A 56,538-nucleotide genomic window follows, 5' to 3' on the forward strand; every position below is an offset into this window, starting at 1 on the left:
TCTTCTTACATAACTAAATCGCTTTTAAACACCTTTAAATCAACATTTGAAAGGAATTTCATTCGAATATGAAAAAATTTTTTATCACAAACTCTTTTTAGACTATTTTCTTTTCAAAATGATTTACAGTCTTTACTTTTGTTATTTTTTAGAATGAAGTTTTACAAAGAATAAAAATAACAGGAAAAATAATAAGAATTATCGCATTTTTACATTAAATCTAAAAACAAATAGAAAACCTTTACATTAAAATAAAATGAGATAGATAAAAAAACATATTTTTAAAGGTGATTTTCTCAAAAAATCTGTCTCAAACACTTAGAAATTTTACAAAAAAAAGAAGCACCTTTAAAAAAGTTGCTCCTCAAATTGAATAAGGGTTAGTGATGTTTTACCTAATTGTTGCAAAACACCACCTAAAATAGCTCGTTGTATCCCTTCTGATAATTGCAAAAATTCCTCAAGCCAATACGGCTCCCATTTTTCAGTTGTCACTGGTGAAAGCAACACTAATGAATCATCCACGATTCCAAACTTCTCTAATGATTCTAAAAAAACACTCGGTTGTAGTTTCCGTCCATTGTCTATCTTTTCTAAAATGACTTGAATTTGATCTAAATAATATTGGATATTCACATCGCCAATCAGTCGTTGCACCTCAGAAAATACTTGCTGCGATTCATCTGTTCGTAAATAGTTAAAATAAGCCGGCAAAGTCAATACCCATTCTTCTTGTGAAAGAGACAAAATCGTCAATTCTCCGTTAGTTACGACATGTGTATAGCTAAATGTTTGATCAGAAGGAATCCCATAAATCAATTCGTCTCGCTTTACAAGCTTAGCCAACAATACCACTTGCGATGCCTCATCTATTTCAGAAAGAATTCTCTCTATCCAGACCGAGATCACTCGTTCATCAAATTCTAGCACTGGAAATCCTAAAGAATAACGATGATTTTCACGCTGAACAATGCCATGCTTAATCAATTGACCCAAGCGCTTATCAATTTTCTCTCCTAGCATCGTTTTCAATTGTCTGAGAGTAGGTTGCGATTGTTTGTTAAGTATATCAACTAATTCTTTAAAAAAAGTACTGCGTAATAAAACCTTTAATTGCTCATCGTCTGTTTCAAAAATAACTTTCATTAAATATTCTCCTAATGAAAAAACACCAGAAACGAAGCTAGTTTCCGTCTCTGGTGGTTTTCTACAAAAATTAATTAAAGCTTTCAGTTAATTGAGGTACCACTTGTTTTTTACGAGAAACAACACCTTGCAAGAACGCACGATTATTGTCTAAAGTCACTGCAAAAGCTTTTTCAACATTAGCTTTTGGATCACCTACAACTAGCAATTCAGAATCACTATCTAAAATATTTGTAACTACTAATAAAAATAAATCGTAACCATTTTCACTATTAGCTTTTGCCATCGCAGCCTCAAGTTCTGCTTGACGCGCAAATACTTCTGCTAAGTCAACTGTATTGATTTGCGCAATACGCACATTTTTGTCAGCCATTGGGAAACTTTTTGCATCCAGGTCTAACAACGTTTCAACAGATTTATCGCTCAATTTCGTACCAGCTTTTAGCATTTCTAAGCCATACACTTCTACATCCACTCCTGCAATTTCAGCTAAAGCTTTCGCTGCCTGTACATCTTCATCTGTACAAGTAGGAGATTTAAATAATAAGGTATCTGAAACAATTGCAGACAACATCATACCTGCAACCGCTTGAGGGATTTCTACATGATTCTCTTTGTACATTTTGTAAATAATTGTACTTGTACATCCTACTGGCTCTGCACGATAGTACAATGGATTTGCTGTTTCAAAATTTGCAATACGGTGATGATCAACAACTGATAAGACCGTCACATCAGCAATGTCTGCCACACTTTGTTGAAATTCATTATGATCCACTAACATGACACTATCTGTTTCATTTGCAACCGTTTCAACTACACGAGGCGCAGCTGTTTTAAAATAATCTAATGCATATTGCGTTTCTTCACTAGGCTCTCCCAAAGCAACAGCTTCTGCATCTTTTCCTAGTTCTCTTTGTAATTCAGCAAAGGCAATCGCAGCACCAATTGCATCAGTATCTGGATTTTGGTGTCCGAAAATTAAAATTTTTGACATATCATTTCGCTCCAATCTTTCAATTCAAAGTTAATGATAGCAAAATCAAATGAAAATTTCCATCACTTTCTTACGATTCTTTTAGTAAATCTTCGAGTTCTCTCGCTGTTTCTTCATTTTACTGAATAAAATGAAGAAACGACACTAAAAATACCCGAACCCTAGTTATTCCTACTTAGAGTTCAGGCATATGTGTTTAATTAGTTATCTCGTTAAATACCCCGTATAATCATCTACATGCAATAACGCTTTCGCATTTTTTACACGCTCTTGACCTGGAGGTTCAATTCCTTCTAATGGATATTTCAAGCCAAGTTCATCCCATTTATATTTGCCCATTGTATGGTAAGGTAGAATTTCCACTTTATCAACATTTTTCAATGTTTTAATAAAACTATCTAAACGAATTAAAAATTCATCGTAGTCACTACGTTGCGGCACTAATACATGGCGAATCCAAACAGGTTTATTAATCTCCGATAAATATTTTGCCATTTCTAAGATATTATCATTTGTTTGCGTCGTCAATTTTCGATGCGCGTCATTATCAATATGTTTAATATCAAATAACAACAAATCTGTATATTTCATTAATTCTTCAAATTTACTAAAGAACGGCTCTTCTCGTGTAAATGGTTTCCCACAAGTATCAAGCGTCGTATGGATTCCTTGCGCTTTTGCTTTTTTAAATAAATCAATCAAAAAGTCTACTTGTAGTAATGGCTCCCCACCACTTACAGTAATTCCGCCTTTTTCTCCCCAATACGCTTTATACTTCGCTGCTTCTTCTAAGACATCATCTGCGGTTCTCAAAGATGCTTTTGGGTCATTGATCTTCCAAGTATCTGGATTATGGCAAAATTGACAGCGCATCCGACAACCTTGAGCGAATACGATAAAACGAACACCTGGTCCATCAACTGTCCCAAAACTTTCAGTAGAATGTATTCTTCCCATTACTGGAGTCGTCATAAAAATCCCTCTTTCTTTAGAAAAGAGGATGACACTGATTGTCACCCTCTATATTTTCAACAATTATAATTTATCATGTGACGTTCTTGAAATAACATCCGCTTGTTGTTCAGGTGTTAAATCACGGAATTTCACAGCATATCCAGAAACACGAATAGTTAAGTTTGGATATTTTTCTGGGTGTTTTTGTGCATCAATCAATAATTCATTTGTAAAGACATTGACATTAATATGGTAACCACCTTTATCAAAGTAACCATCCAAGACATTTCTTAAATTGTTAATTCTTGTCTCATCGTCTTTACCTAATCCATTTGGATTGATTGTTTGAGTATTTGAAATACCATCTAAAGCGTGGGTATATTCTAAACGGGCAGTTGAATTTAATGAAGCTAATAAGCCATTTTTCTCACCTAAGAATTTACCGTCTTGATAACTTGGATTTGCCCCTGGAGCAAGAGGTTTACCTGCACGGCGTCCATCTGGTGTATTCCCTGTCGCTTTACCGTAAACCACATTTGACGTAATTGTTAACAATGATGTTGTCGGTGTTGAATTACGATATGTGTGTTGACGTTTAATTTGCGTCATGAAGTAATCTAAAATCCAATTAGCCATTGCATCTGCTTCTTCATTATCATTTCCGTAAGTTGGAAACTCGTTTTGAGGAACATAATCAATAGCCATACCATCTTCATCACGGATAACTTTCACGTTACCATGTTTAATTGCCATCACACTATCAGCAGCATGTGAAATACCAGCAATCCCTGTCGCAAATGTGCGTTTCAAATCAGAATCCATTGTCGCTAATTGTGCAGCTTCGTACGCATATTTATCATGCATATAATGAATCACATTTAATGTATTTACATATAATTCTGCTAACCAATCCATAATATCTTTAAAGCGTTCCATAAATTCATGGTAATCTAACGTTTCACCTGTCATTGGACGGAATTTAGGCGCGACTTGCATTTTAGTTTTTTCATCCACACCACCATTGATTGCATACAATACCGCTTTCGCTAAGTTTGCGCGAGCACCGAAGAATTGCATATCTTTACCAACAACTGTTGCAGATACACAACAAGCAATTGCACAATCATCAGATCCCCAATTTTCACGTAATAAATCATCATTTTCAAATTGAATAGATGAGCTTTCTTTAGCAATTTTAGCGGCAAATGTTCTGAACCCTTCTGGCAAGCGAGAAGAATACAATACCGTCAAATTAGGTTCTGGAGATGGTCCCATATTTGTTAAAGTGTGTAAAATACGGAAATCATTTTTAGTCACTAATGAACGTCCGTCCATACCCATACCAGCAATTGATAACGTCGCCCAGATTGGATAACCAGAGAACAATTGATTGTATTCCGGTGTTCGTGCGAATTTCACCATACGTAATTTCATAATCAAGTGATCGATCATTTCCTGTGCATCAAATTCAGTAATCAATCCGCGATCTAAATCACGTTGAATATACACATCAAGGAAAGCAGAAATACGACCAATAGACATCGCAGCACCATTTTGTGATTTGATTGCTCCTAAATAACCAAAGTACAACCATTGGATGGCTTCTTGGGCATTTTCGGCTGGACGTGAAATATCGAAGCCATATGAAGCTGCCATTTTTTTCAAGTCATTCAACGCACGGTATTGTTCAGTGATCTCTTCGCGTAAACGAATCACATCATCAGTCATCACTTTATTTCCTGTATTATCATGATCTTTTTTCTTTTGTTCCATCATGAAATCCACACCATACAATGCAATACGACGATAATCCCCAATAATACGACCACGACCATATGCATCTGGTAGTCCAGTAATAATTTTATTTTTACGTGCTAAACGCATTTCAGGAGTGTAAACATCAAACACACCTTGGTTATGTGTTTTACGCCAGTCTGTAAAAATTTTCGTCATCTCTGGATCTGCTTCATAACCATTGGAAATCAGCGCATTATTTGCCATATTGATACCACCAAATGGTTGGAATGCTTGTTTTAATGGTACATCTGTTTGTAAACCTACAATTTTTTCTTCTTCTTTAATTAGATAACCTGGTGCATGCGAAGTTAATGTTGATGGAATATTGGCGTCCATGTCATAAACACCATTTTGTTTGTGTTCCACTTCAAATAATTCTTGTAATTTTGTCCACAATTTGTCTGTACTAGGAGCAATCCCTTCTAAAAAGCTATCATCTCCACGGTACTCAGTGTAGTTCGCTTGAATAAAATCACGTGTATTAATTTCTTTTTGCCATTGTCCGCCTTTAAAACCTTCCCAAGCATTATTTAATTGTTCTGTTTTGTCTACTACTGATGCCATTTGTGTTCCTCCTTATTTTCTGTTCACTTATTGTAACAGCTCTACGTGAATAGTATAACACGAAAGAATTTCTTTGCAACCATTTTCATATTTGTTTTTTAACAAATTTATATAAAAAACAAAACAAACTAAATAAAAAGCTTTTAAATCAATATTTTTAATTGTGATAAATAAATCATAATTACCCAAAATTAAATGTTACAAAATGAACAATAAAGAAAAACAACCAGCTCTCTGTATTATCACAGAGAGCTGGTTGTTTCCTTTAGCTATATAACAGTTTCTTCCGTAGGTAAAGCGGGATCGATAAGCTCGATAACCGAATTGACCTCTCCTGCTTTTTCATCTAACACAAACGAACCATTTGAAGTTCGCTCATTAATTGGGATATCATCCGTAGAAATTATTTTTTCTACTGTATTTTTTATTTGCAACTCTTTGTGCTCACCGTCACCCATATAAATCACACGATGTGGATTTTTCTTCAATTCTCGTAAAATCATCACACCACGTTTGGCGCGACCTAGTTGGCTTAATTCTTGTGCCAACATTCGTTTTACGGCTCCGCGTTGTGTCACAACTACAATTGGACTATCTCCATCTGGATAGACCAACGTACCATTAACAACAAAATCTTTGTCCTTCAGATTCATTGATTTTACTCCAGCTGCTTTTGGTCCAACAACAGGTACTTCGTTTAGAGAAAATCTTAATCCAAATCCTAAACGACTCGCCAAGAACACATCCATATTGTCTTCTTGATTTGTCAAAAAGACATTTACTAATTCATCTGTATCAGATTTAAATTTAATTATTTGCAATGGACGACTCTTGTAAGTTCTCCATGGTTCAAATTCAGTCATTCTCGTTTGCTTAATTAATCCTTCTCTACTTATGAGTACAAAATTTTTCAACGGATCCAGTTCAGTGTACGTATAGACGGCCAAAATAGATTCATCTACTGAAAAATTCAATAACGTTTGCGATACATGTTCACCGATTTCTTTCCAACGTAAATCAGGCAATTCATGTACGGGACGATAAATGACATTTCCTTTATTTGTAACTAAAAGCAAATGATCGAGCGTGTTTGCTTGGCCACTGTATAAGACGTAGTCGCCTTCTTTCATTCCTAATTCTTCAGGTTTCGATGCAGCATAAGATCGCAAGCTACTACGTTTGATATACCCTTCATGTGTGACTGTTACAACAACATCTTCCTGTGCAACTAAAACTTCTGTGTCGATTTTAATCTCTTGAATTTCATCTTCAATTTCAGTTAAACGCGCTTGGCTATATTGTTTTTTCACTTCACGCAATTCTTTTTTGATAACTTTTAATAGTTCTCTTTCGTCACCAATAATTTTTTTCAATTCAGAAATTAATGCCGCTAATTCTTCTGCTTCTGCACGCAATTGCGTAATATCTGTATTTGTTAAGCGATATAGTTGCAAAGTAACAATCGCTTCAGCTTGTTCTTCGGTAAATTGATGCTGAATCACTAAATTATTCTTCGCATCTTTTTTGTCTTTACTTCCTCGAATGGTTGCAATGACTTCATCTAAAATAGATAGTGCTTTAATTAAACCATCTACGATATGTTGACGCTTTTCTGCTTTATTTAAATCATACTGACTGCGTTGTAGGACAACATTACGACGATGTTCAATATAACTTTGCAAAATATGTTTTAATCCTACTTGTTGTGGTCGCATTTGATCAATTGCCACCATATTAAAATTATAATTAATTTGTAAGTCGGTATTTTTAAATAAATAGTTTAGAATGCCTTCTGCGTTAACATCTTTTTTTAATTCAACAACAATTTGCAATCCTGTTCGGTCACTTTCATCACGAACTTCAGCGATACCTTCTATGCGTTTATTTAAACGGATTTCATCCATTTTTTTAACAAGATTCGCTTTATTCACTTCATAAGGCACTTCATTAATCACAATTTGTTGCTTGCCACCACGTAAATCCTCAATTTTTGTTTTTGAGCGTAAGATAACTTTCCCTTTGCCTGTTTCATACGCTTTTTTAATTTCGGATTTCCCTTGTAAAATCCCTCCTGTTGGAAAGTCAGGACCGGGAATGAATTCCATCAATTTATCCAAACTTGCTTGAGGATGATCAATTAGATAAATCGTGCCATTAATCACTTCTTCTAAGTTATGTGTTGGAATTTCGGTCGCATATCCTGCAGAAATCCCCGTTGAACCATTAACTAATAAATTGGGGTATTTCGCTGGTAAAACAGTCGGTTCTTTTTCAGTATCATCAAAGTTCCAAACGAATTCGACTGTGTCTTTTTCAATATCTTTTAACAATTCCCCACTTAATTGGGACAACCGCGCTTCTGTATAACGCATAGCAGCTGGTGGATCGCCATCCATACTTCCGTTATTCCCATGCATTTCAATCAAAATGGCACGTAATTTCCAATCTTGACTCATCCGTACCATCGCTTCATAAATACTACTGTCACCATGCGGATGGTAATTCCCCATAATATTTCCGACTGATTTAGCCGACTTGCGGAAGCCTTTTTCAAAGGTATTTCCATCTTTATTCATCGAATACAAAATCCGACGTTGAACAGGTTTTAAACCATCACGAATATCTGGTAATGCACGTTCTTGAATAATGTATTTGGAGTATCGACCAAAGCGATCTCCCATCACTTCTTCTAATGTTAATTCTTGAATATTACTCTCGTGTTCCAAGAGACCACCTCCTAATCGCTTTCAGGTAATTCTTCAAATAATGTTGGTTGTGTTTCTTCTTGTTTATCTAAGATACTACCATCTTCTTCTAAACTAAATTGAACATGTGATTCGATCCATTTTCTTCTAGGCTCAACTTTATCTCCCATCAATGTAGTTACGCGGCGTTCAGCTTTGGCTGCATCATCAATTCTTACTCGAATCAAAGTTCTTGTATCAGGATCCATCGTTGTTTCCCATAACTGCTCGGCATTCATTTCTCCAAGCCCTTTGTAACGCTGAATCATATAGCCACGACCAATTTTCTCAATATTCACAGCTAACTCTTCTTCTGTCCAAGCATATTCAACAATTTCTTTTTTGCCTGTGCCTTTAGATACCTTATATAAAGGTGGTAAGGCAATGTATACTTTGCCCGCCTCAATTAATGGTTTCATATAGCGATAAAAGAACGTCAACAATAGGACTTGAATATGTGCACCATCTGTATCCGCATCGGTCATAATAATAACTTTATCATAATTACAATCCTCAATTGAAAACTCTGGTCCAACCCCTGCTCCTATCGTATAAATCATTGTATTAATTTCTTCATTTTTTAAAATGTCTTGCATTTTTGCTTTTTCAGTATTAATAACTTTACCTCGTAGTGGTAAGATTGCTTGGAATTTACGGTCACGTCCTTGTTTGGCAGAACCTCCGGCAGAATCCCCTTCGACAAGGTATAATTCATTTTTCTTTGGATTTTTAGATTGAGCTGGCGTTAATTTCCCAGAAAGTAAGGATTCACCTTTTTTCCGTTTTTTACCAGTTCGGCTTTCTTCACGTGCTTTACGTGCTGCTTCACGTGCCTCGCGAGCTTTCACTGCTTTACGAACAAGCATCTGACTCATCTCGCTATTTTCTTGTAAATAAAAGCCCAATTGTTCTCCTAAGACGTTATCAACTGCCCCACGCGCTGCTGGAGTACCGAGCTTTTCTTTGGTTTGACCTTCAAACTGCAAAAGATTTTCGGGAATTCGAACAGATAAAATTGCTGCCAGTCCTTCTCGGAAATCACTACCTTCTAAATTTTTGTCTTTTTCTTTTAACAAGCCCACCTTGCGCGCATATTCGTTAAAAGCTTTCGTCATTGAAGTTTTCATACCGACTTCGTGTGAACCACCATCTTTGGTACGTACATTATTAACGAATGACAAAACATTCTCTGAATAGCCATCGTTGTATTGGAAAGCCACCTCTACTTCAATACCTTCACGTTCGCCGGAAAAGTATGCGACTGGTGTCAATGTATCTTTTTCTTCATTCAAGTATTCAACGAATTCTTTGATTCCTTCTTCATAAAAGAAAAGCTCTTCTACTTTTTCCTCACCACGTAAATCAGTTAACGTGATTTTTACGCCACGAAGTAAGAAAGCAGATTCACGTAAACGCTCCGCTAATGTGGCATACGAAAATTTCGTTACTGAAAAAATAGTATCATCTGGTAAGAAATGAACTTTTGTCCCATTTGGTTGTTTTGTTTTCCCAATCTTTTTCAACTTACCATCTGGTTTACCACCATCTTTAAAACGTGCTTGGTATTCTATCCCATCGCGATAAATACTAACATCTAGCCAAGAAGATAGTGCGTTTACAACACTGGCACCAACACCATGTAAACCACCAGAAGTTTTATAACCGCCTTGACCAAATTTTCCACCCGCATGAAGCACGGTAAAAATAACTTCAACCGTTGGAATTCCTGATGCATGCATCCCAACTGGCATCCCACGTCCACTATCTCGTACACTGATGCTATTATCTTCATGAATGGTTACGTCAATCTCATTTCCATAACCAGAAAGCGCTTCGTCTACTGCATTATCAAAAATTTCATACACTAAATGATGTAATCCTCGGCTATCTGTTGAACCGATATACATCCCAGGTCTTTTTCTTACTGCTTCTAATCCTTCTAAAACTTGGATTGAAGCATCATTATATTCATTGGTTTGTTTTTTTACCAAAGCAAACGCTCCTTTAAGGTTCAAATTTACTCGAATCATTATACATCATCTTCTAGCTACTAAGCAAAGAAATTCCGAAAATGACAAGAAAAATTTCTAAGATTCGCTCTTAGAAATTTTTCTATGGTTTCATTGTGTCATTTTTTTCCATTCAACCTTTGTACAACGATTCATTACTATATCAGTACGACCAGCTTCTTGCAAGAGTTTCGCTGCTGCTTCGTTCTCAATTTCTAATTGTGCCCAAAAAACTTTGGCATCAGTTTCCAAAAAATCTTGCGCTACTTCTGGTAAAAATTCACTGCGTCTAAAAATATCCACAATATCAATTGTTTCTGGAATATCTTGCAATTTTTCATAGACAGGTTCACCTAGAATAGTTTTTCCAGCTAAGACAGGATTGACTGGAAACAGTTGATAGCCTTGCTCTTGAAGAAATTTTGCTACTTGATAACTTGTTCGATCTTCTTTGTTACTCAATCCTACAATAGCAATATTTCTTGCTGACTGTAAATATTTCTGAATTGTTTGTTCATCTGGATTTTTAAAAGACATTTCAATTCCTCCTTGTAAATTAGGTTTATTTTTGTTGTTGTGACAGTCATTTCATGCTAAAATTGCTCTAGTCATGTAAAGAAAGTTGGTCATTATGAAAATCATTTTATTTTTAATTGCCTATTTATTAGGATCCATTCCTTCAGGTGTATGGATTGGAAAACTTTTTTTCAAAAAAGATATCCGCCAATTTGGTAGTGGAAACACTGGAACGACGAATACTTTTCGTGTACTTGGTAAAAAAGCAGGCATTATCGTCCTCTTGATGGATATTTTAAAAGGAACACTTGCCACTAGCTTACCAATGATTTTCCAGATTCCTAATATTAATCCTCTATGGTTTGGGGTCTGTGCTATTTTAGGACACACCTTCCCTATCTTCGCTGGTTTTAAAGGCGGCAAGGCTGTCGCAACGAGTGCAGGAATGTTATTAGCCTATCAACCATTGTTTTTTATTTATTCTACCATTTTATTCATTATTTTATTATTTATCACTAGTATGGTTAGTCTAAGTAGTATGATTGCAGCTGTTTTAATCACCTTGTCAACTATTTTGTTGCCTTATGTTGCGCCAGTCATTCTCTCTAAACAGGATTGGTTATTAACCATCATTGCAATTTGTGTCACGATTTTTATCTTCTATCGACACAAAGAAAATATTTCTCGTATTAAAGACGGCACGGAAAGTCGCGTGCCTTTTGGCCTAAATAAGCAAGATAAAAAATAAGCTGGGTAGCACAACCCAGCTTATTTTTTTATTTCACTGTAATTGCATATTTTGTATCAAAACTTTCTTTTCCATTTAACTGGCGAATACCTAATTTTTCGGTTAGTTCGCCCGTAGCATCTAACGTATCCGCAATTCCAGCCCAAGGCTCAATGCAAACAAAGGGAGCATCTAATCCATAATTTCCAGCCCAAATACCAACATATGGTAAATGATTATACGTTAATGTCACACTATGTGGTGATTTTTCACTACGAATTGAGAAAGAGTTCAAGCCTTTTGTTTCAAAAATCAAGGTATCTTCTTTAAATAAATCGCGTGTTAATGCAATATTTGTATTGGTTTGCCCCAACGTTCGTTGGTTTAAGTCAATAAAACCTTCTTTCAAAGGTAACATTACTCTGGATTTCATGGGAGAAGGTTCTAAAAAATAATCTTCAAAAGCCAATTCTTCATCTAAAGGAACATTGAATGCAGGGTGTCCGCCAATTGAAAAATACATTTCTTCATCTGATGGGTTCTCTACACGATATTTCACAACAATACCATCGCCACCTAATTCATAAGTCAGAATTAATTTGAAGTCAAATGGGTAAACTTTTTTTGTTTCAGTTGTGCTTTCCAAAACAAGACTAACGGCATCTGGTTGTTTTTCCAATACTTGAAATTCCATATCTCTAGCAAATCCATGTTGTGACAATTGATAGGTTTTTCCTTGGTAAGTGTATTGATTATTTTTCAAGGCGCCCACAAATGGAAACAACACAGGTGCGTGTCGTTTCCAATATTTTGGATCTGCTTGCCAGATATATTCAATGTCAGTTTCTTTACTTTTCAGACTAATCAATTCCGCACCCGCTGTGGCAATGATAGCTTTCAAGTGATCTGTTTCAATTGTAATATCCATTTTGTTCACTCCTTAGAATTTACGCTTTATCTAATTCTTCTTTAAAACGACTATTTAAAACTTTTAAATAGGTCCCTTTCATTCCTAATGATCGAGATTCGATAATTCCCGCAGATTCTAATTTTCTCAAGGCATTAACGATTACTGAGCGTGTAATACCAATTTCATCTGCAATATTTGAAGCAGTTAAGCGTCCCTCATCGCCTTCTAGTGCATTAAAGATAGCTTGAACAGCTTTTAATTCACTATAAGATAAGGTATTTACTGCCATTTGAACCGCCGTTGCACTACGAATATCGTCTTCAATGTTACGTGAAGTTTGGTAAAGAATTTGCATACCAACAACCGTTGCACTGTATTCTGCCAATACCAAATCATCATCACTAAATGAATCATCAATTCTCGATAAGATAATTGTTCCTAATCTTTCTCCCGCTCCAAAAATTGGAACAACTGTTGTCAATCCATTTGGATATAATTCACGAGATTCAATTGGAAAAGCAGTCATATCACTTTCAATGGTAATATTCGCTTCCGTTGCATGTAGGTTATCAACCATATCTGTATAGGTTTTAGGAAATTGTTTTTCCACAAACATATTTTTTACTCGTGCATTGTTTACATCATGTTTTTCATTGAACCCTAACAAGCTACCATCACTACTAATAATGTAAGAGTTACTATCCAAAATATCCCCTAAAATATTTGCCATTTGGTTGTACGGTAAATCTGAAGCCGTACTAAATGTATTCTTTTGTTGTAACAATTCATTAATCTGTCTAGTTTTTTCTAAAAGTGTAGTCATTTTTTTCTCCTTTTTTATAGAATATAACGACTCAAATCCTCATTCATAGCAATGTCCGATAATTTATCATCTACATATGCTTCTGTAATTGTAATTTCAGCCATTTGCATATCTGACGCCTCAAATAATAAGTCTTCTAAAAGTTTTTCTAAAATTGTGTGTAATCGACGGGCACCAATGTTATCTGTATCGCGATTGACTTGATAAGCAATTGCTGCCAAACGCTCGATTGCTTCCAGAGTAAAGGTCACTTCCACATGCTCTGTTGCTAATAAAGCGACATATTGTTTAATCAGTGCATTATTTGGTTCTTTTAAGATCTTCACGAAGTCTTCTGCTGTTAAATCATCTAGCTCTACGCGAATTGGGAAACGACCTTGCAATTCAGGAATCAAATCACTTGGTTTTGATAAGTGGAATGCACCTGATGCGATAAATAGGATATGGTCTGTTTGTAATGCCCCGTATTTTGTGTTTACTTGTGAACCTTCCACGATTGGTAAAATATCACGTTGGACTCCTTCACGAGAAACTTCGCCTGATTGTTGTGATTTCGATGTCACTTTATCAATTTCGTCAATAAAGATAATTCCACTTGATTCTGCTAAGCGTAACGCTTCACTGTTAATATCTGCTTCATTTACTAATTTCGATGATTCTTCTTGAATTAATAATTCACGTGCTTCTTTAACAGTGACCGTTCGTTCTATTTTCTTTTTGGGTTTCAAAGATCCTAGCGTTTCATTCAAGTCAATACCCATTTGCTCTAACCCATTATTCATCATTGGCATTTGCGTTTTTGGTTCATCAATTTCAATTGTCACTTCACGATTGTCTAAGACACCACGTTCCAATTGTTCAAAAATAGTTTGACGATTGACACGAATTTCATCTGTTAATTCTTCTTTTGGTTCCTCTGTTTTTTGCATCGTATTGAACATATTCATCATTTGTTCATATGGATTACCTGACGATTGTTTTTGTTCTTTTTTAATACCTGGAACTAGGACTTTTGCCAAGCGTCGATTGGCTTTTTTCTCTGCCTTTGAACGAACATTACTATATTGTTCTTTTTGTACAATTTGAATCGCATTTTCGACTAAATCACGAACCATTGATTCTACATCACGACCCACATAACCGACTTCTGTAAATTTTGTTGCTTCGACTTTAACAAAAGGTGCTTTAACAATTTTTGCTAAGCGACGCGCAATTTCCGTTTTCCCGACGCCTGTCGGTCCAATCATTAAAATGTTTTTAGGTGTCACTTCTTGTTGCATCTTTTCATCTAGTTGTAAACGACGGTAGCGATTACGCAATGCAACTGCAACTGATTTTTTAGCTACTTGTTGACCAACAATGTATTGGTCTAATTCAGCAACGATTTCTTTTGGTGAAATATTTTGATTCATCATATAACTAACATTCCTCTACAATAATATTATGGTTGGTAAAGACACAAATATCAGCAGCGATATTTAAGGCATTTTCAGCAATTTCTTTGGCAGATAATTCATCACTGGCGTATTTTTTCATCGCTCTTGCAGCAGATAATGCATAATTCCCACCTGAACCAATTGCTAAAATACCATCATCTGGTGTAATCACTTCACCCGTACCTGATACTAATAACATTTCATTTTTATTCATTACAATCAACATTGCTTCTAATTTTTGCATCGATTGTTTAGTGCGCCATTCTTGGGCAAGCTCAACAGCAGCACGCTGTAAGTTGCCATTATATTCATTTAATTTACCTTCAAATTTTTCTTCTAAGGTAAAGGCATCTGCCACACTTCCGGCAAAACCGACAACAACTTCGCCATTATAAATACGTCGAACTTTTCTTGCCGTTCCTTTCATAACGATTTGTTCACCCATAGTGACTTGTCCGTCACCAGCCATTGCAAATTTGCCGTCTTTTTCTACGGCACAAATAGTTGTTGAATGAAATTGTGATTCCATTGTGTCTCCTCCTAAATATAGAAAAGCAAAATAAACGAACGCGTTTATTATGCCTGTATTTTATCTTACTTTTACGCCCTCGGATGGAACTGACGATAATTTTTCTGCAGACTTTCTTTTGTCACATGTGCATAAATTTGGGTCGTAGACAAGTTAGCATGTCCCAGTAATTCTTGAACAGTCCGCATATCTGCACCATTATTTAGTAGATGCGTCGCAAATGTATGTCGTAGCATGTGGGGATGAATATTACTGTCTAAACTACTTTTTCTTATCACTTGATTTAAGGCATATTCGATTCCCGTTGAGGTAATCGGATCACCTAAGCGATTGACAAAAGCAAAGGAATGCTCTTTATGAAATTTGGTCATTAGTTGCTGACGACCTTCATTAAAATAAGTCGTGAGTGCTTCTTGCGCATAGACACCAAACGGAACATAGCGTTGTTTATTCCCTTTCCCGTGGATTAACAAGACACCACTTTCCCAATCAATCTGTTGCAGTTCTAATGCGGCACATTCACTGACACGCAATCCTGATCCATAAAGAATTTCTAACAGCGCGCGATTTCGTTGCTGTAACGGCTCAGATCCCTCGACACTTTTAAAGAGCGCCTCCATTTCATTCTCATAAAAAAAACGGGGCAATTTAATGTTTTTCTTTTTCAAATGAATATATGAAAAAGGATTCTCAGCAATTACTTCTTGCTTTAATAAGTACTGGTAAAAAGAGCGTAAACTTGCTATTTTTCGACTAATCGTATTACGACTATATTTTTTTTCATGGTCATTCAAAAACGACAAATAAATACGTACGTCGCGATAGTCTACTTCAAGATAATTACCGCCACCATTATCCGCTAAAAAATCAAAGAATGCTTGAATGTCTGCCTGATAGGCAATCTGTGTTTCTTCTGAATAGCCTCGTTCAACAATCAGATAACGGAAAAATTCATGTGACCAATCGCGTTTAATCATGTTGTATTTCCTCCATCCTAGATGAATTTAACTTTAGCATAGACCAAATAAAAAAACAATTGAATTGTCAGAATTTAACTAATATTTGTAAGAGAGGTCACAATTAAGAAAATTCTGTAAAAATTTCTTCAATTTTCGTGTAAGAAAAGACGTTCACTAAGTCAAAAGAACTCATCATCGTGAACGTCTTTACTCCTATTCTACTTCGTCTACATGTTTTTGAGCGGTTGTTTCATTTGTTGCTTTATTTTCAATCGCTTGAACGATTTCTTTTGTTCCTTGTTTCGTCGCCATTGTTTCATTGATTAAGCCGACTAAATCCAAGCCAGTTGTTTCTTTAATTGTATCAAAGGTACGTGCTAACCCAGCACCCCCCATTTCGTGAACACCATCACCATTCCCAAAACTAACTACTTTGTCAATATTGCTAATTGGGGCATTGACTTCTTTCGCCACTTCTGGTAAAACTTTGATGAATTCCATCAAGATACCTGCTTCATTAAGTTTTTGTAAAGCCAATGCCATTTTTTCTTTACTTTCAGCTTCTGCTTGACCAACTTTGGTAATTTTATCCGCTTCTGCAGCACCCATTTTTTCAATTCGTTGGGCTTCTGCCTCTGCTGCTAAGCGAATCTTCTCTGCTTCGGCTTCGGCTTTCGCAATTTCGCGTGCTTTTTCCGCTAAAGCATTTTGTTCCATGACATATTTATCCGCTTCTGCCTTCTTACGAACAGTTGCATTTAATTCTTTTTCACTCAATTCTGCTTGTTTCTCTTGAATTTCGATATTTTTCTCTTGCTCAATTAAACGTACTTTCATTTTTTCACCGGTTGCTACTTGCTCAGCTTTCGCATCTGCTACTTCTTGTTCTTGCTTATATTGTGCTTGTTTTAATTGCATATCTTTCGTCGCTTCTGCAATTTCTGTTTTACGACGAATCTCTTCGTGTTGTGCTAATTGCTCATTCTCAGCTTGTTTAATTCGTGTTTCACGTAAGGCATTTGATTCGGCTACTTCAGCATTTTTCTTTACTTCAGCAATTTGTGGACGACCTAAAGCTTCTAAATAGCCATTCGGATCTGTCACATCTTTAATGGTAAATGAAACAATTTCCAAACCCATTTTACGTAAATCAGTCGATGCGACTTGTTGGACTTGTTCCGCAAAATCATCACGATTTTTGTAAATAGCTTCCACAGTCATCGTTCCTAGAATTGCACGTAAGTGACCTTCTAACACTTCTTGCGCTTCATCTTCTAGTTCTGATGTCGATTTCCCTAAATATTGTTCTGCGGCGGTTTTAATCGATTCCACACTATTGCCCACTTTTACTAAGACCGTTGCACTCGCTAAAATAGGCACACCTTGCTCTGTATACACTTCCGGTGTACCAATTTCTAGTTTGTGCGTTAACAAGCTCAATTTATGTGCTTTTTGAACGATAGGAATAACAAACGTCCCACTGTTTTTTAGGATTTTAATTCCTTCTTTTCCTAAAAACGACCCTGTCACAATTAATGCTTCATCTGGTTTACCAATCCGATAACGAATCATTAAAAATGCAATAATTGCAACAATTACCACTACACCTAAAATAATTGACATAAACATACCATCTAACACATTTACCACTCTCCTCTTTTATAAATCCTCTCTCTGTACAACCAAAGCAATTCCTTGCGCATCAAACTCGATAATCAGCACTTGGGTTCCTTTTGGCAGTAAGATATCCTTTTCGCGATCTTCCTTTCGGTATAATTTTGCTGGGTAAGAAGATAGTGCAGTTCCACTTCCAATCTCCAGTACTTCGCCAACCGAATCGCCCACAATTCGAGTCACTAACTCCCCCATCAAGAAATCGTCCTCTTTTAACACATTATTTTTATTTTTGTCTGTTAATTTGTTATATAAAAACAATAGTGGTGAAAAAAGAAGTGTCAATAATAGATAGACAGCTAGAAAAGCCAGAATAAACAAGAAGGACCAAAGCAACCACTGCATATACATTGGCTGGTTTTCAGTCATTGTGGTTATCTTTTCAATAATGGATATTATCATTTACATTTCCTCCTCGTACAGGAATCTTACACTATTAATGATAGCGCATCCCTTTCGTTCATTCAAGATTTTTTAGAAAGATACTTCTTAGGACCTACCAAGCGCACAAAAAACATCAAGTCGGTAACCGACTTGATGTTTTTGCGTACTTATCTTCTTAATTCAGTTTTTTTGACTTCTAAACTTTCTAATGCACGATTCGCTAACGTTTCATAGCGTAATTTTTTGTCTTTAATCCGTTCAGGAAGTTCTGGTAATAACCCAAAGTTGGCATTCATTGGTTGAAAATGCTTGCCAGAAGCATGGGTAATGTAATAAGCCAGACTTCCAATTGCAGTTTCCTGTGGGAAAATAGTTGGTTCCTCATCTTTTGCCAAACGAGCAGCATTAATACCCGCAATCAATCCGCTAGCTGCACTTTCAACATAGCCTTCAACACCGGTCATTTGGCCTGCGAAGAATAAATCGTTACGTAAACGAGATTGATAAGTCTGTTGTAGCAACTCTGGAGAATTCATAAAACTATTACGATGCATCACGCCATACCGAACAATTTCCGCATTCTCTAATCCTGGAATCATTCGGAAAACGCGTTTTTGTTCTCCCCATTTTAGATGTGTTTGAAAACCAACAATATTATACAAGGAAGCGACTGCATTATCTTGTCGTAACTGAATAACAGCGTAAGGACGTTTTCCTGTTTTTGGATCTTCCAAGCCGACTGGTTTCAATGGACCAAAGAGCATCGTTTTACGACCACGTTTTGCCATCACTTCAATCGGCATACAGCCCTCAAAGAATTTCTCTTTTTCAAACTCTTTTAAAGGAGCTACTTCAGCTGCAACCAATTCATCGTAAAACGCATTGAATTCGTCTTCAGTCATTGGGCAGTTTAAGTAGGCTGCTTCCCCTTTATCATAGCGAGATTTTAAATAAACTTTGTCCATATCAATCGTTGATTTATCAATAATAGGAGCAGCGGCATCATAGAAATAAAATCCTTCTGAACCATTAAAATCTTTAATCGCTTGAGCCAGCGGAGCTGATGTCAACGGACCAGTCGCAATGATTGTGATACCTTCAGGAATTTCTGTTATTTCTTCTTCAACCACGGTCACTAATGGATGCTCTTTCACCCGTTTTGTAATCAACTTAGAGAACTCATCACGATCGACTGCTAGAGCCCCACCTGCTGGAACAGCGGTCTTATCAGCAGATGTGATAACAACCGAATCCAAACGACGCATTTCTTCTTTTAATACCCCCACTGCATTCGTTAAATTATTGCCTCTTAAAGAATTTGTACATACTAATTCTGCAAAATTACTTGTATGGTGTGCTTCCGTCATTTTTACTGGTCGCATTTCATATAAAGTGACTGGCACACCAGCTTGTGCTACTTGCCAAGCTGCTTCACTACCAGCTAAGCCGGCACCAATGATATTAACAGTTTTCATAATATTCTCCTTTTTAATGAACTCAGCTAACTATAATCTTTGTCTATTTTTGTACGTTTTCCTCATAGTCTCCCTGTGGACAAATAATTTGTTTGCCACCTTTGACTTTTTTCTCAACTAAATAATGATCACATTTTGGACAATTACGACCAATTGGTTTATCCCAAGAAGTAAATTCACATTCTGGGTAACGGTCACAGCCATAAAAAATGCGATTTTTCTTAGATTTTCTTTCAACTACTTGTCCTTTATGACATACCGGACACTCGACACCAATTTCTTTAACAATTGGTTTCGTATTGCGGCATTCTGGGAAATTGCTACATGCATAGAATTTTCCATAGCGACCTAATTTGATTACCATTGGATGTCCACACAAATCACAGTCAAAACCAGCTGGTTCATCTTTAATTTGGATTTTTTCAATTTTTTCTTCTGCTGTGTCTAACTCTTTCGCAAATGGTTTGTAGAATCGATCAACCACTTTAATCCAATTTTCTTTTCCTTCTTCTACTTGGTCAAGGTTATTTTCCATCTCAGCTGTGAAATGTACATCCACGATTTGTGGGAAGAAATCCTCAATTAAGGTATTGACAATTTCACCTAATTCGGTTGGTTCAAAACGTTTTTGTGCTAATTTAACATAATAACGTCGTTGAATAGTTTCTAACGTTGGTGCATAAGTAGATGGGCGACCAACACCATTTTCTTCTAATGTACGAATTAATGTAGCTTCACTAAAACGTGCTGGTGGTTGTGTAAAATGCTGTTTTGGCTCAATATCAACAGATTCAACTTTTTCACCGATTTCTAAATCTGGTAAAATGTTTTCTTTGTCTTCTTTTCCATCATCGCGACCTTCAACATAAACTTGCATAAATCCTTTAAATTTGACTTTTGAACCATTTGCAATGAACTGTACACCATTTTGTTCAAGTGTCACTTTCATCGTATCTAAAATCGCCGGTGTCATTTGACTTGCTACTAAGCGCGACCAGATTAATGTATATAATTTCAATTGGTCTTTATCTAAATATTGCGCCATTGCTTCCGGTGTTCGTAATGCACTGGTTGGACGAATAGCTTCATGGGCATCTTGTGCGCCTTGCGCATTTTTTAGTTTTTTACCGCCATGAGCCGCAAATTCTTTCCCATAAGTACTTTCAATGAATTCTGTCACTTCAGATTTTGCAGTATCCGAAATACGCTTCGAGTCTGTACGCATGTAGGTAATCAAACCAACTGTTCCTTGTTTACCAAGCGAAATACCTTCATACAATTGTTGAGCAACCATCATGGTCTTGCGCGTTCGAAAATTTAGTTTTCGAGCAGCTTCTTGTTGTAAACTACTTGTAGTAAATGGCGCTGCTGGATTTCTTTTACGCTCTTTTTTTTCGACATTTTTGACTTCATATTCTTTACTAGTAATTCGTTTGGTAATTTCTTTGACACTTTCAGCGTTTGGTAATTTTTTCTTTTTACCATCCACACCCCAGAAATTAGCTTTGAATTTTTTACGTCCTTTTTTGAAATTACCATCGATACTCCAGTATTCTTCTGGTTTAAAATCGCGAATTTCTTTTTCACGGTCAATAATAATTTTTAATGCGACTGATTGTACACGACCTGCACTCAAACCTTTTTTCACTTTACGCCATAAGATTGGGCTAAGAGAATACCCCACCAAACGATCTAACACACGTCTAGCTTGTTGAGCGTCGACCAAATCTAAATCAATCGACCGTGGTTCTTTAAAGGCTGCTTTGACTGCATCTTTAGTAATTTCATTAAATACGACACGATTTTTATCTTTTAAATCTAATCCTAGAAGGAAAGCTAAATGCCAAGCAATCGCTTCCCCTTCTCTATCCGGGTCACTTGCGAGATAAACTTTTTCAGCTTTTTTGGCAGCTGAGCGCAGACTTTTGATAACATCGCCTTTGCCTCGTATCGAAATATAATGTGGTTCATAATTATTTTCGACATCAATCCCCATTTTACTCTTAGGTAAATCACGAATGTGTCCCACACTGGCAACAACTTTATAGTTTCTACCAAGATATTTTTCAATTGTTTTTGCTTTTGCAGGTGATTCGACAATCACCAAATATTTATAGGCCATACATAAATGGCTCCTTCCTAACAAAAATTCCTACTATATAATATGCGCTGTTTTATTCACTAAATCGTAGCTTATCATATCGATAAGAATTTCTTTTGTCAAGAACCGAATCTAAAAGTCCAACAAAATTGAGAGAAATTTAGGGTAATTCTTCTAAAATATCTTGAATGGAACAAACACATTTCGCACCGTCTTGAATCAGACGATGACAGCCATTTGACTGACCTGATAAAATTTCTCCTGGAATCGCAAAGACTTCTTTTCCATACTCTAATGCTAATTGTGCTGTGATTAGAGAACCACTGCGCTCTTTCGCTTCAATCACACAGGCCCCTTGACTCAATCCAGCAATAATCCGATTACGCATCGGAAAATGATGGCGTTGAATTTTGGTCCCCTTGGGATATTCACTTAAAATCAAATGGTTGCGACGCATTTCTAAAAAAATACTGGCTACTTCTCTTGGATAACATAAATCCAAGCCACAACCAATAACACCAATCGTGTGACCACCTGCATGTATCGTTAATTCATGACTATACTGATCAATTCCTTTTGCTAGACCACTGACAGTCACAATATTTTGTTGCACAATACGAGGAATGAGTTGGTACAAGACTTGCAACCCATATTTCGACGCATCTCTGGCACCAACAAATGCCAATTTGCGATGCTGCAATAACTCTAGATTCCCTACATAAAATAAAATTAATGGCGCTTGATAAAAATGCTGCAAATCCCCTGGATACTCTAGTGAGAGCCAAGTAATAAACTGTTGTTTGCGGGCTTCTTGCTCTAACCATGAGTCAGAAATTTCAGTCCAACTTTTCTTAAATACCGCTTGATACTGCGTAATCCCTGCAATGCGAATAATTTCTTCTACAGAAAAAAATGTCTTTTGGTATTGTTCAGCAAAGGAAACGATTTTCCACTTGCCACTAATCCCAATTCCTTTACAATAAGTTAATTTAAAAATCAGTTGTTCAATTGGTTGCAATAGATGAAAATCCATTACTTTTCCTCCCTTCCTATTTAAAGATACGCTTTTTTGTCTAAAAAACTTGAGTACTTAAAAAAAAACGTTTATGATGAAGGATGTGCAATAAACAAGAACAAGTAACCAATTTATTATATAAGGAGTGATTCGCATGGCAATTCAATGGTTTCCTGGACACATGGCCAAGGCCAGAAGAGAAGTCAGTGAGAAATTAAAGTACGTCGATATTGTATTTGAATTAGTTGATGGACGTTTACCAATATCTTCTCGAAACCCAATGTTGGACGCGATTTTACAACAAAAACCACGTTTAGTCCTAATCAATAAAGCCGATTTAGCTGATGCCCAACAAACAAAAAAATGGGAGAGTTATTTCAAACAAAAGGGCTATTATGTCTTAGCAATTAACGCCCAAGACAATAAAGGCGTCAAAAATATTGTGCCTAAATGTAAAGAAGCGTTGAAAGAAAAAATCGAGCGTAATCGTCAAAGAGGAATCAAACCTCGTGCCATTCGTGCCATGGTCATCGGTATTCCGAATGTGGGTAAATCAACTTTACTCAATCGTCTTGCTGGCAAAAAAATGGCACAAACAGGAAATAAACCCGGGGTAACCAAAGGACAACAATGGTTACGTTATGGCAGTGATTTAGAATTGTTAGATACGCCCGGAATTTTATGGCCAAAATTTGAAGACCAAGAAATTGGTAAAAAACTAGCGCTGACTGGTGCTATTAAAGATCAGCTATTGCATTTAGACGATATTGCCATTTATGGTTTAGATTTTTTTGCTCGTTATTATCCAACGCAATTAATGCAACGTTACCAACTATCTGAAGAAGATATGGAGTTGCTAGCACCTGATTTACTAATGAAAATTACCGAAAAACAAGGATTTCGTGACGATTATAATCGTGGAAGCGAGCGTATCATCCATGACATTCGTCAAGGAAAACTGGGTCGCTATACATTAGATCGTTGTGAAGAAGTAGGTTATGAAGATGAAGCCTGAATCTATTGCTAAGATTAAAGAACGCTTGAGCACTTGTTCCTCATTAGAAGACCCTTATGTCCTTACGTTACAAGCCGATGAGCGATTAGGGGTACAAAAATTGCTTCTTCAATTAGAGAAACGTTTGCAAAAAGAACAAGCTCTAAAAGATAAATCGATTGAAATGCAACAATTTGAATTGACTGGCTATCAAAATGGCCATCGATTCATTGCTGGAATTGATGAAGTTGGGCGTGGTCCATTGGCTGGTCCAGTTGTAGCGGCTGCCGTTATTTTACCTAAAGACTGTCAAATTTTAGGATTAAATGATTCCAAACAACTATCTGAAAAAAAACGCGATGCCTTAGCAGCACAAATTAAAGAACAAGCACTCGCTATTGGGATTGGAATTGTTTCGCCCGAACAAATTGATGAGTTAAATATTTATCAAGCCAGTCGCACAGCAATGACGCAAGCTGTCGCACAATTAGCTACACAACCAGATTATTTACTAATCGATGCCATGACACTAGATTTACCCATTCCTCAAGAAAAAATTATTAAAGGCGACGCGCGCTCGATTTCAATTGCTGCAGCAAGTATTATCGCAAAAGTCTATCGTGATGATTTAATGAAAGAATATCACCAACTGTATCCGCATTATGGTTTTGATAAAAATGCAGGCTATGGCACAAAAACACATTTAGAAGGGTTGGCAACTCACGGGGTGACTCCTATTCACCGCCGAACGTTTGCACCGGTTAAAAATTATCTTAACTAACTGGAAGAAATCATTTCTTCCAGTTTTTATGTGCAAAAAAGCACTCAGTCGAAACTGAATGCTTAAATAAATTTGATATGCGGAAATGGATAATAGACAAAACGAGCAATTCCCAAAACATCTTCACTTGAAATCGCGCCAAATGAACGACTATCTTTTGACACACGGCGATTATCGCCCATTACAAAATAACTATCTTTTCCTAATTTTTCGACACCCATTAACTCTGAAAAAGTAAAATCATACGTGACTGGAATCGTATCTTGATCCTCTTTCACCCGTTCTTCTAAAAATGGTTCTTGAACAGCTTCATCATTGATATACAACTGGTCATTTTTATAACTAACAGATTCCCCTGGCAAGCCAATCACTCGTTTAATATAGGTAGTACCATCAGATAACTGAAATACAACAATATCAAATCGCTTAATCTTGGAAATTTTTTCAACGAGTACCATATCTCCTTGACTCAAGGTTTCTTCCATCGAATTTCCACCAACAGGTAAAGGAATTAGCAAGAATCCTCGAATTAGCAAAGCGATAGCACCCGCAACGAAGGTATATTTGATAATCATCCAGATATATTCAAAGAATAGTTCTTTTATCCAAGTTTTGTTCTGTTTCATTCTTTAGACTCCGTCAAGACCTCAACAGCTTTATTGTATATCTGATCGTTTTCTTGAAGTTGGGTGGCCACATCAATTTCAATTAGTACAGCCGTCTCACTGTTGACTTCACCTGTCACGGTAATATTTTTTTTCGCTTGAAAATCTCGAATGGCTTCTTCAGTTGTATCGTTGAATGTATTACCAATTGTTTCATATCCCAAGGCGTTTAAGAAAGTATTCAAATTACTAATTGTTTCTGATTCGTCCCCTTTTTTCAACGTACGATCTTTTGGCAATGGTGGGAAATAAGCATATTTTGGAAAATCAGCTTTGATTGTTGGTTCCAAACCTTTCTCATTCACCCATTCCTCATTTGGTGTCAACCACTTTTGTACTGTCATTTTGATTTCACTTTGATCACCAAAATCACTAACTGTTTGAACGGTGCCTTTACCAAATGTTGACGTACCAATAATTGGGATATCGGCAGATTCTTTAAGTGCTGCAGCAAATATCTCTGAAGCAGAAGCACTACCACCATCTACTAATACCGCAACAGGTTCTTTGACTTTAAACCCACCATCTAGTTCTTTTGATGCTTTACTTTCCCCAAGCACTTTGTCGTCTGTCGCAAATTTAACAATCGTTTGACCGTCTTCTAAAAACATACTTGCCATCATTTCAACTTGATTCAAATAACCACCTGGATTTTGTCGTAAATCAATGACAAAAGAAGTGGCGCCTTTTTTCCGTAAATCTTGAATGGCTTCTTTTAACTCTTTTGCTGTACTTTCGTTGAAACTAGCAATCTGAATTTTACCTATATGCGTTTGTTTATCAATTTCTGTTTGTAAAGAAGCTATCGGGATTTCTCCTCGAGTAATCGTCACATCAAATTGCTCTTGATTACGTTCAATGGTTAAGGTTACATCCGTTCCCTTTTTCCCTCGAATCGTTTGTACGACATCTGTTAATTCTTTCCCGTTTGTTTCTTGATTATCTACTTTCAAAATCTTATCGTGTAATTTCAAACCGGCTTTTTCAGCTGGACTACCTTTAATTGGGGCTTGGGCAACCTCGGGTATCCCTTCTACTAAACTCAATGTCGCACCAATTCCTTCAAAACTATCTGAAAGAGAATTATTTAGTTCAGTAGCTGCTTCTTTTCCTAAATATGTCGTATAAGGATCATCTAAGGCATCCGTCATTCCGGCTAAGGCACCTTCAATTAGGGCATTTTTATCGACTTTTTTATAATAATTCTCTTGAATCGTATGGTACAATGCGTGTACTTTTGCAAGTTCGTCTTGTGATGCCTCTTCAGAGCTTGACATGGTCGCTTGATTCATGAGCATATAGACGCCACCACCAGAAATAATTGCCACGCAAATTAACGAGATGATGTATCGATGAAAAGGAATTTGCTTATTCATCCTGTCCCTCCTGTTCTGTCTGATTTGTATTATACTATAACAAAAAAGAAGTCAAAAGTCTTAACTCTTTTCACTTCTTTCTTGGTGGTCATTGATTATTTTCTACATATTTTTCCCAAATTCGATCAAAAACGTCCATATTTTCCAGATAGTTCACACTTAGTTCCAAATAACTTGAAATTTCATCGTAATCATCCGAATGTTTCGGGAACTGGATATCATGACTGGCATCTGTCGCAAAGATTTGTTCCTCGTCTAAATGACTCGGTCCTTTTAGCGTCATCAAATAGTGATAAAAACTTCGTCTCATATCCTCACCACTGTTCCTTTAAAAAGGCCGCTCGACGGGCATGGCTACGTTCAAAGTTTGCAGGATTTTTTTTATAATAATCCTGATGGTATAATTCTGCCGGATAAAACGTTGCAGCAGGTTCAATACTAGTCACAATCGGTTGATTGAAGCGCCCAGAATCTTGCAAGGCTTGTTTGCTTTCTTCTGCTATCTTCTTTTGCGCTTCATTAAAGTAAAAAATCACTGGGCGATAGTTGTCGCCACGGTCTTCAAATTGACCAAATGCATCCGTTGGATCGGTTTGTTGCCAATAAATATCCACTAGTTCTTTAAACGAAATTATTTCTGGATCAAAAATAATTTCTACCGCTTCTGTATGACCGGTTGTATGACTACATACTTGTTCATATGTTGGATTTTCCACATGTCCTCCAGTATAGCCAGACATTACGGAATGAATCCCCGGTTGCTCATCAAACGGTTGTACCATGCACCAAAAACATCCTCCAGCAAAAATTGCTCGTTCCATTACTATCACTCCTCATTTTTTTCTGGCAAATAAAGACTCACTTGAATATCATCTTCCACTAAATTAATTTTTTCTGCTTTTAGAAATAAACCATTTTGCATCCGAAATTGATCAAGGCGAATCATTACTGTCTCTTCTTTTGGTTCAATCTCAATCCAATCAGGCAAAGTCGCATTCCGTTGAATCATCTTCATGACTTCACTAATTGGCACACCTAAAGTTCCAATCGATAAACTTTTAGCTTTTAATTGAACATTTCCATTATCCATCACATACGGGTCAAAATAAAGATAAAAAGTAACTGGAAAGCCCAAAATTTTAAATTCTCCTGTTAATAACGCTTCGTTTTCGAGCGCAAAATCAAAAGTAATGTCCGCATTTTTTTGATATTCATCTAAATAAAAGCCAATTAAAGCATTAATTTGTTCTTTGTTACTATTAATATTTAATACTGGACTACCTGCACGATCTACGAGCGGTGGCACCTCATGATAAACTAATTCTCTTTTTTCGGTTATTCGTGAAAAAAGAAAGATACTACTGCCTAATACAATGGCAATTAACGCAAAGAAAGCTATCTTCCATTTGTTTCCATATACAATTGTTTGAATACTATGCTTTCCGAATTGCTTTATTTTTTGAAACATTACTTTTCCTCCTTCAACAGCCATTGTTCTTTTGTACGTGTTATTTCTGCTTTAACTGATTTGGCCATCAATTGATAGCCTAAATTATTTGGATGAAATTTATCTTCTTCATAAAGAGCATCATTTTTAACAATATTTAAATCATTTCCTTCACTGTTGCTACTTTCTTGTGTACTTGATGTTGTGCCATTTAAACCAGAAGCAATCACATCATTAATTGGAATAAAGTAAACATTTTTCATCTCATCAACCACTGCTTCTGTCCCATCATTCCAGTTATCAACGATTGTTTGCATATCAGTAATTTCAGGGAAATTCACATAGAATGGGTTATAAATCCCTAGTACATAAATCGGTGCATCCGGATTTAATTCACGCATGGTTTCAAGTAATTCCGTTAATTGTTTTTGATACTTTTTAATCGGCTTATCGAATGATTTGATTGATAAGCCAAAAATATTATTATTGATTACCTTCATTAAATCGTTGCCGCCAACAGTTAATGTCACAATATCTGATTTTGCAATATTTGTTTGAATCGCTTCTTCTTTATTCAAACGTTTCAGAATTTGATCACTACGTTCACCTGCTACCCCATAATTCTCAATATCGACACGTGATAATTTAAATTCTGATTGTAAATCATTGGCAACAATTGGGACAAAGCCGCCTTTCTGGGTGTCATCACCAACACCTTCTGTCAACGAATCGCCTAAAGCTGTGTAACGAATACTTTCTTTTTGGTTATGCTCTTCTTTTTGCTTCGCTACCTCTAACCTAGGACCCGCTTTAGGTACACTTAATTGAAGAACTAAAAATGTGCCAGCTATTAGTAAACAGACACCTAGCAATGCCATCAATAATTGTTTTATTTTCACATTTTGTCCCTCCTTGATATAGATTTCTTTGCTATTTTATCAGAAAAACGGTAAAAAACATACTGACTTTTCTTGATAAAATAATCATAAAAAGAATCGACCTCCAAATGCTAGTCCAAACTAACGCTTAGGGGTCGATTCATATTTTTTTATACTTTATTCAACGGACTATTCTGAATAGTACATAATCGCAAAGGCACCCTCACCAGTATGGGTCGCAATAATTGGTGTAGTATGCAACAAACAAATATCCATCTTAGGAAATAATTCTTGTAGTTCCTGTTTGAATTTTGCTGATTGTTCAATGCCACCTGCATACGAAATACCAATTTTTTGAATTTGTTTGTTGTTTTTTAACTCTGTCTTCAATTCATCAAACCATTTGTTAAATGTCTTTGCTCCTCGTCCTTTCACGACTGGCAATAATTCAGAATTTTTCAATTCCATAATTACGCGCATGTTTAAGAAACTAGAAAGCATCCCTTTGGCACGGCTAATTCGTCCACCTTTTACTAAGTTTTCTAAGGTTGACAAACCAATGAATAATTTCGTATTTGCCAAGACTTTCTCTACAGCTGGAATCACTTCTTCTACAGATTTCCCTGCTTGGGCTAATTCTGCAGCTTTAATGACTGCAAAAGACAATCCTTGGTCAGTCATGTCTGTTTCAAACACGGTAACTTTACTTTTTGACAAGTTACTTGCTTGACGCGCAGCTTCTACAGTTCCACTTAATGCTTTTGTCATATGAATAGCTAAGACTTCACTACCGTCTTTGCCTAATTCATCAAATAATTCTACAAATTCACCAATTGGTGGTTGACTCGTTTTAGGTAATTCTTTGGACTGCGCCATCATTGACATAAATTTTTCGCCTGTTAATTGTTCATCATCTGGATAAACAACGCCATCAATCATGACCGATAACGGCACGACATGAATATTTAATTTTTCTTTGACACTATCACTCATTGTACAAGATGAATCAGTCACTATCTTAAGATTTCCCATTCTTCTTTCACTCTCTCTTTAACACTGGTTGTATTTCATGTTAAAATACTATTGAACCATTTCTTATGTTTAGTATAACAGACAGAAATTGATTTTTCATCTATTTAAAAACGAAATGAGGAGCGATTAATGGAAACTTCTAAATTTACACGAAAATATTTAATTGTTAATGAAATTCTAAATGCAGTTACTCACGGGATTGGTTGTGGGCTAAGTATAGCTGGCTTGGTAATTTTATTAGTCAAAGGGGCACGTTTAGGTTCCCCAATGCATGTTGTTTCCTATGCGATTTATGGGTCAACAATGATTTTACTTTTTTTATTTTCAACACTCTTTCACAGCTTAATTTTTACAAAAGCAAAAAAAGTATTTCAAGTATTTGACCATGCATCAATTTTTCTTTTAATTGCTGGTAGCTACACACCATTTTGTTTGCTAAGCATTCAAGGTTGGCAAGGTTGGACCTTATTCGGACTCATTTGGTCCTTAGCAATCGGCGGCGTTGTCTACAAGTCAGTCACCTTACATCGCAAAGAAACTGTCTCAAAAATTTCGACGATTATCTATATTATTATGGGCTGGTTATGCGTCTTAGCCTTTGTTCCATTAGTCCATTCTCTTGGATTGTGGGGAACAATTTTACTCGCTAGTGGCGGCGTTTCGTATACCGTGGGTGCTTTGTTCTATGGCTTGAAAAATGTCCGCTTCATACATGTTGTTTGGCATATTTTTGTCATGCTTGGTGCAGGGTTAATCTACTTTTCTGTCTTGTTTTTCACATAATCGTTCGTAAAAAATAGTTATCCAGTGTGTAACACACTGGATTCTTTTTTAGTAATAAAAAATGTTCGCGTGGAGGAATTGCTATGGCTACAAAAAAAGCGCTTGTCTTACTTTATACTGGTATGTCGCTCAGTGAAATCAACTTGCTAACAAATTATTTAACCATCCATCAACCCGATGACCAGATATGGACCATTGATACCGTTGCTGCTGAAAAAATCCCTTATGCCACAGAAGACCAATTCTTAGTTACCCCTACCAAAATATTTTCAGAAATTGATTTTTCCGATTATGAAATCATCATTTTCCCAGGAATTATCAATCCTTATCTCGTTGCCGAAGACAAGCAACTTTTACAATTTTTACAACCGTTGAAAACGATGTCCAACCGTCCTTTAATCAGTGCGATTTCATCTTCTCCAATGCTCTTAGCAAAAGCAGGTATACTAGAAGATGTAACCTTCACTTCTGGTTTATTTGAGGAAACACTCGATGAATTTTCTTTTTTCCAAAAAGAAAATATTCTTCGGCAACCGCTAGTCTATGATGCACAAGCACACATTCTAACAGCAATAGGGTTTGCTTTTCGGGAATTCGCCATTGAATCTGCTAAATTATTAGGATTTGAACTTCCTGAAACAAAATTCACCGGTCCACGAAAAGCACCTCCTTACACAGCAGATGAATTAACTTTTTACAGAAATCCCCCACAAGACCACCTTTCATAACAAATAAACCGAGCAGCCCGTAATTTACGGTTGTTCGGTTTATTTTCCTACTAGACAATCCAATGGTTCTGCTAACTGCATAGATACAAAAAAGCAGACTAACGCCTGCTTTTCTCATTTTCGTTCATAAGTTTCAAAACGATGTGGGTATTTATTTTTGTCATCAACAATTCCTTCGGTTGATGATACTAGTTCCCATTGCGCCCAATCAATGGTTGGGATAAAAACATCGCCAGCAAACTCATGGTCAATCATGGTTCGTAACAACTGATCACAATGCGGTAGATACTCTTCAAAAACAAGTGCACCACCAATAATATAAACGGGTTGGTCTTGTTCTTTCGCATAATCTAAAACCTCATCCATTGTGTGCATGACAAGAATTCCTTCATGGGAATAATTCGTATCACGAGTTAAGACAATCGTTTGACGATTGGGTAGAATCCGTTTACCCATGCCTTCAAACGTTTTTCGCCCCATCACCACCGTTTTACCAATGGTTGTCTCTTTGAAAAACTTTAAATCAGCAGGTAGATACCACGGCAATTGATTATCTTTACCAATCACACCGTTTTTATCTTGCGCCCAAAGTGCTATTAACATATTTTTACCTTCTTTCCTAAACTGCAATCGGTGCTTTGATTGCTGGATGAGGGTCGTATCCCTCTAATCGAATATCAGTCATCTCAAAGTCAAAGATGGATTGTTTTTCTGTATTTAATATTAGTTTTGGTGTCTGACGAACTTCTCGTGTTAATTGTTCCTTCATTTGTTCAAAATGATTGCTGTAAAGATGCGCATCGCCTAATGTATGGACAAATTCACCGACTTCTAATCCCGTTTCATGGGCAATTAGATGGGTCAAAAGGGCATAACTTGCAATATTAAACGGCACGCCTAAAAAGACATCACCACTGCGTTGATACAATTGACAACTTAATTTTCCTTCATGAACATAGAATTGAAACATGGTGTGGCAAGGCGGTAATGCCATGCTAGGTACATCTTCAGGATTCCACGCTGAAACAATCAAACGACGTGAATCAGGTGTTGTTCGAATCATCTCAATGACTTCTTTTATCTGATCAATAAAACCACCTGTTGCCTTTTCCCAATGACGCCATTGGTAACCATATACTTTTCCTAGATCACCATGTTTTTCAGCAAATGTTGGGTCTTCGACAATTCGTTGACAAAATTGGGCAAGTTCTTTTTGATAACTTTCATTGAAAGCTTCATCCACAAGACAACGACGACCAAAATCACTCATATCAGGGCCTGTATAATCTTCGCTTTTTACATAGCGTTCAAATGCCCATTCATCCCAAATATGATTGTTATTTTCTAAAAGATAACGAATATTGGTATCACCCTTTAAAAACCACAGTAATTCACTTTTAATCAAACCAAACGGGACCCGTTTTGTCGTTAATAAAGGAAAGCCTTGACTTAAATCAAAACGCATTTGATGCCCAAAAATACTTTTGGTGCCTGTGCCAGTGCGATCACTTTTTTGATTGCCTTCTTCCAATATTTTTCTACCCAAATCAAGGTATGCTTGTTCCATTAAACTTCCTCCTAATTATCTGCTAATTCACTAAGGTATTCCCAACGTTCCATCTTTTCATTCAACTTTTCTTCTGTCAGCGTTACATCATTTTGCAATTCTTGCAATCTCGTAAAATTATCCCCTTGATGGTTCATTTCTTCGGTCAGTGTTTCAAGCGTTTCTTCCAATGTAGCAATCTCGTCTTCAATAGTTGCCCACTCTTTTTGTTCCATATAACTCAATTTTTTCTTCACTTTTTCTGGTTGTACGACAACTTCTTGTTCAACAATTTTAGGTTTTGATGCCGGCTGTGTTCTCTCTGCTAAATACTGATTGATTGACCCGAAATAACGGTCAATTTCGCCATTCCCTTGAAAAATCAGTAATTTTTCAGCTACTTTATCTAAAAAATAGCGGTCATGTGAGACAGTAATAACTGCTCCTGGAAATGATTGTAAGTAATCTTCCAAAATAGTTAAGGTATCAATATCTAAATCATTGGTGGGCTCATCAAGCAAGAGCACATTTGGTTGACCAATCAATAATTTCAATAAATACAGTCGACGTTTCTCTCCTCCTGACAGTTTGCCAATCTTCGTGCCATGCATAAAGCGTGGAAATAAGAAACGTTCCAACATTTCAGCAACACTGATTTGTGAACCATCACTACGACGAACCTCTTCTGCTGCTTCTTGTAGATAAGCAATCATTCGTTGATTTGCATCCATCGCTTCATTTTGTTGGGTATAGTACGCCAGACGAACCGTTTCCCCGATGATTAATTCCCCTGCATCTAAAGGAATACGTCCTGCTAGTATATTTAAAAGCGTCGATTTGCCGGCACCATTTTCTCCAGTAATCCCTAACCGTTCTTTAGTTTGAATCAATAAATCAAAATGTTTCAAAATATCTTGCTGCCCAATTTTGTATTGACCATCCTTGATTTCCAATACTTTCTTTCCTAAGCGTTTGGTCGCAATATCAATCTCAACTTCACCATTTGTTTTTACTTGATGAACGTTCTCTTTTAAGTCCTCAAAACGATTAATCCGTGCTTGTTGTTTGGTCGTACGTGCTTTTGCCCCGGCTCGCATCCAAGCTAATTCTTGTTTATACAATTGCTTACGCTTTTGTTCTTGTTCACCTTCTACACGTTCACGCTCTGCCCGTTCTAAAATATAGGCTTCATAATTTCCTTGATATTCATGTAATTTTCCAAAGGATAACTCAAAAATACGATTCGTTACTCGATCCAAAAAATAACGGTCATGCGTAACCATCAACAATGCACCACGGTATTGATTCAAATAACTTTCTAACCATTGGATTGCTTCATAATCTAAATGATTCGTCGGCTCATCTAATAACAATAAATCCGGTTCATCAATTAAGACTTGTGCTAAGCCAACTCTTTTTTGCTGACCACCTGATAACGATTTAATTTTTTTATCTAATTGATGAATACCTAATTTTTGTAAGATAATTTTGGCATTTGTATCTGTTAACCAAGCATCTTGTTCATTCATTGCTTCTTCTGCTAAGGTGTATTCTCTTTGGATGTCTTCACGATCACCGTGATACTCTAAAGCTAACAACGCTCTCTCATAGCGTTTAACGGTTTTTAATTGTTCACTTTCACCTTGAAAGACAGCTTCTAGAACAGTCTGTTCAGGATCAAAAGTGGTGTTTTGTGACAAATAGCCGATACGATAATTTGTCGGATAAAAAATAGTTTGCTTGTCTCCATCACCGTTTTCTTTCCCTGATAAAATAGTTAGTAAACTTGTTTTACCGGTACCATTCACACCAATTAATCCTACTCGATCGCGTTCATGAATTAAAAAGGAAATTTGATCAAAAAGTGTTTTATCTCCATAAGTTTTTGTTAACTCACTTACCTTTAATTCTTTCACAAAATCGCCCCCATTTCCTTTCGCTATTGTAACACAAAATAACGCAAGCAACATACTTATGATAGTTGTTGCTTGCGTTTTATTAATGCGTACTTTTACTAATTGCAAAAGACTCAAGTAAATTTACCTTTTGACGATAACTATTTGCAGAAAATGGTGTAATTTTTTCTTCGCGTTCGAAAGAATCGATTGTTCTTCTTTCAAGTGTATATCCAGCTAATAGTTCTTTTTGATAAATCGGATTTTTTTCAATTGATACCATAGATAAGACGTTCTTATGATAAAGTCGTTTTAATAACATTTCACGACGCCCCGTAAGAAAACTCAATACGTTTTTGTTTGCTTTACCATCTTTCACTTCCAAACGTTGGCGAATTCTTTGGGTATTTGCATCAAAGATATACTTCAATTCTGCTGGGTTAATTTTTGAACTTGTCACTAACTCTTTTTGACGCTTACGAGCAAGGAAGCGTTTGGGATGAATAATCGCTTGCATCACACGATAGACACCCAACAGCCAAAAACTAATCCAACTCATATATTTCTTTTGATTGACTAATTCATAACGATCAATTAAGCGGCTATATAACACATAACTAAAGCGACTAATCTCTTTATTTTGGTACATCTCATCCAAACCTTGTTGTTCAATCGTTACCATCCACGCTTGTAATTCCTGCACTTTCTTTTGATCTGATTCAGTCATTCCTTCTGCAGTCAATTCCCAAATTCGCATACGATACTGATCAATCACTGCTTCAACTGCAATTTCTTCTGTTTCCGATAATTGCTCATGCGCCAGTTTATGCTGCAAACGTTCAATCACAATATTCAATAATTCTAGCTCTTTTAAATCAATCGGTTTTTCATATTCACCTTCAGAAAATAGTGGCAAGACCAACATTCCTACCAATAAACTAACGAAAATAACACAGGCCGTTAAGAACAAAAGCAGTGCCCGATGCTCAAAAGCAACGCCATTGACCGAAATAGGTAATATGAAGATTGCAGCTAAACTGACGGTTCCTTTAACGCCACCAAAAGTAAGCAAACAAATCTCTTGTAAAGTGGTTTTTTCATCCGATTTAATCTCTTTTAACCAGAAAAAAATACGAATATACGCAAAACGCACAATAAATAAGACGGCAACTACCAATAAGACAATCAATAATAAGTAGAGGTTAGAATAAGTCCGATCCATCCAGACTGGCGAAAATACTTCGGAAAGTTCAATTCCTAAGAAAAGAAAAACTAAGGCATTTAAGGTAAAACCAATTGTACTCCAAATACTCTCAGAAATATTGGATAGCTCTGCATCAAACAAAGTGACACGTTGATGCTCTCGTGATTGTAAAACACCCGCAACCACCGCTGCAATAATTCCTGAAACACCAATGACTTCAGCTATCACATATACAACAAACGGTAATAATAAGTCAATTAATAAAAAACTAATGACGTCTTTTGCTGCCGCTTTCTCAATAAATTTCAACGTGCGATTTTTAACCCAAATCACCACAAATCCTACAACAGCCCCACCTATACTAGAAATAAATAAGGTCATGGAGGCATTGAGAACGGAGAATGCACCAGTTAACAGCGCTGTCACTGCAAATTGAAAAGCAGTAACCCCTGAAGCATCATTCAATAACCCTTCTCCAGCTAAAATATTAATGACTTTAGGAGGCATTTTCAATTTCTTAGCCAACGAGCCAACCGCAACGGCATCTGTTGGGCCTAGCGCTGCCCCAAATGCCAAACATGCCGCCAGTGGAATCGCTGGAAAGAACGTATGTAACGTAATCCCTACAGCAAGTAATGTTAAGATGACGCCACCAAAAGCTAAAAATAAAATGGTTGAAAAGTTCTTAGCAATCGAGGAAATATCTGCCTCCTCGCCTTCTCGGAATAATAACGGTGCGATTATCATTACTAAAAATATTTCAGGTTCAAAATTAATTTCGTGCCCATATTTGGTCATCCCTAGTAAAATCCCCAAAAAAATTTGAGCAAAAAAAATCGGGATTGTCGGCATAACTTTACTTAAAATATTCGAAAAAGTAATCGTCATGGTAATGATAATGAGTAACTCAATAAATTCCATCGCAACATCTTCTTTCTTCTGACTAGTAACATTATTATTATACTGTAAATTTATCTTTTAGACGAACAAAAAAGGCTGTACCAAAAGAAAATATCCGAACGGTATCTCTTAAAAACTTGTCTAATTGCAAGTCTTTCTTACCATTCGGATATTTTTCTACTCATTTTTCCTTAATTAGCCATAAATGTATCATAATAAGCATCCATAATTTGACGCGTTGCATCATAATTAGGGGTTCCTCTTTGCTGACCAGAAACTTGTGGTACCATTACAGCTAATGCAATCTGAGGATCATTGGCTGGCCCATAAGAAACCATATTTAAATTATCAACATCAACAGTTTGGCCATCTTTATTGATAATGACACTTTCAGCTGTCCCTGTCTTTGCAGCTAAATCCATTTTAGCATTTAATAATGGACGTCCCGTTGTATAACCATCTGTTCCATGAACAACTTGATAGAATCCTTCTTGTAAAATGTTCATTTCTTCTGTTGAAAGACCTACTTCATTCAATACTTTAGGTTCAATTTTTTCTTTTAATTCACCTAAATTTCCATTCTTGTCATTCTTGTAAATACCAGAAACTAAATGAGGTTCCATCCGTTTGCCGCCATTAGCGACAGTTGCTACATATTGTGCTAATTGCATTGTTGTATAAGTATCAAACTGGCCAAATGCTAAGTCCAAAATTTTAGCGGCATCATTGTTTGCATCAGACAAATCTGAAACTGCCGGCTGATAACCTATGGCTTCATTCGGTAAGTCGATACCAGTCTTTGTCCCCATTCCGTATGAAGCCATTGCACCACGTAATTTCTTATACACTTCTTCTTGTTGAGTGACACTTGGCATCCCAAATGTTTGTCCTTGATAGTCAATCCCCATCAATCGTAATGCAATCTGTATCATGTATGAGTTAGAAGACAACTCCAATGATTGAACAGCCGAGAGATTTCGATTATTTTCGCCAAACTTGTTAAAAATAGAGGCTTTTGTTGAACCTTGCAAATAAATTGGTTGATCATATAACACTTCGTTGCCCTTTAATACTCCATTTTCCCAACCAGCTGTTAGTGTTGCAGCTTTCATAACCGAACCTGGTTCAAATGCATTTTGATAAACACCTAATGTATTATCTGTCAATTTATTCGTTTCTAAATCATGACTATAGCCTGACATTGCTAAAATTTCACCTGTATTAGGGTTCATCGCTACAGCGTATATTCCTGGTGAATATTCTGCTGTACCGTTGCTAATCATATTTTCAAACGTATTTTTTAAAATGTCATCTACTTTTTTCTGAAATTCTGCATTAATCGATAAGACTAGATTATCGCCCTTTTCCCCAGAAAACACTTCTTCCTGCTTTTCAATCTTTCCAGCATTATTCAACGTAATTTCTTGCTGTGATTTCTCACCTTGTAATACTTCTTCATATTGTTTTTCCAAGAAGCTTGTACCAACACGGTCATCTAATGCATAGCCTTTTTCTAGATATTCTTCTGCATTATCTGCTTGCAGACCTTCTTTTGATACACGACCAATAATTGATTGTAAGCCATCAATTTTTGTATCTATTTCACGTGTCCAATCCATGCCAGTTGATACACCAGGTAGTTCCTTCGCATGTTCTGCAACAATAGCTACTTCTTCATCTGTAACCCCACTGTTTTTGATAAATACTGTTTTTAATTGTTGCGCACTATTCAAGCGTTTAAAAATTGTCGCAATTTTTCTATCTTCTCCTGAATAATTTATTTCATCTGCAGTCACTGTGTCTACCAATTGTTCATATTCGCTCTTATCTTTATCTATGGATTTTACTTTTTTTAATCGTTCACGCGCCTCATCCAAATGATCTTTATCCGCTAACCAATAATCTTTTAAATCACGTTCTGTTAAATTATCGTCTGCTTCAATATGGATGTAGCTATTTAACTTTTCTGCAATTGTCAGCAGATCATTTGCAGTCATTTCCAATCCTCGTGTAAACGTAATCGCCGTATTTGCTTTATTCTCAACCAACGCTTTTCCTGAAGCATCATAAATAATACCACGCGGCGTACTTCCTTGAATTTTAATCACCGATGAAGCTTTCAATTGTTTCTCCATTGCTTGGGTGTTAACAATTTGTAAAGACCCTAATTGAATAATTAATGCAACAAATAAACCAAATATGACAAAAAACAATAGATTCAATCGAAAAGGTACATGTGATTTTCGATAAGATTTATTGTGAGGTGGATTTTGTTGTTTCTTAAATTTCTGCATACCGACATTCCTTCCATACTCAAACTACTTGTTTTATTTTACCAAAAAAATCCAATTAAAAAAGCAAAAACCTTAAAATAAAATAATCCTTATAGAAAAACCAATATATTTCAGATCTTTTTATAACACACATTCAATTTTCTCTTTCATAAATGACCTCTCAATTAATATATAACCTGTACATTGCATAAAAAGAAGCCATCTTACTTCACTGTAGGTCACACGGTAAGATAGCTTCTTTTTTACTGATATATTTCCTCTGTATAAGGCGCTTCAATATACGCTTCTTCTGAATCAATAATTTGATTCTCACTTAATGCTTGTCCTTGTTCATTACCTAAACGATCATCATAAAACTGGTTGCCTATAAAGCCGTTCATTGAGTATTCGAATTGTGGATCAATTGCTAACTCTGAGCTTGTCGGTAATTCTAATTGTTCTTTCAATGTATTCTGTATGGTTAACAATTCATTGATACCTAAAACCTGATAATAAATTCCATTAACTTGTTCACCGATACCCTCTAATTGTTCTTGTTGGATATTATCAAAAGCTGGATAATAGTTTTTACCAATGTCCAACATGTCATCCCAAGTTAAGTCGGTTTTTGAGTTTTTTTCAACAGCTTTTAGAATTTTTTGATAGTTACTAACACCGTCCATACTCAATACTTTTTTAACGATTTTTTCAACAACTTCTCGTTGACGTCGCTGGCGACCGATATCTCCTTCCGGATCATCGTAACGCATACGTGCATAGGCCAGTCCTGTTTTTCCATTTAAGGTGATTTTCCCTTTAGGTACGTGGACTTTTTCTAAGGTGAAATCAATTTTATTATCAACTTCGATTCCACCAACTGCATCAATTAAATCACGCATTCCTTGCATATTAATCGTTACGTAATGGTCAACAGGTACATCCAAGAGTTTTTCCACTGCATCCATTGATAATTCTACTCCACCGTAAGCATACGCATGATTGAGTTTATCAAATGTACTACCATCTAACATATCTGTGAGAATATCCCGATCTAAACTAACAATAGTTGATTGTTTCTTCTTAGGATTAACTGTCACCAGCATCATACTGTCTGATCGGCCCGTTTCTGTTCGACCTAATGCTCCTGTATCAATTCCTAATAATAAGATAGAGAATGGTTCACGATCTTCAATACTTACTGCAACATCGCGTTTCTTCGTTTTTCGGTTAACTGTTTGACTAATATTATTAATCGCACTGTTTACATCGTCTAATGCACGAATACCATAAATTGTAATCCCAACAATACAAATTGCGAGCACACTAAGTATTCCTACAATAATTTTTTGATATAATCGCATGTTGTACCTCTTTTCATTTTTCAGAGTAACCGTTTAAATTTTGCCATAATTTACAAAACAGAGCAACCACATTACAGTTTTATTACAAAAATTTAACACGATTGAAATGTAAATGAAAAGGAGATGTGAACCATCTCCTTAAATATAATCAACAAATTTTGCTCGGAACTTCATGTGCAAATGACTTCCTAAAATTAATATAATGAATACTATTCCCCAGAAAATCAAACCATAAGTTGTTTTTTCCCAAAACCATTGGCGACTTAAAAGCGAATCCCTAAATCCCTCTATAATGTAATAGACCGGATTTAATCTCAATATTTTAACTAATCCTGAAGGAAGATTACGATTTTGAATATCCCAAATTGGTCCCGATACGTAAAACAACAGACGCAATACGGATTGTAAAAAGATATGGTAATCACGAATCAAGACCGTAATTGTCGCATTTAAAATTCCAAAGGCAAATAAAAATGCAATCATACAAAAGAAATAGTAAAAATATTGTAACCAATATAAACTTGGACTAATACCAAAAGCTAAGATTGTTCCAATGACAATTGCAACCATTGGAAAATATGAAGACAAATTACTAACTATATTTATCGTCGGTAACACACTTACCGGAAACTTCATTTTAGCAACCATACCAACTTGTCGGTGGATACTATTTGAAGCACCTAAAATTGACGAATTAATATAGAACCAAGCGGTAATCCCAATTAACATCCAGACAATAAATGGTACACCTGAAATTTCTCTTCCTTGGTTGACACCAATCCCGAATACTAGATAGTAAATACCGATTTGTATTACCGGATTTAAAATTTGCCACGCTAACCCTAGATAATGACTTTGATAAGTAGCTTTATCTTCATAACGCGACATGCGAAAAATCATTCCAAGATGTTGGAATTGTTCTTTGATAACAGCGACAATTTCTTTCACAAAACTCTTCCTTTTCTATCTAAATTGACAAGGCAATTTATTTCTTTTATTTAAATAACTGTGTGAACACTTCTCCAAGGTGAAGTATTGAATAGCTTAATGAACGATCACTAAAAGAAACCAATATACCGAACATCGTTACCATAATAGCTCCAGTTAATAATAATTTCGTTGCAGTCGTCATTTTTTCACCTAAAGGCGTTCGATTCAAGTTTTTAGCAATTACCTTGTCTGGTAACTCTTGAATCTTGAGAGTCTCATCTTCTTTGGAGCGTTCTTTTAATTGTGACAGATTAAAGGCCTTTTGTGCAGCCTTTTGATCATCTTGATATTTTTTTTGTTCTTTCTTAGGCTGTTTTTTGAACCAATCGATAAATTGGCGATACTCTTTCATCACTTCATCTGTCGGTCCAAACATTCGCAGGTCACCATAATGCATCCAAATAGTTTTATCACACAATTTTTCTACTTGTCCCAAAGCATGGCTGACAAAGAAGATTGTTTTTCCTTGTGCTTTGAACTCTAAAATTTTATCTACACATTTTTGATAGAAGGTTTCATCTCCGACTGATAATGCTTCATCAATAACTAAAATATCTGGGTTATTATGCACAGCTATCGCAAAACCTAAGCGTGATCGCATCCCACTAGAATAACTCTTTACAGGTTGATTGATGAAATCGCCTAAATCTGCAAAGGCGATAATTTCATCTAATTTTTCGTCAATCTCTTTATTCGTCATCCCTGACATCAAGGCTTTTAAACGAATATTTTCTAGGCCAGTTAATTGAAATTTCAAGCCTGCACCAATTGAAATAATAGAAGTTTCACCTTGTACATCCATCGTTCCAGAAGTTGGTGGAATAATGCCACTAATAACATTTGATAATGTAGATTTCCCAGAACCGTTGATTCCAATAATTCCAATTGATTCTCCTGCACGTACTTCAAAATTTACCCCTTTTAACGCCCAAAATCTAGGAACATTTCGATGGTAAAATTTAAACAATGCTTTTACTTTATCTGATTTCTTTTTATAAAGATCGTACTCTTTAGTAACTAGCGTACTTCTTACTTTTATATCCTTATTCATCAATTTATTCATCCATTCTCAAACTCTTTTTGGAAATAAAACCACAGTAATCATACCATATTTTTCCAATTAGGAACATTTTCCCTTCTAAAATAAAAGAAACATTAAAAAAGTCGAGCAAACTCGACTTATTTTTCATTTAATTTTAAATCTTTTTTGATTTGGGAAGTTGAAATTTCTGGTGTACGAGCTAAATAAACAACTTCAGCATCCGTTTGCTCTTGAATAAAATCAAATTCGCCAGCCCAGTCATCTCCCATAACAAATGTATCAATATGGTATTCTTTGACATCTGTCACCTTTTGTTCCCAACCTTCTTCTGGGATAACTAAGTCAACATAACGAATTGCTTCTAATAATTGTTTACGTTTTTCATAAGAAAAGTAGCATTTCTTTTGTTTTTCATTCCAATTAAATTCATCTGTAGATAATGCAACTACTAGATAATCGCCTTGTTCTTTGGCACGTCTCAATAAGTTGATATGTCCGTAATGCAACAAATCAAATGTTCCATAAGTAATTACTCGTTTCATATTTATGACCTCATTTATTTTTTTAATATAATGAAGATAACAAAAAAAGAGAGAAATAGCAATAAAAGAAAAACTGTAGAGTTTCCCCCTACAGTTTTTAGCTGATTATCAATTATAATTTTGTTACTTCAGCAGCTTGTGGTCCACGAGAGCCTTCTACAATTGTAAATTCGACTTCTTGACCTTCTTCTAAAGATTTGAATCCCTCACCTTGAATGGCTGAAAAATGTACAAATACATCATCTCCACCGTCAACAGTAATGAAGCCAAAGCCTTTTTCGTTGTTAAACCATTTCACTGTACCATGTTCCATAATAAATAATTCCTCCAACATATTAAAATAACGAATACACTCGTTATTAACATTATACCAAAATAGAAAACGTTATCAACTGTTTTTTTCAAATATGTAGTCAACCATCTGAAAGCCCTTGCCGATGTCTACAATATCTTCTCTTACCTGCTTAAATCCTCGCTTTTTATACACTGCAATCGCTAATTCATTTCCTTGATTCACTCGTAAATGTTGTTTCAACGACAACTCTTTACTCAATTGATCATACCAATCAAAAATTTGACGCATCAATCCATGCCCTCGGTACTCTTGTTTAATATAAATTTTACTCAAATATAAATAATTCGCTGTAATTTGATAGGCTGTATATCCAACCGCTTGATCATCATAATATAATTGATAATAGTAAACACCGTTGTCAATTTCTTCTTGAATCATTTGTTTTCCTTGATAATTTTCCAACATATAAGCGACTTGAGCAGAACCAATAATTGGCGTAAATACTTCTTTCCAGATAGGATGGATGACTTTTAATAACTCATCAATTTCTGAATCATTCTGAACCCTCACTCGTGTCAACATTGACTATCCCTCGTTTCTGTAAAATAAGAAAAGCTAAGTAGAATCATTCTACTTAGCTTACTCACATTATTTGGCTGCGTTGTATAATTCGTTCGCTTTTTCCCAGTTTACTAGGTTCCAGAATGCATCAATGTAATCTGGACGAACATTTTTATAGTTTAGATAATAAGCGTGTTCCCAAACATCTAAACCAACAACTGGTGTACGACCATCCATTAATGGAGAATCTTGATTTGGTGTAGAAGTTACTTCTAATAAACCATTGTTTACTACTAGCCATGCCCAACCTGAACCAAAGCGCGAAGTAGCTGCCGCTTTAAATTCAGCTTTAAATGCATCAAAACTACCAAATTTTTCATCGATTGCTGCTTTTAATTCACCTACAGGTTCGCCACCTGCATTTGGAGCCATAATTTCCCAGAAAAATGTATGGTTTGCGTGTCCGCCACCATTATTACGTACAGCTGTACGAATGTCTTCCGGAATAGCAGTCATATCAGAGATTAAATCTTCAATTGATTTTTCACCTAATTCAGGATGTTTTTCAATTGCTGCATTTAAATTTGTCACGTAAGTGTTATGGTGTTTGTCATGGTGTAAATGCATTGTTTCAACATCAATATGTGGTTCTAATGCATCATAAGCGTATGGTAATTCTGGTAATTGGTAAGTCATAAATGAATTCCTCCTAATGATTATTTACACCCTAAGAGTATCAGAGAAAGCGATTTTCTTCAAAAAATATGCTTAGTTTTTTTAATCAACCGTATCGTTTTTTTGCTTTTTATTACTATAGGTTTTTTCAATAAAATATAACGGTCGTCCTTTCGTCTCATTAAAAATTCGGGCTAAATATTCTCCTAATATACCAATCGAAATTAACTGACACCCTCCTAAAAATAGCATAATAATAACTATTGAAGGAAAACCCGATGTATCTGCTCCATATATTAAAGTCTTTATAAGAACATATATCATATAAATAAACGCTACGAATGAAACTAGAAAACCAAAAAACATTGAAATTTTTAGTGGTGCTGTTGTATACGAAGTAATACCTTCTACTGCTAAATTTAAAAGCGCTCGGAAACTCCATTTCGTTTCCCCATGTAATCGTTCTTCCGCATCAAACTCAATTGCTGCTTTTTTAAAGCCTACCCACGAGTATAATCCTTTAGTATAACGTTGTCCTTCACGAACTTGTTGTAACGCAGCGACTACTTTTCTATCTAATAACCGATAGTCACCCGCATCCGGTAATACCGGAGAATCTGATAATGTTCCTAAAATTTTATAAAAAGTAGCCGAGGCCTTCTTTTTAATCCACGGTTCACCCTTACGTTCATTGCGCTTCGCATAAACGTCTTCATAGCCTTGTTCCCATAAATTAATCATATCAGTAATTACTGATGCAGGATGTTGTAAATCTGCATCCATAGTAATCAATGCATCATGATTAAAGTAATCAAAACCCGCTGCCATAGCAATTTCTTTTCCATAGTTTCTTGATAAATCAATCATTGATACATTGGATTGAGCTTCCATTAATTTAAGTACAGTTTCTACAGTTTGATCGCTACTTCCATCATTGATAAATAGAATCTCAAAATCATAGTTTTTACTAAGGGGGGATATGATTTTTTCTAATGCTTTATATAAAGGGAAAATATTCTCTTCTTCATTATATGAAGGTACTGAAATTAAAATTTTTTTCTTCATTCTTTTGTAGACTCCTTCGAAGAAACTGTTTTCTTTTTGAAAATAAACAACTTACTAAACACATAGTTGGCGATTACAATAAATACTTGTGTGAACAATTTTGATAAAAAGTCACCCAAATGCATCACATTAATAAATAACAACATACACCCCATATCAATTCCAAACGATAGTAAGCGATAAAAAACAAATTTTAATAATTCAATTAATAATTCGATTATCCCTTGTGTTTTAGATTGAAACACCCAAATTTTATTAGTAATAAATGCAAAAAGAACTGCCGCAATCCAGGATAAAGTATTTGAAACAATCAAATCAGTTTTTAGCAAATCTCTAGCAATAAAATATACAACAAAATTCACAACTGTTGTTAATCCACCAAAAAAAATGTATAAAAAGACCTCTTTCATTCTTTTATCTTTTTTTAATCTATCAATCAATTTTAACAACACCTCTCAATATTGTATATTACAATATTTTATCTTTAGAAGCTAGAAATTAAAATAAATTTTAATTTTTATAGATAGTATGTTTTAATATATGATTTATGACAATAATATAATCAAAGACTACATAGTAATATTAATTTGTTATTTTCAAGTCATTTAATAAACAAACTCAACCGAAAATTAAATTTTAACAATATTAACTACATGTAATTGCTTCCTAATGAAAATAATGATAGATTAAAAGATACTCCTATACTTGGGAAAGATAATTTAAAGACATAGATAACTGCCTTTAATCATAGTATTGAATTGTAGAATTTTAAATTATTAATTTATCATTTTGTTTCCCTTCATCTTCTGCTACAATAACAGACAGTACGCTCAATTATACATACAACGAAAGGATTTTACAATGTCAATCATTCAGCTAGCGAAATATTCTATCTCTGATTTCAAAAAAATTAGCCAAGTCAAAAAAATGGGCTTTGGCAAATTATTCATTTACTTACTTCTTTTAAGTGTGTTATCAGCCATCCCAATCACTACCCAAGTGATAAGTGTTTTTAAAGACATCCAAGCCGATGGTCGAGAAATCGCAGAAAAAATTCCTGATTTTTCAATAAAAAATGGAAAATTAAATACTACAAATGAAGGTTTTATTTATCAAACAAATTCGATTATCTTCACCTTTGATCCTGACGGTCAACGCGATACACAAGATGTAGCAAAAGATATGTTAGGTAACTTTCTCAGCGTTGGTTTATTGACTGATCAATTAGTCATCGTCTTTCCATCCAGTGATGTTACGTCTTCTATCATTGGTAGTAATCAATTAGAATTACCATACACACGAATTTCGGATTTAAATGGTAAAACCTTACGACAAGTCCTGGGAGAAACCTCTCTTCCTTGGTGGATGATTTTAATCTCCTTTTTAGTGGTTGCTTATCCTACGCTAATTAGTATGGTTTTCTCTGTATTAGTCGGTACTTTATTCGGAAATATGTATTGTCTACTCCGGAGAATCCCAAATCGTTTTTCTGATAACTTTAAAATCACTGTCGCTAGTACAACTCTACCAGTAATTATCTCAATGATTATCAGCTTGTTCTTCCCTTCATTTAATGTTAGTTCATTTATTATGCTAAGCACCATGTTTATTTTTACTCAGGCAGTTAAAAACGAACACTCGACAGTATAAAAAGTACAAACTCAATTTGGTAAAATCCATAATTGAGTTTGTACTTTTTTTCTAAAGTTTGCTAGACTGAAGAAAAGGAGGTTTATTTTATGACAAAATATATTCTATCTACACGGCCGTTTCGAAATGAGTTCATTCGTCAAGCAAAAGAGATTGCACCTTATGAATTCGTTACAGCAACAGAGATTCCTACAAATTTTGATTGGCAATCAGTTGAGATAACAATTGGCTGGTCAAAAGACTGGCAAGATAAACTATTGATACCTACCTCATCATTAAAATGGGTACAATCAATCTCTGCCGGAGTTGATACATTACCACTTGAATTATTTGCCAAACACAATGTCTATCTTTCCAATACTAGCGGTCTGCATGCCACTTCGATTACTGAACATTTGTTAGCTATCTTATTGATGAAAACACGTGGTATTCTAGATGCTATCAAAAATCAAGAAGAACAATGCTGGGCGGAAGTACCAACAATTCAAAATCTACAAGATTTGAGAATCTTAATTGTTGGCACTGGAAAAATTGGACAAGAATTAGCAAAATTACTTACATTCTTTCAAACTAAACCGATTGGTATTAATACCAATGGCAGAAAAATTGAACATTTCGCTGAAACGTATGCCTTAGTTGATTTAGCTTATCAAGCACAAAAAGCAGATGTTATTATCAATATTTTACCATTAACAGACGATACGTATCATCTTTATGACCATGACTTCTTCAAAACTATGAAAACAACGGCTACTTTTATTAACGTCGGGCGTGGTCCAAGTGTTGATACAACAGCTCTTTATCAAGCATTAAGGGAACGCCAAATTGGTTTTGCGGCATTAGATGTCTTTGAAGAAGAACCTCTACCTAGTGAGCATCCTTTATGGAAGTTAGACAATCTATTAATTACACCTCATTTTTCAGGATTTACTCCCCATTTTCAAAAAGCCTTTATGCAGATTTTTTTAGAAAATCTAGCTTCATTCACAACGAAGGGTTCCTTAATTAAGAATGTTGTAAATATTCGCTCTGGTTATTAACAAAAAAGCCGGATAATAAAGAAGTCAAAACTTCTTTATTATCCGGTCTTTTTATTTATACGTTACTTTTTTATTTTGTTGTGTTTCTTCTGTTTCTTTTACAATATAAATTGGGCGTTTTTTGGTCTCTAAAAATATTTTACCAATATATTTCCCAATAATTCCTAAACATAATAACTGTAAGCCACTAACAAATAAAATAATCGCCACTAAAGACGGCCAGCCATCTGTTGGATCATCAAAAATTAACGTACGCAAAACAATAAAAATTAATGCGAATCCTGAACCCAAACAAGAAAAAGCACCCACAAAGGAAGCTAAAGTTAATGGGACATCCGAAAAGTTAACAATGCCATCAATCGAATATTTAAATAAGCTCCAAAATGACCATGATGTCTCGCCAGCTACTCGCTCACGATTTTCGTATTCTAAGTATTCGGTCTCAAACCCGACCCAGCTAAAAATCCCTTTCGAAAAACGATTGTACTCAGTGAGCTCTAAAATAGCATCCACCATTTGCCGGGTCATTAGACGAAAGTCTCGTGCACCATCTACCATTTCTGTATCGCCAAATTTATTCACTAATTTGTAAAACATTTTAGCAAAAAAACTCCGAATTGGTGGCTCCCCCTCACGTGTCGTTCTTCTTGTTCCCACACAATCAATCTCTTTTTGCTCAATCATCGTAATCATTTGCGGCAACAACTCAGGAGGATCTTGCAAATCTGCATCCATTACAGTAACTAAATCACCTCTTGCTGCTTGAAGTCCTGCATAAAGTCCTGCTTCTTTCCCAAAATTTTTAGAAAATGATAAGTATCGAACTTTCTCAGGCATTGCTTGATGCAATTCTCTTAAAACTTTTAAAGTTTGATCTTTCGACCCATCATTTACAAAAATATACTCAATTGAATGATTGATTTTTGTAGCTATTTTTTCCATTTCTTCCACAAAAAACGGAAGCGATTCTTCTTCATTATAACAAGGTACAACAATCGATAACATCTCGACACCATCCTTTTAATTCTAGGAAATTATAGCATATTTTTTTCTGAAATAAAAAACTAATCGTAACTATACGATTAGTTTTCATCTTTCTTAATTACTCTTCCGTAAATAAGTACTTCGGTTCATTTAATTTTTCATCAAAATCAACTGTCATTTCTAGTCCTTTGAAGAACCAGTCATCACTTTCTTCTCCATAAAAAGTTAACCCATCTATCTCTTCTAAAAATAAAGGATGTTCCGGTACATCTACTGACATACCTACTGAAAATCCATCATGTACTTGTGTATTTCCATAAATTTTCCCAAAAAAGCGAATTCCCATACCTGGTTGTAATTCAATTTCTTTCTTGAACCAATTTAATGCTGCATCTGTTATTGTTACTTTCACTTCATACACCCCTAGTCATTTAGTTTTTCATCAAGCAAATCTACTTCATCGGTACTTCCAATGACTAATAGATTATCATTTTCTCTGACAATCTCACTCGCTGCAGGTGAAACCACTACTTTTCCATCTCCACGACGAATAGCAACAACTGTCAAGCCAAATTTTTGACGAAAATTCAATTCCAGCAATGATTTATTGAAGAATCGTGGGTTAGCTACACGAATTTCGGCTAATGAAAATTCATCTGACAGTTCAACAAAATCCAAAATGTTTTTCGATACAAGATTATGAGCTATCCTCACTCCCATATCTCTTTCGGGATGAACCACTCGATCAGCCCCTATTTTTTCTAAAACACGTGCATGATACTCGTTCTGTGCCTTAGCTACTACATTGGGCACACCCATTTCTTTGACCATTAGCGTAACTAGAATACTGGCTTGAATGTCTTCACCAATAGCAACAATTACATGGTCAAAATTACGAATACCAAGTGAGCGTAATGTCATTTCATCTTGCGCATTACCCACTACTGCATGCGTAGCAATATTCATATACTCATTTACACGATCTTCACTGCTGTCGATTGCTAGAACTTCCTGTCCTGATTCTACCAAAGTTCGGCAAATACTCCCACCAAAACGACCTAATCCGATAATTGCATAATTTTGTCTCATTCTTTTTGCTCCTTAAAAACATTGATATTCTCTTTCCATTTCAGTAAGGCAAGAGCTAGTTCACTAATTTGTGCTTGAATGCGTAAATCGCCGCTTGTGTTCGATCTTCTACCTCTAATTTTGACAAAATATTTGATACGTGCGTCTTAACTGTTTTCAATGTAATAAATAGTTCATCTGCGATTTCTTGATTACTTTTTCCTTGAGCTATCAACATCAACACTTCACGTTCACGGTTTGTTAAATCTTCATGAAGTTGCGCCGTCCGATTCGTCAAGCGATTAACCATTTTAGTCGTTACTTCAGGCTCTAGCACACGTTCTCCGCGTTGAGTTGCGCGAATAGCATCCGCAATCTCATGAGCAGTCGATGTCTTCAACATATAGCCAGCAGCTCCAGCTTCAATTGCCGGATACACTTTTTCATCATCAATAAAACTTGTTACAATAATTATTTTAGCTTCAGGCCAATCTTTTAAAATTGCTTTCGTCGATTCAATGCCATCCATTTCATCCATCACTAAATCCATTAAAATGACATCTGGTCTTAGTTCTAAGGCTTTTTCATAACCTATCCGACCATTTTCAGCTTCCCCTACAACTTCAATATCCTCTTGAATCAATAAATATGAGGATACGCCTAAACGAACCATTTCATGGTCATCCACCAACAATACTTTTATCATTTATTAGGAACCTCCTTTAATAACGGGATTTTAATCTCAATGCTCGTTCCTTGGTTTTTAAAACTAATAATTTTTAAAGTACCACCTATCCCAGTGATACGTTCACGAATATTCAATAAACCATAACTTCCCGCTTTTGTTTGCTGTTGTTCTGGATCAAAACCTACGCCATCATCAATGACACGTAACAAGATATTTTGATCAATTAAATTAAGATAAACTTCCAATTCATCTGCTTTCGCATGACGTAATGTGTTGGAAAGAAGTTCCTGAATAACCCGAAATAATTGATCCTCGATACTGCTGGGAATCTGCAATTCTTCAATATCCCATTTAAGTGAAATATTAATTTTTGTTTGTAATTCTTTCAGCAATTGTTCAATCCCTTGTTTGAGACTTTTACCTTCTAATGTAACGGGTCTTAAGTGTAATAATAAAGCACGCATCTCTGATTGTGAAGCATTAATAATTTCTGATACCATACCTAATTGTTTTTTTTGCATTTCTGGTGCATCCGTCTTAATCGCTTGTTCGTTTAAAGCTGACATCATCATCATTGCTGCAAAAAGTTGCTGTGAGACAGAGTCATGTAATTCTCGCGCTAAACGATGCCGCTCATTCTCTAAAATTTCTTCTTTTGTTTGACCATCCACAAATTGAGGTCTCGCATTCAGTACTTGTAATTCGCTTGACATGTCCCGTAATTTGTCATTAATTTGATGAATATCGTGATCCATATCAAAAAGCTCCTTACTTCTTACAGAGAGTGGCATATTCTCATTTAATACAGGACTTTCTAAGTTGCCACTTGCAATTAATCGTAACTTTTCAGCAATTGGTGTCAACCAACGTTTCTGAGATAAAGAGAGTAATAAAAAAATAGCAAAACCTGTGGCTACGGAAATAGCTAAAAGGTAAATAATTAATGGAATAAATAGCACTTTAACTTGAATTAAACGTAGCCACCAATGATTTTGTCCAACTGCAAAAAAATATGTGAACAACACAAATAATAAGATTAGTAACATTGCGATACTACTATATAATCCTAGCATCGCTTTGGAAGTTTTGGCTATCATACACGAATCACCTCTAAATCACCCAACAACGTATTAGAAATAATTTTTAAGCGTCGAGGACTTTCGTAATAATCATTGCTTACCACAGTTAGGACCTCATTGTGAAGCTCGGTTTCTTTTGCTTCAAACGTCACTGTCCCAGCAAAACAGGCATGCTCTAATTGTACACCAATCCCAGCTGGAATTAAAATTCTTGTACGTCCAAATCCTTTTCTAATTAAGACAATATTATCATTTTTCGGTAAAATTGTATTCCCTAAATCAATAATTGTATCTCCTGAAAAAATACTGATATTAATATCATCCCATTCATATACTTTGTTTCCAATTCGTTCGTTCCCAATCCACTGTTGCTTTTTTTTCTTACCTGAATGATTCTGCGGTTCATCTGTCTCTACCATAATCATTTGTTTTTTATTCCAAAAAGAATACTTCGAGAAATCGATACCAGAAATTTCAACGCCTTTTAAACCAATAAATAAGACAGCAAACACAAGCATCATCCATAATGCTGGGCTATTTAATAAGCTAATTAATATCATTAAACAACCAATAATTAATTGAAAATTTTTCAATTGCGTATATTTTTTTCGTCGAACTGCCCAAAGCACATTTAAAATTCCTAATCCTAGTAAAATTAAAAGTGCGACATTGTTAATAATTTGCCATACAGCAAGTAAAAACAATAGTGCTTCAATGACGAAAAAGAAACGCCAAGGACTCTTCATAAAAATCCCTCCTACACTATTTTTGACTATCATACCTTTTTTTCAAAGGAACAGCATCAGCCCGTAGACTGAAAGTCATAAAGAAATAGGAATAAACCTTGATGGTCTATCCCTATTAATTGATGTTAAATTATTTCACTTCGACAATTTTAACAAGCATCTCTCCACCCGGTGTAGCGATTTTCACTTCATCGTTTACCTTTTTACCGATTAATGCTTGTGCAATAGGTGAGTCATTTGAAATCTTGCCAGAAAATGGATCTGCTTCAGCACTACCAACAATGGTATATTCTTCCGTATCTTCATCTGGCAATTCTTTAAAAATAACCGTTTTACCGATTGAAACTTCATCATGATCGACGCCATCATTATCAATAATTTGTGCAAAACGAATCATTGTCTCTAAAGTAGTGATACGTCCTTCAACAAAAGCTTGCTCATCTTTTGCTGACTCATATTCAGAGTTTTCCGAAAGGTCTCCAAAGCTACGTGCAATCTTGATACGTTCAATAATTTCTCCACGCTTCACCGTTTTCAATTCTTCTAATTCTTGTTCTAATTTTTCTTTACCTTCTAAGGTCATTGGGTACATTTTTTCTACCATAACTACTATCTCCTTTTATATCTTGTCAGCTTTTATTCCTCTACGATAGAGAAATAAATGGTAATCTTTTGTGTAGAATCCACAAAAGATTACCATGCTTTTCATTAATTGTAAACCTATTTATCAAATAAATTCAATTATTCTCTATTGTTTACATATTCTTCTACTAATTTATTATGTTCATCTAAGGTTTCAGCATAATAAACTTTTTGAGTATCAATATCTGCTACAAAGTAATAATAATCATTTGGAATTGGGTTTAAAACCGCATCAATGGCTTGTTCACTAGGACTATTAAATGGCCCTGGACCATATCCAGTGTTTTTATAAAGATTGTAAGGTGAGTCAACTTCTAAATCTTTATAGTAAACCATTTCTTTATGTTCGCCTAAAGCATATAAAATTGAAATATCTGATTGTAACGGCATATCAACTTTCAAACGATTAAAGAATACTTGTGCAATCTTTTTGCGGTCTTCCTCACTTTGACCCTCTTTTTCAACCAATGAAGCCAACGCTAGAACTTCTTGTACGTTTAAATCCGAAGCATTAATTTTATCATAATAATTTGCTAGGACATTATTTGTCGTATTCACCATTTCAGTCACTAATGCTTCTAAGCTCATACCTTCATAATAATCATAGGTTGCAGGGAATAAATAGCCTTCCAAACGATAACGTACACCTTTAGCTTTACTAGCATCTGTTAATAAATCTGGGTATTTTTCTAATAGACTGTTAAAAAACTTTTCGTCTTCCATCAAAGTTAAAAAGTCTTTTTTATCAAGACCTGTCGCTTTTGCGACTGTTTCTGCAATTTGCGAAATATCGTAGCCTTCTGGAACAGTCACTCGTGCATCTGCTTGATCGGCAGCTAGACCACCATTTTGTAACAATTCTCCAATTTCATCTAATGTCATGCTAGGCGACATTTTATATTTTCCTGCTTGAAAGTTACTTAAATTATTAAATTTTGTATAGTAATTAAAAACCATACCGCTTTTTATGATTTTATCTGACTCTAATATCTCACCAATTGCTTTATTTGATGATCCGCTTGGAATATTGACTACAACAGTTTCCTTATTTGATGCATCTAACGGCTTCAAACTAGAAGTCACGTATCGATAAGTAGAAAATCCAAATACTCCACCAACAATGACTAAAGTTAAAACAACGATGGTGACAATGCGACCAACCACCCGATCTTCTTTTCGTCGTTGCGATCTTCTTGATTTTTTTTCTTTTCGATCCATTGTATCTTCTGTCTCCTTTTTTGCATGTGAAGAATGTAATGGTTCTTCTGTGCTGTTTTTTATTCTATACGTTAAAGTTGTTATTCTGTCTAATAAACAAAATAACTCCTCCTTACTTTCGTATCTCTAACTTGTATCATTATACACGAAAGTTTGGAGGAGTGAAACAGGTTTTAAGTATTTCTTAGAATAGAAAAATATATTGATTAATCTTCATGTTTAAGAATAACATCTTCTGGAATTTCGTAGTATCTTCTGAAATTTTTCTCCATATAACCATTTGGATTTGGTGTACTCTCATAAATAAATTGACTATTAGGAAGTTTTCTAAAGTTAACTTCCTTTCTATCCTGATTAACCTTCTCTTGAATATATGAAAGTCTGTGTTCTGAAGCTATATGAATGTGAGCAAAGACTACAATATATGTTCCCATTAAAAGGAAAGTAACTCCTAAAAGAATGTAATTATACTCTTCTTTCATTTCGAACCTTGTCACATTCAATAAATTTTTTATTAGTGATAAAACAAATAAGGACAACAACACATATGATGCTATAAAACATCTTGGGCTAAGCGGTGTGACAAAAAATAAAGGACTGGCTACCAGAGCATATGAACATAGGTAAAAAATCGATTGTAATTTTTCAAACTCCAGAAAAATCAGCACAGAAAAACCTATCACTAGTATATAAATCAATGACAACAATGCATTTACATTATCAATTAACACCGAATCATGCGTATAATCCATCAAGTCATAAACAAGTAGTTTATATAACGGAAACACGGTTAAATATAATATGAAAATTAATTTTGTTTTTATATATTTTTTTCCAATAAATATTAATAAACTAATAAGCAATATAGAAATAACCAGGTTAATAATAGTATTGTTAAAAATTAATTGTTTAAACATGTACGTTGTAAATATAGTGTATATTTTTTCAATTAATCCGCTACTTTGATCAATTGTTCGATATGTGTCTTCCCCTGTCAAAATAGATCGATATGCTTCATTCGAGAACATGATTAATGAACCTATAATATTTCCTGTAAAAAAAGCCAAGGCTTGTTTTCTACTTCGTTTTGTTATTACAGTTACGATGAGAATACCTAAAGAAAATAATACATTAAATATAGTAACATGTTCAGCAAATAACTGTCCGCCAACTCCTATAATGAAAGATAAAACGATTTTTGCATAGCTATTATTTGTCTTCTTACATTTTGGATATATAATCTCTCTAAACAAATAAATATTCATTAAAATCACTAAAGCAGACATATTATAATTTGAAAATCCTGATGCCCAACCATAAGTTTGTGAAAAAATAGTTAGTGGCATAACAGATAATAAAATAAATGTCACACCTATTCGCTTAACTGAAAGTTTTCCCCATATAATTTTAACAGAAAAAATAATAATTAGCGTATTGACTATGGCCATTACTACACTCTTTATCGGTAAAAATTGTGTAATTAAAAGAATCGTTAAATTTCCAAGATATCTTCCATTGTAGTTATTGAAAAAATTATTAAGTCTTTCCAAACCTACTGATGAGCCCCAAACCCAATCATCTGACGTTAATGGCGTCAGATATCCTATTAACATATAAAAAATAAAAATTA

At 35.3% G+C, this 56,538-nt stretch carries 54 protein-coding genes; 7 read left to right on the plus strand and 47 right to left on the minus strand.

All coding sequences use genetic code 11. The features are described 5' to 3' along the window. Positions 1-348: 348 nt before the first annotated feature. The 7 genes from BAU17_RS00035 to BAU17_RS00065 form a co-directional block, all read right to left on the minus strand. Positions 349-1,146: a DUF1803 domain-containing protein gene (locus BAU17_RS00035; protein WP_161900778.1), complete on the minus strand. Its 798-nt coding sequence runs from the start codon at positions 1,144-1,146 to the stop codon at positions 349-351. Between the two features lie 70 nt (positions 1,147-1,216). Then, positions 1,217-2,143 carry a manganese-dependent inorganic pyrophosphatase gene (locus BAU17_RS00040; RefSeq protein ID WP_161900779.1) on the minus strand — a complete coding sequence of 309 codons (927 nt, stop codon included), beginning with the start codon at positions 2,141-2,143 and terminating at the stop codon, positions 1,217-1,219. A gap of 204 nt (positions 2,144-2,347) precedes the next feature. Beyond that, a complete protein-coding gene (gene pflA, locus BAU17_RS00045) occupies positions 2,348-3,115 on the minus strand; it encodes a pyruvate formate-lyase-activating protein (RefSeq protein ID WP_161900780.1) in 768 nt (255 codons plus the stop codon). Between the two features lie 63 nt (positions 3,116-3,178). Then, entirely contained in the window at positions 3,179-5,458 is a 2,280-nt protein-coding gene (gene pflB, locus BAU17_RS00050) for a formate C-acetyltransferase (RefSeq protein WP_161900781.1), read from the minus strand. A gap of 269 nt (positions 5,459-5,727) precedes the next feature. Further along, a complete protein-coding gene (gene parC / locus BAU17_RS00055; RefSeq protein WP_161900782.1) occupies positions 5,728-8,184 on the minus strand; it encodes a DNA topoisomerase IV subunit A in 2,457 nt (818 codons plus the stop codon). An 11-nt stretch (positions 8,185-8,195) separates the two neighbouring features. After that, the gene (gene parE / locus BAU17_RS00060; protein ID WP_161900783.1) at positions 8,196-10,193 is read right to left on the minus strand and encodes a DNA topoisomerase IV subunit B; all 1,998 of its coding nucleotides are present in this window, start codon (positions 10,191-10,193) and stop codon (positions 8,196-8,198) included. 129 nt (positions 10,194-10,322) lie between these two features. Then, the gene (locus BAU17_RS00065; RefSeq protein ID WP_161900784.1) at positions 10,323-10,748 is read right to left on the minus strand and encodes a CoA-binding protein; all 426 of its coding nucleotides are present in this window, start codon (positions 10,746-10,748) and stop codon (positions 10,323-10,325) included. A 94-nt stretch (positions 10,749-10,842) separates the two neighbouring features. Between BAU17_RS00065 and plsY the strand changes: the two genes are divergently transcribed. Further along, on the plus strand, positions 10,843-11,475 hold the full coding sequence (plsY, locus tag BAU17_RS00070; protein ID WP_161900785.1) for a glycerol-3-phosphate 1-O-acyltransferase PlsY: 633 nt from the start codon (positions 10,843-10,845) through the stop codon (positions 11,473-11,475). Between the two features lie 28 nt (positions 11,476-11,503). On the opposite strand, the gene BAU17_RS00075 is transcribed toward plsY, so the two are convergent. The 10 genes from BAU17_RS00075 to dprA all read right to left on the minus strand — a co-directional run bounded on the left by BAU17_RS00075 (position 11,504) and on the right by dprA (position 22,778). Beyond that, positions 11,504-12,382 (minus strand): aldose 1-epimerase family protein, encoded by an 879-nt coding sequence (locus BAU17_RS00075; protein ID WP_161900786.1) that lies wholly within the window; start codon positions 12,380-12,382, stop codon positions 11,504-11,506. Between the two features lie 19 nt (positions 12,383-12,401). Next, a complete protein-coding gene (codY, locus tag BAU17_RS00080; RefSeq protein ID WP_161900787.1) occupies positions 12,402-13,187 on the minus strand; it encodes a GTP-sensing pleiotropic transcriptional regulator CodY in 786 nt (261 codons plus the stop codon). 14 nt (positions 13,188-13,201) lie between these two features. Beyond that, complete coding sequence (gene hslU, locus BAU17_RS00085) at positions 13,202-14,599, minus strand: ATP-dependent protease ATPase subunit HslU (RefSeq protein WP_202622246.1); 1,398 nt, start codon at positions 14,597-14,599, stop codon at positions 13,202-13,204. 7 nt (positions 14,600-14,606) lie between these two features. Further along, complete coding sequence (gene hslV, locus BAU17_RS00090) at positions 14,607-15,152, minus strand: ATP-dependent protease subunit HslV (protein ID WP_161900789.1); 546 nt, start codon at positions 15,150-15,152, stop codon at positions 14,607-14,609. A gap of 71 nt (positions 15,153-15,223) precedes the next feature. Continuing rightward, positions 15,224-16,129, minus strand: coding sequence for a tyrosine recombinase XerC (gene xerC, locus BAU17_RS00095; RefSeq protein WP_161900790.1), 906 nt, complete (start codon positions 16,127-16,129; stop codon positions 15,224-15,226). Positions 16,130-16,324: 195 nt separating this feature from the next. After that, a complete protein-coding gene (locus tag BAU17_RS00100; RefSeq protein ID WP_161900829.1) occupies positions 16,325-17,740 on the minus strand; it encodes a flotillin family protein in 1,416 nt (471 codons plus the stop codon). A 30-nt stretch (positions 17,741-17,770) separates the two neighbouring features. Then, positions 17,771-18,187: a hypothetical protein gene (locus BAU17_RS00105; protein ID WP_231475088.1), complete on the minus strand. Its 417-nt coding sequence runs from the start codon at positions 18,185-18,187 to the stop codon at positions 17,771-17,773. Positions 18,188-18,336: 149 nt separating this feature from the next. Further along, complete coding sequence (trmFO, locus tag BAU17_RS00110; protein ID WP_161900791.1) at positions 18,337-19,644, minus strand: FADH(2)-oxidizing methylenetetrahydrofolate--tRNA-(uracil(54)-C(5))-methyltransferase TrmFO; 1,308 nt, start codon at positions 19,642-19,644, stop codon at positions 18,337-18,339. 43 nt (positions 19,645-19,687) lie between these two features. Beyond that, positions 19,688-21,766, minus strand: coding sequence for a type I DNA topoisomerase (topA, locus tag BAU17_RS00115; protein WP_161900792.1), 2,079 nt, complete (start codon positions 21,764-21,766; stop codon positions 19,688-19,690). 139 nt (positions 21,767-21,905) lie between these two features. Beyond that, positions 21,906-22,778, minus strand: coding sequence for a DNA-processing protein DprA (dprA, locus tag BAU17_RS00120; RefSeq protein WP_161900793.1), 873 nt, complete (start codon positions 22,776-22,778; stop codon positions 21,906-21,908). A gap of 136 nt (positions 22,779-22,914) precedes the next feature. Here dprA and ylqF point away from each other — a divergent pair, with 136 nt between their 5' ends. Continuing rightward, a complete protein-coding gene (ylqF, locus tag BAU17_RS00125) occupies positions 22,915-23,775 on the plus strand; it encodes a ribosome biogenesis GTPase YlqF (protein WP_161900794.1) in 861 nt (286 codons plus the stop codon). Next, positions 23,765-24,535 (plus strand): ribonuclease HII, encoded by a 771-nt coding sequence (locus BAU17_RS00130; protein WP_161900795.1) that lies wholly within the window; start codon positions 23,765-23,767, stop codon positions 24,533-24,535. The genes ylqF and BAU17_RS00130 overlap by 11 nt, the downstream gene beginning before the upstream one ends. Positions 24,536-24,597: 62 nt before the next feature. Here the strand turns inward: BAU17_RS00130 and lepB are convergent, their stop codons facing one another. From lepB to BAU17_RS00165, 7 genes are all read right to left on the minus strand, one after another. Next, positions 24,598-25,161 carry a signal peptidase I gene (lepB, locus tag BAU17_RS00135; protein WP_161900796.1) on the minus strand — a complete coding sequence of 188 codons (564 nt, stop codon included), beginning with the start codon at positions 25,159-25,161 and terminating at the stop codon, positions 24,598-24,600. After that, complete coding sequence (locus BAU17_RS00140) at positions 25,158-26,576, minus strand: S41 family peptidase (RefSeq protein ID WP_161900797.1); 1,419 nt, start codon at positions 26,574-26,576, stop codon at positions 25,158-25,160. The genes lepB and BAU17_RS00140 overlap by 4 nt, the downstream gene beginning before the upstream one ends. Before the next feature lie 88 nt (positions 26,577-26,664). Continuing rightward, positions 26,665-26,886 (minus strand): YozE family protein, encoded by a 222-nt coding sequence (locus BAU17_RS00145; RefSeq protein ID WP_161900798.1) that lies wholly within the window; start codon positions 26,884-26,886, stop codon positions 26,665-26,667. 4 nt (positions 26,887-26,890) lie between these two features. Then, positions 26,891-27,397 carry a peptide-methionine (S)-S-oxide reductase MsrA gene (gene msrA / locus BAU17_RS00150; protein WP_161900799.1) on the minus strand — a complete coding sequence of 169 codons (507 nt, stop codon included), beginning with the start codon at positions 27,395-27,397 and terminating at the stop codon, positions 26,891-26,893. 5 nt (positions 27,398-27,402) lie between these two features. Further along, positions 27,403-28,044 (minus strand): YpmS family protein, encoded by a 642-nt coding sequence (locus tag BAU17_RS00155; protein ID WP_161900800.1) that lies wholly within the window; start codon positions 28,042-28,044, stop codon positions 27,403-27,405. Further along, positions 28,044-28,901 carry an SGNH/GDSL hydrolase family protein gene (locus BAU17_RS00160; RefSeq protein ID WP_202622247.1) on the minus strand — a complete coding sequence of 286 codons (858 nt, stop codon included), beginning with the start codon at positions 28,899-28,901 and terminating at the stop codon, positions 28,044-28,046. The genes BAU17_RS00155 and BAU17_RS00160 overlap by 1 nt, the downstream gene beginning before the upstream one ends. Before the next feature lie 189 nt (positions 28,902-29,090). Continuing rightward, entirely contained in the window at positions 29,091-29,933 is an 843-nt protein-coding gene (locus BAU17_RS00165; protein ID WP_161900802.1) for a DegV family protein, read from the minus strand. A gap of 129 nt (positions 29,934-30,062) precedes the next feature. Here BAU17_RS00165 and trhA point away from each other — a divergent pair, with 129 nt between their 5' ends. After that, on the plus strand, positions 30,063-30,716 hold the full coding sequence (gene trhA / locus BAU17_RS00170) for a PAQR family membrane homeostasis protein TrhA (RefSeq protein ID WP_161900803.1): 654 nt from the start codon (positions 30,063-30,065) through the stop codon (positions 30,714-30,716). An 83-nt stretch (positions 30,717-30,799) separates the two neighbouring features. After that, positions 30,800-31,444 (plus strand): DJ-1/PfpI family protein, encoded by a 645-nt coding sequence (locus BAU17_RS00175; protein WP_161900804.1) that lies wholly within the window; start codon positions 30,800-30,802, stop codon positions 31,442-31,444. A 114-nt stretch (positions 31,445-31,558) separates the two neighbouring features. On the opposite strand, the gene BAU17_RS00180 is transcribed toward BAU17_RS00175, so the two are convergent. The 14 genes from BAU17_RS00180 to BAU17_RS00245 form a co-directional block, all read right to left on the minus strand. Continuing rightward, positions 31,559-32,047 carry a dihydrofolate reductase gene (locus BAU17_RS00180; RefSeq protein ID WP_161900805.1) on the minus strand — a complete coding sequence of 163 codons (489 nt, stop codon included), beginning with the start codon at positions 32,045-32,047 and terminating at the stop codon, positions 31,559-31,561. Between the two features lie 16 nt (positions 32,048-32,063). Further along, positions 32,064-33,011, minus strand: coding sequence for a thymidylate synthase (locus tag BAU17_RS00185; RefSeq protein WP_161900806.1), 948 nt, complete (start codon positions 33,009-33,011; stop codon positions 32,064-32,066). An 11-nt stretch (positions 33,012-33,022) separates the two neighbouring features. Then, on the minus strand, positions 33,023-34,906 hold the full coding sequence (locus tag BAU17_RS00190; RefSeq protein WP_161900807.1) for an ABC-F family ATP-binding cassette domain-containing protein: 1,884 nt from the start codon (positions 34,904-34,906) through the stop codon (positions 33,023-33,025). Between the two features lie 82 nt (positions 34,907-34,988). Beyond that, positions 34,989-37,010 carry a cation:proton antiporter gene (locus BAU17_RS00195; protein ID WP_161900808.1) on the minus strand — a complete coding sequence of 674 codons (2,022 nt, stop codon included), beginning with the start codon at positions 37,008-37,010 and terminating at the stop codon, positions 34,989-34,991. Positions 37,011-37,180: 170 nt separating this feature from the next. Continuing rightward, the gene (locus BAU17_RS00200) at positions 37,181-39,283 is read right to left on the minus strand and encodes a peptidoglycan D,D-transpeptidase FtsI family protein (protein WP_161900809.1); all 2,103 of its coding nucleotides are present in this window, start codon (positions 39,281-39,283) and stop codon (positions 37,181-37,183) included. 242 nt (positions 39,284-39,525) lie between these two features. Beyond that, entirely contained in the window at positions 39,526-40,623 is a 1,098-nt protein-coding gene (locus BAU17_RS00205) for an LCP family glycopolymer transferase (RefSeq protein ID WP_161900810.1), read from the minus strand. Positions 40,624-40,761: 138 nt separating this feature from the next. Continuing rightward, on the minus strand, positions 40,762-41,571 hold the full coding sequence (locus BAU17_RS00210; RefSeq protein WP_161900811.1) for an ABC transporter permease: 810 nt from the start codon (positions 41,569-41,571) through the stop codon (positions 40,762-40,764). Positions 41,572-41,617: 46 nt separating this feature from the next. Then, positions 41,618-42,676: an ABC transporter ATP-binding protein gene (locus BAU17_RS00215; RefSeq protein ID WP_161900812.1), complete on the minus strand. Its 1,059-nt coding sequence runs from the start codon at positions 42,674-42,676 to the stop codon at positions 41,618-41,620. A 116-nt stretch (positions 42,677-42,792) separates the two neighbouring features. Beyond that, positions 42,793-43,197, minus strand: coding sequence for a glycerol-3-phosphate cytidylyltransferase (tagD, locus tag BAU17_RS00220; protein WP_161900813.1), 405 nt, complete (start codon positions 43,195-43,197; stop codon positions 42,793-42,795). 112 nt (positions 43,198-43,309) lie between these two features. Further along, positions 43,310-43,510, minus strand: a complete 201-nt coding sequence (locus BAU17_RS00225; protein WP_161900814.1) for a cold-shock protein — start codon at positions 43,508-43,510, stop codon at positions 43,310-43,312. A gap of 75 nt (positions 43,511-43,585) precedes the next feature. Beyond that, positions 43,586-44,074: a GNAT family N-acetyltransferase gene (locus BAU17_RS00230; RefSeq protein ID WP_161900815.1), complete on the minus strand. Its 489-nt coding sequence runs from the start codon at positions 44,072-44,074 to the stop codon at positions 43,586-43,588. Positions 44,075-44,140: 66 nt separating this feature from the next. Then, positions 44,141-44,749 carry a superoxide dismutase gene (locus BAU17_RS00235; protein WP_161900816.1) on the minus strand — a complete coding sequence of 203 codons (609 nt, stop codon included), beginning with the start codon at positions 44,747-44,749 and terminating at the stop codon, positions 44,141-44,143. A gap of 81 nt (positions 44,750-44,830) precedes the next feature. Beyond that, a complete protein-coding gene (locus tag BAU17_RS00240) occupies positions 44,831-45,793 on the minus strand; it encodes a glycosyltransferase family 2 protein (protein ID WP_161900817.1) in 963 nt (320 codons plus the stop codon). Continuing rightward, positions 45,790-46,203, minus strand: a complete 414-nt coding sequence (locus BAU17_RS00245) for a GtrA family protein (protein ID WP_161900831.1) — start codon at positions 46,201-46,203, stop codon at positions 45,790-45,792. Before BAU17_RS00245 ends, BAU17_RS00240 begins: the two co-directional genes overlap by 4 nt. Before the next feature lie 451 nt (positions 46,204-46,654). Here BAU17_RS00245 and BAU17_RS00250 point away from each other — a divergent pair, with 451 nt between their 5' ends. Both BAU17_RS00250 and BAU17_RS00255 read left to right on the plus strand, forming a co-directional pair. Further along, entirely contained in the window at positions 46,655-47,443 is a 789-nt protein-coding gene (locus tag BAU17_RS00250) for a DUF1189 domain-containing protein (protein WP_161900818.1), read from the plus strand. Positions 47,444-47,532: 89 nt separating this feature from the next. Next, positions 47,533-48,483 carry a phosphoglycerate dehydrogenase gene (locus BAU17_RS00255; RefSeq protein WP_161900819.1) on the plus strand — a complete coding sequence of 317 codons (951 nt, stop codon included), beginning with the start codon at positions 47,533-47,535 and terminating at the stop codon, positions 48,481-48,483. A 51-nt stretch (positions 48,484-48,534) separates the two neighbouring features. Here the strand turns inward: BAU17_RS00255 and BAU17_RS00260 are convergent, their stop codons facing one another. The 9 genes from BAU17_RS00260 to BAU17_RS00300 all read right to left on the minus strand — a co-directional run. Further along, entirely contained in the window at positions 48,535-49,488 is a 954-nt protein-coding gene (locus BAU17_RS00260; protein ID WP_161900820.1) for a glycosyltransferase family 2 protein, read from the minus strand. A gap of 97 nt (positions 49,489-49,585) precedes the next feature. Continuing rightward, positions 49,586-49,879 (minus strand): HesB/YadR/YfhF family protein, encoded by a 294-nt coding sequence (locus BAU17_RS00265; RefSeq protein ID WP_161900821.1) that lies wholly within the window; start codon positions 49,877-49,879, stop codon positions 49,586-49,588. A gap of 11 nt (positions 49,880-49,890) precedes the next feature. Then, a complete protein-coding gene (locus tag BAU17_RS00270; protein ID WP_161900822.1) occupies positions 49,891-50,556 on the minus strand; it encodes a potassium channel family protein in 666 nt (221 codons plus the stop codon). A gap of 55 nt (positions 50,557-50,611) precedes the next feature. Further along, positions 50,612-51,241 (minus strand): response regulator, encoded by a 630-nt coding sequence (locus BAU17_RS00275; RefSeq protein WP_161900823.1) that lies wholly within the window; start codon positions 51,239-51,241, stop codon positions 50,612-50,614. Continuing rightward, positions 51,238-52,320, minus strand: a complete 1,083-nt coding sequence (locus BAU17_RS00280) for a sensor histidine kinase (protein ID WP_161900824.1) — start codon at positions 52,318-52,320, stop codon at positions 51,238-51,240. Before BAU17_RS00280 ends, BAU17_RS00275 begins: the two co-directional genes overlap by 4 nt. Next, entirely contained in the window at positions 52,317-53,048 is a 732-nt protein-coding gene (gene liaF, locus BAU17_RS00285; RefSeq protein WP_161900825.1) for a cell wall-active antibiotics response protein LiaF, read from the minus strand. The genes BAU17_RS00280 and liaF overlap by 4 nt, the downstream gene beginning before the upstream one ends. A 130-nt stretch (positions 53,049-53,178) precedes the next feature. Beyond that, the gene (gene greA, locus BAU17_RS00290; protein WP_161900826.1) at positions 53,179-53,652 is read right to left on the minus strand and encodes a transcription elongation factor GreA; all 474 of its coding nucleotides are present in this window, start codon (positions 53,650-53,652) and stop codon (positions 53,179-53,181) included. Between the two features lie 137 nt (positions 53,653-53,789). Then, complete coding sequence (gene mltG / locus BAU17_RS00295) at positions 53,790-54,992, minus strand: endolytic transglycosylase MltG (RefSeq protein WP_420022100.1); 1,203 nt, start codon at positions 54,990-54,992, stop codon at positions 53,790-53,792. 122 nt (positions 54,993-55,114) lie between these two features. Beyond that, positions 55,115-56,538 (minus strand): hypothetical protein (locus BAU17_RS00300; protein ID WP_161900828.1); only part of this gene is annotated, 1,424 nt, incomplete at its 5' end.

It is taken from the genome of Candidatus Enterococcus willemsii, assembly GCF_009933335.1.
GTDB lineage: Bacteria > Bacillota > Bacilli > Lactobacillales > Enterococcaceae > Enterococcus_F > Enterococcus_F willemsii.

Coding starts and splice junctions, on each gene's coding strand:
- BAU17_RS00035 (WP_161900778.1), bottom strand. CDS start 1,146: ATGAAAGTTATTTTTGAAACAGACGATGAGCAATTAAAGGTTTTATTA.
- BAU17_RS00040 (WP_161900779.1), bottom strand. CDS start 2,143: ATGTCAAAAATTTTAATTTTCGGACACCAAAATCCAGATACTGATGCA.
- pflA (WP_161900780.1), bottom strand. CDS start 3,115: ATGACGACTCCAGTAATGGGAAGAATACATTCTACTGAAAGTTTTGGG.
- pflB (WP_161900781.1), bottom strand. CDS start 5,458: ATGGCATCAGTAGTAGACAAAACAGAACAATTAAATAATGCTTGGGAA.
- BAU17_RS00065 (WP_161900784.1), bottom strand. CDS start 10,748: ATGTCTTTTAAAAATCCAGATGAACAAACAATTCAGAAATATTTACAG.
- plsY (WP_161900785.1), top strand. CDS start 10,843: ATGAAAATCATTTTATTTTTAATTGCCTATTTATTAGGATCCATTCCT.
- BAU17_RS00075 (WP_161900786.1), bottom strand. CDS start 12,382: ATGGATATTACAATTGAAACAGATCACTTGAAAGCTATCATTGCCACA.
- codY (WP_161900787.1), bottom strand. CDS start 13,187: ATGACTACACTTTTAGAAAAAACTAGACAGATTAATGAATTGTTACAA.
- hslU (WP_202622246.1), bottom strand. CDS start 14,599: ATGAATCAAAATATTTCACCAAAAGAAATCGTTGCTGAATTAGACCAA.
- hslV (WP_161900789.1), bottom strand. CDS start 15,152: ATGGAATCACAATTTCATTCAACAACTATTTGTGCCGTAGAAAAAGAC.
- xerC (WP_161900790.1), bottom strand. CDS start 16,129: ATGATTAAACGCGATTGGTCACATGAATTTTTCCGTTATCTGATTGTT.
- BAU17_RS00100 (WP_161900829.1), bottom strand. CDS start 17,740: ATGTTTATGTCAATTATTTTAGGTGTAGTGGTAATTGTTGCAATTATT.
- BAU17_RS00105 (WP_231475088.1), bottom strand. CDS start 18,187: ATGATAATATCCATTATTGAAAAGATAACCACAATGACTGAAAACCAG.
- trmFO (WP_161900791.1), bottom strand. CDS start 19,644: ATGAAAACTGTTAATATCATTGGTGCCGGCTTAGCTGGTAGTGAAGCA.
- topA (WP_161900792.1), bottom strand. CDS start 21,766: ATGGCCTATAAATATTTGGTGATTGTCGAATCACCTGCAAAAGCAAAA.
- dprA (WP_161900793.1), bottom strand. CDS start 22,778: ATGGATTTTCATCTATTGCAACCAATTGAACAACTGATTTTTAAATTA.
- ylqF (WP_161900794.1), top strand. CDS start 22,915: ATGGCAATTCAATGGTTTCCTGGACACATGGCCAAGGCCAGAAGAGAA.
- BAU17_RS00130 (WP_161900795.1), top strand. CDS start 23,765: ATGAAGCCTGAATCTATTGCTAAGATTAAAGAACGCTTGAGCACTTGT.
- lepB (WP_161900796.1), bottom strand. CDS start 25,161: ATGAAACAGAACAAAACTTGGATAAAAGAACTATTCTTTGAATATATC.
- BAU17_RS00140 (WP_161900797.1), bottom strand. CDS start 26,576: ATGAATAAGCAAATTCCTTTTCATCGATACATCATCTCGTTAATTTGC.
- BAU17_RS00145 (WP_161900798.1), bottom strand. CDS start 26,886: ATGAGACGAAGTTTTTATCACTATTTGATGACGCTAAAAGGACCGAGT.
- msrA (WP_161900799.1), bottom strand. CDS start 27,397: ATGGAACGAGCAATTTTTGCTGGAGGATGTTTTTGGTGCATGGTACAA.
- BAU17_RS00155 (WP_161900800.1), bottom strand. CDS start 28,044: ATGTTTCAAAAAATAAAGCAATTCGGAAAGCATAGTATTCAAACAATT.
- BAU17_RS00160 (WP_202622247.1), bottom strand. CDS start 28,901: ATGGCATTGCTAGGTGTCTGTTTACTAATAGCTGGCACATTTTTAGTT.
- BAU17_RS00165 (WP_161900802.1), bottom strand. CDS start 29,933: ATGGGAAATCTTAAGATAGTGACTGATTCATCTTGTACAATGAGTGAT.
- trhA (WP_161900803.1), top strand. CDS start 30,063: ATGGAAACTTCTAAATTTACACGAAAATATTTAATTGTTAATGAAATT.
- BAU17_RS00175 (WP_161900804.1), top strand. CDS start 30,800: ATGGCTACAAAAAAAGCGCTTGTCTTACTTTATACTGGTATGTCGCTC.
- BAU17_RS00180 (WP_161900805.1), bottom strand. CDS start 32,047: ATGTTAATAGCACTTTGGGCGCAAGATAAAAACGGTGTGATTGGTAAA.
- BAU17_RS00185 (WP_161900806.1), bottom strand. CDS start 33,011: ATGGAACAAGCATACCTTGATTTGGGTAGAAAAATATTGGAAGAAGGC.
- BAU17_RS00195 (WP_161900808.1), bottom strand. CDS start 37,010: ATGGAATTTATTGAGTTACTCATTATCATTACCATGACGATTACTTTT.
- BAU17_RS00200 (WP_161900809.1), bottom strand. CDS start 39,283: ATGCAGAAATTTAAGAAACAACAAAATCCACCTCACAATAAATCTTAT.
- BAU17_RS00205 (WP_161900810.1), bottom strand. CDS start 40,623: ATGCGATTATATCAAAAAATTATTGTAGGAATACTTAGTGTGCTCGCA.
- BAU17_RS00215 (WP_161900812.1), bottom strand. CDS start 42,676: ATGAATAAATTGATGAATAAGGATATAAAAGTAAGAAGTACGCTAGTT.
- tagD (WP_161900813.1), bottom strand. CDS start 43,197: ATGAAACGAGTAATTACTTATGGAACATTTGATTTGTTGCATTACGGA.
- BAU17_RS00225 (WP_161900814.1), bottom strand. CDS start 43,510: ATGGAACATGGTACAGTGAAATGGTTTAACAACGAAAAAGGCTTTGGC.
- BAU17_RS00230 (WP_161900815.1), bottom strand. CDS start 44,074: ATGTTGACACGAGTGAGGGTTCAGAATGATTCAGAAATTGATGAGTTA.
- BAU17_RS00235 (WP_161900816.1), bottom strand. CDS start 44,749: ATGACTTACCAATTACCAGAATTACCATACGCTTATGATGCATTAGAA.
- BAU17_RS00240 (WP_161900817.1), bottom strand. CDS start 45,793: ATGAAGAAAAAAATTTTAATTTCAGTACCTTCATATAATGAAGAAGAG.
- BAU17_RS00245 (WP_161900831.1), bottom strand. CDS start 46,203: ATGAAAGAGGTCTTTTTATACATTTTTTTTGGTGGATTAACAACAGTT.
- BAU17_RS00250 (WP_161900818.1), top strand. CDS start 46,655: ATGTCAATCATTCAGCTAGCGAAATATTCTATCTCTGATTTCAAAAAA.
- BAU17_RS00255 (WP_161900819.1), top strand. CDS start 47,533: ATGACAAAATATATTCTATCTACACGGCCGTTTCGAAATGAGTTCATT.
- BAU17_RS00260 (WP_161900820.1), bottom strand. CDS start 49,488: ATGTTATCGATTGTTGTACCTTGTTATAATGAAGAAGAATCGCTTCCG.
- BAU17_RS00270 (WP_161900822.1), bottom strand. CDS start 50,556: ATGAGACAAAATTATGCAATTATCGGATTAGGTCGTTTTGGTGGGAGT.
- BAU17_RS00275 (WP_161900823.1), bottom strand. CDS start 51,241: ATGATAAAAGTATTGTTGGTGGATGACCATGAAATGGTTCGTTTAGGC.
- BAU17_RS00280 (WP_161900824.1), bottom strand. CDS start 52,320: ATGATAGCCAAAACTTCCAAAGCGATGCTAGGATTATATAGTAGTATC.
- liaF (WP_161900825.1), bottom strand. CDS start 53,048: ATGAAGAGTCCTTGGCGTTTCTTTTTCGTCATTGAAGCACTATTGTTT.
- greA (WP_161900826.1), bottom strand. CDS start 53,652: ATGGTAGAAAAAATGTACCCAATGACCTTAGAAGGTAAAGAAAAATTA.